This window comes from Methanosarcina sp. 1.H.T.1A.1 (genome assembly GCF_000979295.1).
In the GTDB taxonomy this organism is placed as follows: domain Archaea; phylum Halobacteriota; class Methanosarcinia; order Methanosarcinales; family Methanosarcinaceae; genus Methanosarcina.
Map to the genome: position 1 here is coordinate 1 of NZ_JJQY01000006.1, position 41,985 is coordinate 41,985.

A 41,985-nucleotide genomic window follows, 5' to 3' on the forward strand; every position below is an offset into this window, starting at 1 on the left:
AGATACAGGATTCAGGAGATACAGGATTCAGGAGATACAGGATTCAGGAGATACAGGATTCAGGAGATACAGGATTCAGAAGATACAGGATTCAGAAGATTCTCAACTATTTATTCCACTAAAATACAGTTGATATATATTGATTTTAACATTATCGATATGTGTGATTCCAAACAATACCTTGGCAATTATTGACAAACAGACTTTTGCGCAAGCTATATGAGCTTTCAGTGCGGGAAGGTAAGCAATGGCAAGAGATAGAAGAGATTATTATTATCATCAGGCAAAAGAGGATGGGTATCGGTCCAGGGCTTCCTACAAGCTCAAACAGATCAATGAGAAACATAAAATTATCAATCGGGGAGACTCAGTTGTTGATTTAGGTGCAGCTCCGGGCGGGTGGCTTCAGGTTGCAAAAGAGCTTTCCGGAGGGAAGGTTCTGGGTGTGGACCTGCAGAGGATCACTCCGATTGAAGGAGTCGAGACCATCATGGGCGACATAAACGCAGACTCGACAATAAAAAAAATTATCAAGATCGTCGGGGAAAAAGGTGCGGATGTGGTGCTCTGTGATGCAGCCCCCAACCTGTCAGGAAACTGGTCTTACGACCATGCGCGGTCAATTGAGCTTTCAACCTCGGCACTTGAGTGTGCAAAGAAGATCCTCAAACCAAAAGGAAACTTTGTGGTAAAGGTCTTTCAGGGAGACATGTTCAAAGATTATATGGACAAAGTCAGGGATAATTTTGTCCACGTCAAGGCTTATTCCCCGCAAGCGTCCAGATCGCAGAGTGCGGAGATCTACGTTGTCGGAAAGAAATTCCTTACAGCTCCTCTAAGGAAAGGAGACAGTTTCGTTGTGGATATCGAAAAGCTCGGCTCAAGCGGGGATGGAGCAGTGCTTATTGAAGGGTTCGTTGTCTTCGTAAAGGGAGTCGAGGTAGGAGAAAAGGTCAGGATCAGTATAACAGATGTCAAGCCGAATTTTGCGTTTTCAGAAGTTGCAGAACGGCTTGGAAAGGCTGAAAATCCTGAAAACTCTGGAAATCCTGAAAATCCTGAAAATCCTGAAAACTCTGGAAATCCTGAAAATCCTGAAAGTCCTGAAAAATCGGAGTAATTTTATCAGGGAGTTCAGTTAATAAAGTGAACTATATCATTCAGCAATGAAAATAGTCAAGCAGTAAAATATAAAACGAGTTTCAAACACGGTGATCCGGTTGATTGATCTTCATACTCACACAATTTTCAGCGACGGGGAACTGCTCCCCAGCGAACTCGTCAGGCGGGCTGTTATTCACGGCTACGAGGCTATTGCACTTACAGACCACGCAGACTATACAAACCTCGAACAGCTTCTTGATGCTGCAAAGAAAGCAAAATACCTGGAAAATGAATGGGATATTCGCGTCCTGCCCGGAGTCGAGCTGACGCACGTCCCTCCAAGAAAGATTGCTCCTCTGGCAAAGAAAGCAAAAGAGCTGGGCGCGGAAATCGTGGTCGTGCACGGAGAAACCATATCCGAGCCTGTCGCCCCCGGGACAAATGCAGCGTCTGTTGCCTGCGAGTATGTAGATATCCTGGCTCATCCCGGCCTGATCTCTCAGGAAGATGTCCAGACTGCGGCAGAGAATAATATCTTCCTTGAAATTACTGCGAGGAACGGGCACAACAGGACAAATGGTCATGTTGCAAGGCTTGCCCTCGAAATCGGTGCAACTCTTGTGGTAAATACCGATACACATGCTCCCGAGAACCTGATCACCGATGAAACCGCCCTGAAAATTGCAATGGGAGCCGGGCTCACCGAGTCAAGGGCAAAAGAAGCGTTTGAAGCATCTAAAAAGAAGGTAGCAGAGATAGTCTGAGCTGCACTTCGTGTGCTTTCTTCTCTGTTCATCTCATGTTTTCTTAATTTTTCCTGTTCTAAATTTCTTTCTCTTTTTCGGTTCTTCTTTTCTTTAGCTTCTTTTCATGTTTCTAACTTTGATTTTTTTATCAGTTTTATTATCACGGTTACGATAATGCCTAAATGTTGTTTTTGATTTTTTACATTTTTACATATCTCTTTCTTCGACTATTCCAGTTTTGAATCAACGTTGGTAAGTAGCAAAGTCAGAGGAATTTTACTTCAGAATTATTATTGAGGGTATAGTCTGGTTATTTATAGGATGTGCAATTAACCATAAATATAATTTACATTTAAAGAAATGTAATATTATTAATCATCAATTATTTAATAAAGTGGGTAAGAGGAAACGGATAGTACAGGATGTACTACACTAGCTTTGAAAAATAGAAGCTATGTGGGGGAGATAATGTGAAGAGTAAAACTCTATTTATAGTTTTTACTTTGATATTTCTGATGGGAGTACCATCTACAGTATCGGCAAGAGATATTATAGTGGGCAACGGAAGTGGATCAAGTTCTACAATACAGGAAGCTGTAGATGGTGCAGAAGCTGGAGATGTATTACTAATAAAACCTGGAACTTATGTTGAAAACATAAACGTTTCAAAAGCAAGGCTAACAATTAAACCAGAAACAAGTAACGTGTTTATTGAACCAGCAGACGTCACAAAGGCAACTATCATTCTAAGCAATGTTGGTATATCACTAACCGGCTTTAATATCGATGGTAGTGTTTACGTTAATAACGCATTGTTAGGTAATAATGAGTATTATCTAAACAATATGAGCCAGATAACAAACAACGTTATTGAAAATGGTGGTATTGGCGTAGGATCTGAGAGTTCCGGTATTATTATATCTGGAAACAAAATCACTGGTGGTACTGGTATAGACGTATCATGTTGTGGGGATTACAATGAAATAACAAATAATGAAATTTTAAATTGCCCTACAGGAATTTACGTTTATGATGAAAGATTTGTACCGCCTATTAGTGGTAACAAAATAAACAACTGTGATGTCGGAATACATGTTTCTGGTTTATCTTATGATCTCGAAAACAACGAAATCACAAATTGTGGTGTAGGAGTAGTAGCCGGAGAAACCGGTGGTGCAAATTTAATTGGAAATAAAATAATGTACTGCTCAGACTGTGGGCTTAAAGTACTTGGGTCTTTAGAAGCTAAAGGGGCCTATAATAATTATTTCAACAATACAGTGAATGTAAAGTTTGGAGACTTTGAAAATACATATCTTTGGAACAGCTCACTCACTGAAGGTACAAACATAATTGGTGGATCATATATTGGAGGTAATTATTGGGCAAAGCCGGATGGAACCGGGTTCTCTCAGACTGCTATTGATGCAAATGGAGATGGTATTGCAGATTCAGCTTATGCAATATCTGAAAAGAACTATGACTATCTACCACTCACAGCTAAGTATAACCCAGTATTACCTGCTTTCGACTTCACAGCCAATGTAACTTCCGGAACTGTACCTCTGGTTGTGTTATTCACTTATACTGGCACTGGAGAAACTCCAACATCCTGGCTCTGGAACTTCGGGGACGGGATAACCTCAAAGCATGCCCAAACGGCTACACACACATTCACGAAAACGGGAACATATAACGTTACTTTAACGGTGACCAATGCCGCTGGAAGCAATTCGGTAAGCAAACCCGGCTATATTACAGTTACAGCAACTTCGTCTGCTGAAAAACCTGTTGCAGATTTTTATTCTCCTGAAGCCGAAAAAGTATTGAGTGGAATTAATGATCAGGGAATTTTCGAAAATGAAGTTATTTCATTCTTTGACAATAGTACAGGCTCGCCAGGCTCCTGGCTCTGGGATTTCGGAGATGGAAATACCTCAACAGAGAAGAATCCCACTCATGCATATGGAAAAATAGGTGGGTATACTGTAAATTTAACCGTGAAAAATGCAGCTGGAAGTGACTCCATAAGTAAGTATGGTTACGTACTTATGGGAATAATGGACGAAGCTGCAACTCCTGCATACTTCTCGTCCGACGTAACTTCTGGAAAGGTCCCGCTAACAGTGACATTCGTCGACGACCTGGATGCTGAACTTCCAAATTATCCGATCTGGCGCGAGTGGGATTTTGGTGACGGGGTCATTCAAACTTATATGGTGGACGCTAACGACTCTGCAACACCATATGCAACGCATGTGTACGAAAAGCCCGGTAAGTACACTGTATCTTTATATATGGATAACCGCGGTGGCAAGTCTATCATAACAAAATATAATTATATCACGGTCACAGCTCCTGAAGCCCAGGTGGCAGATTTTTCTGCTAATGTAACATCAGGTGCAGCACCTCTGGTTGTTTTATTCACTGATACCGGCACTGTAGAAGCACCTACTTCCTGGTTATGGGATTTCGGTGATGGTATCAATTCAAAACACGCCATGAATGCAACACACACTTTTACGAAGCCAGGGACTTACGCAATCAGTCTGAATGTGGAAAATGCTGCAGGTAAAAGTACAGTAACAAAACCAGATTATATAGTCGTTACAGATCCAGCCGTTACCAGTTCCAGTGGAGGGAGCAGCCACAGTAGTAGCGGAAGCAGCAGCGGTGGTGGAGGCGGTTCTCCCGAACCTGCAAAAAACGTTGAGGTAAAGGAACTTTCCCAGACATTCATTACAAACGGCAAAGAGGTAAAGTTTGATTTCTCAAAGAATGCGACCTGTGTTGTATATGTAAGCTTTAACGCAAAGAGGACTCTGGGCAAAACCACAACCGTTACCGAGATGCTGAAAGAAAAATCCTCTCTGGTTTCCGAATTACCCTCTGGAGAGGTCTATAAGTCCTTTAACGTCTGGGTTGGAAACGGAGGGGTTGCAAGCTCAAAGAATATCGAAAACCCTGCAGTCTGTTTCAAGGTTGAAAAGGACTGGATACAGGATAAAAAGGTTGACCAATCCTCCATTACCCTTAACAGTTACAGCGAGGACAAATGGGGGCAACTGCCAGTTTCCCTGTTGAAAGAAGATGATAAATACCTGTATTTCACAGCCGAAACCCCGGAATTCTCTTCCTTTGCTATTACAGGGAAGGCAAAAAGCACTTTGGGAGAATCTGAAACCGGAGTAAAGCTTGAATCGGAGACCAGAATGGTTAATGAAACTGATGCGGGAAGTAAAGGATCTGAAGCCGAACAGGAAACCGACCCGAAAGAAAGTGCGAGCGCGCCGGGCTTTGAAATGCTTTACGGATTAGCCGGTTTGCTTGCAGTATTTCTGTATAGACGAAGGTAAAAAAGGCTGAATACTGAAGTCCAATGCAGAAAAACAACGGATGAAGAGACCTGAGTCCCTTCATCTTATTTTTTGATCTTTTTAGTTGCTTCCTACTTTTCCAGCTCATTTAATTCAATTTCATACCAGTTCCCGGAAAATTACCCTTGCAGACAGGGCGGATACCAGCAAACCAATAAAGGGAAAAGGGGCCTTTTGCCTTAAAAGTTAAAAGCCTAATATTTTTTATGGAATCAGAAAATGAATAGAAAATATCTCGCTAGCATGAAAAAATGGTAAAAATTCCATAGGCTTTAAAGGGTATATTTACCAAAACGATTGCAAGAAAAATTGTGAAAATTGAACGGACATCTGCGGAAAGTGAAATATAAGGTCAAATGTCTAATTGGAAACAATGTCATTTTTTCTTTTTGCTATAATAGAAATAATAGAAAATAAAGAAAATTACTATTAAGAGAATTAAGAATATTGCAATAATTAATTCTCCAGGTAGTATTTGGGTAGCATGACTTGTACTAGAACCAGAACTTGAAAAACCATTGTTCATACTCTTAATATGTTAATAAATTTTAAATGTTTTTCTGGATTTTTTATATTTTCAAAGTTTCAAACGATTTTCTCAATGAATTACCTGAATGTCATGGATGCTATTCTAGCAGCGCTCAATGGAACGCCGCTATTATCATGAGAATCCAGTATTTTGCTGAATAAAAAATACTTTTTTATCAGTGGCTGAATAATTACCTTATTTTTTATCTTTTCAGCTGCTTACTGACTCTTCCAGCTCTTTTTCAGTCATTTTCCAGCAATTATTCAATCTCTATACCATCCCGCTGAAAATAATCCTTGAAGCAGCAGCTGAGACCGCAAAGATAAGAACTGTAATCGGGAGCATGCAGGAGAGGTCATATTTCAGCTGCATCCGATCTCCTCCATATTCTATGGCTCCTGCAAAGCGCGTGAGGATGGCACTTATAAGGACAACGTAAACCCCTATTGCAAGCAGGAACTGGTCCGGAGGAATGGACTGGGAAAAAGTTTCGGGACTGATTTCCACAGGCATTCCGGAAAGGTCTGCGGGTACCCTGCTTACCCTTTCTGCTACTTGGTTCAGGATTTTTGTAATGACTTCGGAAAGGGCGAGGGTAATTCCTGCAATAAGAGGGGCAAAGATTGCAGCAGTTGAACGCATTGTTGAAGTAACGTCGTAGAGGGAACGCCTTATGCGCTCTTCAACTGCACTGAGCTCTTTTAAGTGATCTGCAAGCTTAACAATTGAAGCTCCTGCAGCCTCATGGTTTTTGTGGACGCTTTCAGTAAAGAGGAGCATGGTGTTTCGGATTCTTTCCGAATACACGTGCCTGAAAGCCCCGAATTCTTCGTCAAAAACGGCGTCCCTGAGATTTGTCCTCATGCTGAGCAGGTTCATGGAAATCTCCTCAAAGGCTTCCCCGATTTTTGAGCCTTCCATGGTTCTGGCTGTGTGGGCAAAGGCTTCTTCCGGGGCTTTTCCCTCCGAAATCCTTCTGCCGAGCACAAAAAGGGAATCTGCAAATTCCTGCTCCATCTGCTTTATCCGGTCTCTTATCTTCTTGTACGGAATAGATGAAAAATACAGGTAAATTGAGACCCCTGCAGTGCCTCCCACAACTAAAGGAAGGGCTGGAAGAAGATAACCCCCAAGAGGAGTTGTAGACACTATTCCTCCCGGGTTTCCGACTGCAAGCAGCAGATATCCCAGAGGAGCCATCAGGGCGCAGACCAGGGCTCCGGAGAGTATCGCAAACCTCTTTTTCTGCTTTATGTCTGCAAGGTCGGGATGGGAATCCGGGATCTTCCTGGGAATAAAGGCAACAGGCCTCTGCATCAGAATGTACTCTGAATAGACTGCTGCAAGGACAGGAAATACAAGGTCATACAGAAGGACGAGGTCCGTAATCTCGGGTTTCATCCCTACAACCGTGACCGCAGGCAGGAGAGCTACCAGGGCAAGAGGGATCAGGATGAAGATTGAGTAGAGCACGTAACTTGGGGTCTTCAGCTTTGCCGCAAAGGATTCCATCAGAGTTTCAGTGCCTTCAAGGCTGATGTCGAGAGCCCGGTTCAGGGTAATGACCCTCTGGGCTTCATCAGGCTCGGCAGTTGAGCTTTTGATCAGGTGCAGGGAACGCTTGAAGTATTCACTGTTTCTGCCCCACAGGTCGGCAAAAGAGAGGAGAGCGTCATCCATGCTGCTGTAGAGCCTCAAATTCAGGTCCCAGGTCAGTTTTTTTAAGTCACTGGCAAGCGGCCTCTCCGAGTTCCGGGCTGCAAAGAGCACGGCATGTTCAAGATTGGGGACCAGTTTCATTGACATGATGATATAGCTTAAGATTTCCGGGATGTCTCCAAGGGAGGATATTTTCATAAAGCCTGCCTTTATCTTCACATACTCACTCAGGTAGCAGAGGACTATCAGCGGAATGATAAAGGTCAGGGTTCCCATAATGAAAAGAGTCCGGGGTTCAAAACTTCTGGAAAGGAGAAGAAAAAGGTCTATTCCGATAAGCAAAATTAAGGTTACAAACGTCCCCACGTAAGAAAATAACACCGTCTCGAAGGCTTCAAGGTCAAAACCGGTAAACCGGAGGGCGTCTCTATACTCAGGACTCACGCTTTTTTCGCATTTCCTGCTGAATGCATCCGGGTCCTGAACAGTCCATCCCCACTGCTTTGTTGTGGTTTTGCAGGCTCTTACATACCAGCTGCTTTCTTCCATTTTCCTGACCTCAGACAGTTATTTTTACTTCTGGCAGCTGTTTTTCTTCTGATCGTTGTTTTACTTCTAGCAGCTGTTTTTCTTCTGATCGTTGTTTTTCCTCAGATGGTCGTTTTCCTTTTCCGGCCCGTACACGGGAAAAATTTTCAAACCAGGTTTCCCACTGCCTGTAAAGCTCTTCAAGATCGGCTCCTGAGATAGATTCGGGACCTGTTTCAAATCCTCTGTTACCTGTCTTGATGGAATCCGAAAGCAGCCAGAACATATTGTTTGCCTCGCTTACGGCTTCGGCTTCAAGCAGGAATGGACTGCGAACCCCTTCAGCTGCAATCCTTTCTTTTATCCGTGTCCTGAGTTCGATATTTTTCAGGGCACTGTCAATGGAAATTCCCCATTTCCGGGCAATCTTTCCTATAAGTTCGGACTGTCCCTGTTCAAGCACCTTTCCTGCAAGCAGGCAGTCCTGAGATGCATCATAATGCATGATGTCGGTAAAGAGCTCGGAAGGTTCGGGGTCTTCTATCGATGTACCGGTCACTTCTGCAATCCGGCTCACCCGTTTTATCTTTTTCATGCTCCCTCCGGGCCTGATGCCTGAGCATATTATTACCGCGTCGGTTGCCTTGAAAGAAGCAGGAGGGACTCCAAGGGTGTGTACGACTCTCTCGTATACGTTTTCAACGGATGAGCCGTGGATGGTCCCGATAACGGAGTTCCCGGCATTTCCTACCTGCATGGCTTCGTAGAGCACTTTAACTTCAGGCCCCCTGACCTCTCCCAGCACCAGAGAAGAACTCCCAAGCCTCAGGGCAGCCCGAAGTGCGGTTTCGGGGCTCATTTCCGCTCCGGACTTCAGGACTGATGAGTGGGAACTCATCCCCTGCACCTTCCAGCCCAGGTCCTGGAGCTGTTCTGTCGGGAGTTCGTGGGTGTCTTCGATTGTAAGGATCCTGTATTTCTGGGGAATTTCAAGCAGCATTGCCGAGAGGAGAGATGTTTTTCCGGCTCCCACCTCTCCGGCAACAAGGACCGAAGCCTGCCCGTCCATAAGGAAACTCAAAAACCCGGCTGCAAAAGGAGAAATAGAGCCCGTATTGATCAGTTTCGGCAGGGTCCAGGGTGTGAGGGAGTGTTTTCGGAAGGCGTATGCAAGCCCGTTTGCACTTAGCGGGTCTCCGATTACGGATACTCTTACCCCGAAAGCTTCAAGGTTAAGCTCAAGCACCGGGACAGCTTCTCCAAACGGCCTGCCGCTAATGGTCCTGAACCTTGAAACCAGAGAGTCAAGATCGTCCTGCGAGAGAAAGACGTTGCTTGTACATTCTTCTCCATCCATCACAACGTGCACAGGGTTCGTATCGGCAGGGGCATTGATGTATACGTCTGTTATCCCGGCATCGGAAAGGAGGTCTTCTACGATCCCGAGCCCGTTCGTGTACCTTGCAAGGAGGTCGGCATAGCTTTCAAGTTCATCCGGACTGCAGGCTTTCCCGCTTTCCAGCAGTTCTTCGCCCAGCAGGTCTTTTGCCATGCGTTTGAAGTACTCCCTGGCTCCGGTCGGGTCTGCAAAAGCAAGATCTTTTGGCCTGTGCCGGATCATCCTTTTTCTGACGGTCTCAAGCAGCCTGAGTTCCTCCTGCCTCAAGTTGTACTCGGGAGGCCTGATCATGTACAGCTTTTCCGGCCTGTCGGTGTAGCGGTAAATAGAGACCTCAAGGTTTCTTCCTTCCCTGCCGTTTATGTCATAACATTCGAGAAATTCGGTATTTTCAGGAGCTTCGGTGTAAATTCTCGAACTGGAAAAAGGCGGCCTGACGTGAGATTTGATCCTGCTTTCGTAGTCGAAAAAATCCTCATCTTGTTTTTTGTTTTCTGGTCTTTTGTTCTCTTGTCTTTTGTTTTCTGGTCTTTTGTTCTCTTGTCTTTTGTTCTCCTGTCTTGGATTCTCCTGTCTTTTGTTCTCTTTTTTCTTTCCAGTGCCGGGAAATGAGAACGGAATTTTTTCGGATAAAGAGGCAGGGGTTACTTCTCCCGAAATGTCTTCTATCAGGCTTCCGGTTTTCTTTCCTGCATTTCCTCCAATTGTTACCTTTAATTTTTTCCATTCCTTTTCTTCTGAACGGTTTACCTTTTCTTCCGCACTTTCTAACCAGCCTGCTTCCAGACAATAACCGGACTTTTTGAGGACAGGAACTTCAGGAAAGCCAGACATTTTCTCTTCGATTTCATTCAGGACGCTGTAGAAACACTCAGAGCATGCAAGGCAGACAGGAGTTGCATCCGGAACTCTGCCAGCCATTTTTCCATGAATAATCTTTTTCAATTCCAGCCGGGCTTTTAATGGGTCAGTTTCCACGGTTTTGGCAAGGGCAGAAATGATCTCTTTTCTCTCAAGGCTGCACCCCTTTTTTTCGGACCGGTCGCATGCCTCAGGAACAACTTCAGCGCTCCTGTATGCTGCAATTGTTCCCTTGAAACCTGCCAGAGCATAAAGTAAAGCCAGGGATTTCCCTTCGTAGTCCCGTTCATAGAGCCTTGAGAGTACAAAACAGTCTGCATGAATTTCTTTTTGGAGGATGCCGAAGATGTTTTTCCTGCAGTACGAATCATTAAGTGAAGACCCTGCATCACATTCCTTGCAGTTGATTACAATTGTTTTCCGATTTTTCGTCTGCTTTATCCTGTGCGGGCAGTTTTCCTCTTCCTCTTTATTTTTTCCTTGAAGCAGGCCCTGATTAAGGCTGTTTACAGCGTCCTGCAGGCTGCTGGCAGCATCCTGAAGTTTTAGCATTATGTCCAGAATTTGAACCCCCATTTCCCCGGATAACCTTGAAATTTATCTTCAAATGTATTAAACTTTTTCTATTAATAATCCTCCGTACTTTTTTAGATTGAAGTTTGATAATAAATATAAAAATCACATCAGTTCAACACTGGTCCATGTATTGTTATTCACGTTCAAGAGACGCTAGAAGACAAAAGATGGACATTCAAATCTTCAATCTATCTGAGAAATACTTTCGTGGAACTCTTGATGAGGCACATGGAACATTTGAAGTATACCGTAGTCTTTACAGCTACAGATTTAATATCTTTTCTGGAAAAATTTTCTTTAAATTTGCAAATAATAATAAAGAATTAATTAATCTGATTACCAAAAATAAACAGGGGGTTAAATAAGACCAAAATGAAATTTTACTTGTGAATCTGAAATAAAAAAATATATTACTAGCAAACAAAAGGTAAGGAAAAATCGGAACAAATAATAGCTTCAAAGGTGGAATCGATTTTTTAAGACTAGGGGTTGGAGGTATCCAGAGGTAATTAAGAGACAAATATCAAAATTACGAACATTTGTGGGAACTTACATAAATTTATTTTTAAGAGTATTAAAAGAACTGTGAGTGAGTTGGAAGTAATTTTTTACTGCAATAACGGAAAAATTGTATATATTTCTTACAAAACAATTATATTGCTATTATATAAAAATATAGATGGTAACTTAAGTTCCAATTTAAACTCTATTTAAATATTCTGCAGTTACGAATTTTATCTTTAAGCAGTAATGTGCTACCAATTAGTATTACAGCCCAACCGGAAATATTATGATTCGAAACTAATACAGATCCGGCAGCAATGATTATTGCAGAAAAAGCGCTTAGGACTGTATAGTCTGATTTCATACTATTTTTCAAGTTTTGAAAGTACAATCCCCTTGTTAGCCCATGCCTCTACTAATTTAGGATTTAACTTTATAGCTTCCTCAAAATCAGATAATGCTTCTTTTTGTAAATCCGAGTAGTAATGAGCTAAACCACAATTAAGATAATCAATTTGATCAAGCTTGAACCCAACATTTCTAGATATCATGCTAAGTTCGCAGAGTGATATAAATTTAAGTTTGATGTCCAAAGTAACTTTATATTTAGGTAAAATATATCTATAATTTTGAGTTTCATCTTTTAAAAAATTGATTTTTGGAAACAAAGCATTTGATAACCTTTCTTCAAGACATTTTCGCTTTTTGTGTTCTGAATACGAAATGTAAACTGCAGTGACAAGCAAGATAAAAATGATTAAATAATATTGGCTCTCTGTCAAATCATTAGCTCCATGAAACCTAGCTAATTATGAAAAAACTTTTTACATTCTTATACGTTACTAAATGATTTCAACAACCTCTAATTTCAATAGATCTGATATATACTAACTATAAACAATCTGTCAGGTTTTGGTTTTTTCAAATTCTCTTTTTATAGGTAAAAACTAAATTTAAACTTGCGAAGTCTAAAAACAAATAGATGTTGTTATTTCTCTGATTTTTTTCTTGTCTTCTTTTTTCTTTGTGGGAAAGACCGCTCTCCTGCATCGAGCGTGACAAAAATGACGAGAGACAGCGAATGACGTTTTATGGGTCCGAAAAATCTAAAATTCAGTCCTCTTGAGCGTAGCGAAAAGGACCGCGTACTCCCGAGGCGCAATTCGGGTGCCGAAGCGAAACTCGGGTGGGTCAACTAAAGTATCTGTTTTTGGGTCTTACGTTAGGGGAGAAGAGAAACCAGAAAGCGATATTGACGTCCTGGTTGAGTTTGCTGAACGGAAGAGCCTGCTCACTCTGGTAAATATAGAACTGGAGCTTTCTGACTACCTGGGCATAAAAGTCGATTTGCTTACTGAGAAATCGATAAGTCCTTATCTGATTGATGAAATTAAAAAAGAAGACAGAGTTATCTCCGAATGATGCCTTATATAAAAGTTGCTCAAATCCTATATATAATTAATAGCTTTTGAATAGCTTTTGAATAGCTTTTGAATAGCTTTTGAATAGCTTTTGAATAGCTTTTAAATAGCTTTTGAATAGCTTTTGAATAGCTTTTGAATAGCTTTTGAATAGCTTTTGAACTACCCTTCTATCAGAAATTGAGCGCGTAAATTACCTGCTGGCCTATTTTCCCATTTTGTTTCAGGAGTTTTTTGTCAAGCATATCCTGTATGTCACGATTTGCAGTGGGCTGACTGACATCACATATTTCCTGATACTCATTGCTTGTGATCTTACCATTTTCTTTTAAATATTCAATCGCTTTTATCTGCCGGCTGCTCAACCCTATCTGTCCGAATTTCTCTTTCATAGAACGGTCGCTGCTCAGCTTCAGGACCGTTTTTTCGACTCTGGAAATTTCCACGGCAATGCCGAAAAGGAAATATTCGAGCCATTCGGTCAAATCCCTGTCCCCGGCATCCGCACTTGAAAGGGCGGAGTAATAAGAGGTGCGTTCTTTGTTGTAGTGCTCTTCAAGAGCGAAAAACCGTTTTGTGTCAAAGCCTCTCTTTGTCAGGACCAGGGTGGCAAGAGCCCTCGCGGTTCTCCCGTTTCCGTCAACGAAGGGGTGGATTCTGGCAAGTTCATGGTGAGCGACTCCTGCCTGCACGGCGGGCATGAGGTCAAGGGCATCTTCGCTGTTAAGCCACTCGACAAGGGCTTTTGCCAGGGCAGGGACTTCAGCAGGTCCCGGTGGGGTGTAGGTGACTTTCCCGGTTTTAGGGTCTCCGACAACGACCCGCACTTTCCGGTAGTTTCCGGCAGAATCATCAGGAAGGATATTTTTTGCCGTAAGCCTGTGGATTTCCAGGAGAAACTCTTCGGTTATGGGTCCGTTTTCAGGTAAGGAATCGATATATTTCAGTACATCTACATAATTCCGGACTTCCTTTTTGTCCTTTTCGTTTGCAAGGACCTCTTTTCCCTCGATAATAAGCTCAACTTCCTCAAGAGTAAGGGGGTTTCCCTCGATGCTTGTCGTGTGGTGGGCCTGCTTTATCAGGGCTTCTCGCTGGAGTTGTTTTTCCCATGCCGGAATCAGAGGGCTGTTTATGATGACTTCTCTGGCAGCCTGGATCCTTGCAAGCAGGCGCACGATTTTGTTTGTGTACTTGAAATTTGGCTGAAACATCCATTTATCCGCCTTTCCATCCCTTATTAAAAGAGTTACTCCTTTTGTTATTAACTTAGCGGGAATTTATTTCCGCACTCATTGCGGATATTTCCATAAAATTGCTGCAAAAGATGAAACTGAATCCGAGACCCGGGAACCGTGAGTTCTATTTCAAGGGAGTTTGCTATGTTAGTATTCAAAAATAGCTTCAGTAGTTGGCTCTGCCAGTTTCAGCACATCTTCTTTAAAGGCGAACAGGTTCTCAAAAACAGCTGAATTTTGACCCATCAGGAGTTCCTGCTTTACTCTCTTGCCCACGATATCATCGCTTCCCTCTATCAGCCTGAGAACAACCGAGCCGGGAAAGATTTTTGTCTCACAGGTGACATTATCGCAGTCCCCGTCTGTGATTCCAATAATCGGGATTCCAAGCCTGAAGAGGATGTCGCCTGCAATGGCTGTGGTGTCGTCTCCAACTGTAACTGCAAGTTCAGCCCCGGAAGCCAGTTCATAGGAATTTTCGGCGGCGTGGTCTATAAGCACAACTTTTCCTGCTCCTACCCTTCCCCCTCCCCAGGAAATAGGGCCTGATTTTTGGGAACTGGAATTTTGTTTTTTGGCATCCGGGAGTAAGGAATTGCTTCTTCGGATATCCCCGCTTTTTACCCAGGCTCCGGAAAGGTCAACAGGGTCCCTTTTTTCGTAATTATGGAGCTTTTCAAGTCCGTGCTCCTTTATTTCTCCTCCTTCGATTGCGGTAATGAAGCCGTTTTCGGAGATTATTCTTACTTCGGAAGATAGGGCTTTTCCGATCACGAGCCCGTTTACAAGGATGTTTTCTCCCGGAAATACACCTGAGATTTCGCGGATGATTCGGGCTTTTCCGGTTTTCGAGACGTTTTCTCTGGAAACAGGATTATGAAAGCTCAGAAGCTTTTCGGCAGGAAGTCCAAAGGCTTCAGAGAGTTTTTCAATGTAGCTGCCGGCTTTTTTGTTCAGGGGTATTAGCTTCCCGCCGGTACAGCCCGGGCTTTCTATCTGGATCAGTGGTTTCTTTTCAGGGTCCTTCAGGCGAGAGGCAACCTTTGCTCCAAAAATCATGCCTGTTTCGGGCGTTTTCCCCCTGTTAAGGAGGCATACAAGGTCTGAGGTTTCAAAAAAGGATTCAATGCAGGCGCTCGGCTTGAGGTGCCTGCTTATGTTTATAACATTTTCAAGCCCTGCATCAAGGACAGCTGTCTTTCCCATGGCTCCGCCAAGCTGAGCCTCTACTTCACCTATGCAGGAAAGCTTTTCCAGAACGATTTCCGCTTCTCCCGAATCGATTACTTCGGGCCCGTGGATTACCAGGCTGATTTTCATTCTCATTTGATTAACACTTAAGGGCACATGTTATATTACCCTTTATTCATCCCCTTGTGTGCTCCTGATACCTGCCTGAACAACGTGTTGTATAATAATTATCCGATTATTATCGAAAATTACATTATGCATTGTTACGTTCTGACAAAAACATAAGGAAAGAGGCAAAGAGATGGCTGACGTAAAAATTACCTGGCTTGGGCATGCTGCTTTTTTGCTCGAAGCCGAAAAGAAATTGCTGATTGACCCTTTTATTTCCGGAAACCCGAAAGCTCCATGCACCCCTGACGCTCTGGACCCCGACATCATAGCCGTAACCCACGGGCACCGCGACCACCTTGGAGATGCCATCGAGATCGGAGCCCGGACCGGCTGCCGGATCATCTCGATTCATGAGGTTGCAAACTATATAAAATCAAAAGGAGTCTTTGCCGAAGGCATGAACAAGGGGGGCACAATGGAAGTGGAAGGGGTGACCCTTACCATGACTCAGGCGCTTCATTCCTCCTCAATTGATGCTTCATGCTTCAGTTTCGACGGAGGTAGCCCGGCAGGGTTTTTGATAGGTATTGGCGGGCATTCCTTTTATCATGCCGGAGATACGGGTGTTTTCGGGGACATGCAGCTTATAGGAGAACTCTATGAACCCGAAATCGCCCTGCTGCCCATAGGAGACAGGTTCACCATGGGAATAAAGGAAGCCGTAAAAGCTGTGGAACTGATCCAGCCCAAAATCGTTGTGCCAATGCACTACAACACCTTTGATGTCATCAAGCAGGACCCTGAAGAGTTCAGAAAAGCTGTGGAAGCAAAAGTTGATACGAAAGTAATTATTATGGAACCCGGGGAATCGATCAAGTTTTGATTTTCAGGGTTTTTCTTTTTTCTTTCTTCTTTTTTCTTTCTTCTTTGTTCCGTTTCGTTCTTTTTTTCTTTCGTTCTTTTTTTCTTTCCTTCTATTTCTCAATAAAAATGAAGTGGAAAAAATAGAAGTAGAAAACCCGGGATTTCAGATCCCGAGCTTCTTTCTCTTTTCCATGATGTGCTGTTCGATCCCTTCAACTGCTTTCACTGCATCCATTTCCACGCTCAGGACTCCGCCTGTAACTTCCCGGCAACCTTCTGTCAGCAGTTTGACAAGGTTCGGGCCTCCGGTGACGGTCGGGACAGGATTTACATAGGTGTAGAGCCCGAGAGCCAGGGCAAAGATGGCGTCGATTGTGGCTTTTTGCTCCATGTATTCGGGGGCTGCTGCAGCAACAGGAAGGTCCGGGACAGGGACTCCTCCGAGGGCTCCGGAGATTGCTCCCAGGAGGTCGGCAAGCCGTCCGGTGTCGGTGCAGGTCCCGTAACTGAGTACTGGAGGGACTCCGAGGGCTTCACATACGGCTTTCAGGCTGTCCCCTGCAAATTCCCTGGCTTCGGGGGAGCAGAGGCCTGCAACCTGCATGGCTCCATTTCCGCAGCCCATAGACAGGACCAGGATGTTCCTCTTGATCAGTTCTTTTACCACCGCAACGCTGTGCACATCCTGCCCGGAGTCCCTTAATGTAGTGCAGGATACCATTCCGACCACTCCTTTGATTGCACCGCTTTTAATGGCATCAAGGAGAGGGTCGAGGGTGCCTCCGAGGGCGTCAAGAATGCTCTCGGTTGAAAAGCCGACAACTGCCTCTTTCATCGGGAGTTTCAGGGCGGTTCCAACCGAGCTTTTCCTGTTTTTGAAGTTTTCAATTGCCATATCCAGGAGTTTTGCTGCCTGCTTATCGGCTTCTACCGGGTTGTAGTTCAGGCGCTCGGTGATGCCTTCAAAAGCCACGAGTTCGCTTACGGGCATGAGTTTGAAGCCGTATTTTTTGGCGTAGAGGGGAGCTACCGGAAGCGAGCAGTTCATGTCTGCGGCAAAAAGGTCCACACTCCCGCTTGCGAGCACCGCTTCCTGGGAAATCCAGTTTCCGGTAAAACCGTAAAATACATTGTCTTCCTCCCACCTCTGGATCATTTCCTGCCCGGTTTCGATGCTGGCAATGATCCTCAGGCCTTTTGCCCCGGCTGCTTTTGCTTTTTCCTGCCATTCGGGCTTCCGGGCAAGCTGGACCATGGCAAAGCCTATGAAAGGTTCGTGCCCGTTCGGAAGCACATTTATGTACTCAGGGTCCAGCACGCCGAGGTCAACCCTCATCATGTGAGGCCTTGGGATGCCGAAAAGGATGTCCTGGCAGTACTCGTTTACAATCTGGCTCTGGTATGCCATCGCAACTCCCAGGCGCATGGCTTTTAAGGCCAGGCTCACGTAGTACCCGTCCACGTTTGTCAGGCAGGAACTTGTTGAAAACATCATCTCCCCGTAGATCCCGCCAGGGAAGATGTCCAGTTCCTTCCACTTCTCTTTTCTTTCCGGAGGGGCAAGGAGCTCCACAATCCGGCTCGGCTCATAAGCAGGCCTGTTAAATTCTTTTTCTACAAACTCGCACAGGCGGAGGGCAACTTCGGAGTCCGTCCCGCTGGTTTCTAGCCCCAGCCGGCTTGCAAATGTCCTCAACTTTTCAGGTTCACTTATTTTGTAAGGGGTGTTGCCCTTTGCGGTTTCCCTCAAAGTCCGGATTGTCTGGTCTGTATGGTAGTGATAAGTCGAAGCCCCCATTACGTTCCTGAGCAGCATCATCCGCATTGCCATCCCGTCAGCAGTGATCCCGCATACCCCTCTTTTGTCCTTTTCAGCGTCCGAACGACAGGGCCCATTGGAACACAGGTCACAACGGGCTCCTGCCATACAGAAAGTGCATCTCTTGTCCGGAACTCCACCTATTCCCTGAGCCTCATAGCGGTCCCAGACATTTGTCATATTATCTTCCTTTATCCGCTCATACATCTTTTGAACGGACTCGTGATAGGAAATCCTTTCTTTGTCCATGGTTATTACTCCCCGGCTAACTGCCGCTCCCTTCTCCTTCTTACCTCAAAGATCAGGAGGTCCCCTCCAGGCATTACATTGTATGAACATTTTCTTATGAAGCAAATATCCATCAGTAAGCCTGGTTGTAGTTATCAGTATATCGGCGCAGGAAATATTTACAATTAATTAGAAGCACGGTAGCTGTTAAGGAAGTATGCGGACTGTTTGAATAAGAAATGTGTTGACTGTTTGAATAAGAAATGTGTTGACTGTTTGAATAAGAAATGTGTTGACTATTTGAATAAGAAATGTGTTGACTGTTTAAATTAGAAGCGTGCTGACTGTTATACTGCATTATACCGAATTTGAGAAAAGGTACGGAAAAAAAGCTAATCCCAGAAGGTGCAGAAAAAAAAGGCTGATCCTGGAAGGCACAATAAGAAAGGAAGAAGTTGTACCTGCGTTAGTTTTTTGTGCCTTCCATGGTTTGTGGAATTTATACCTTACTCAAAGTTATACATTATTCAACACTGTTTTCAACACTGTTTATATCTATCTTATAAGTGTGGTTGTCCTCAACCCGGAAAGTAATTGATTTATCCTGTTCCGTTTCATAATCGAGGGACTTTTCGAGTGTAGTGTCGTAGACCTGTGTGTCGTTTCCTGCAGTTATGTTTACGTTTACAAGAGCGCTGGCACCATTTGTATGTGCGTCGAATGCAACCAGTTTCTCATTATATTGCAGGTTTTCAAAACTTGCATCATATGTATTCCTGCTGATCTGGTTGTATTCATAAAATGACACTACGGTCATGTTGTTTGATTCATAGTTATCCACCCAGTCATGGAACTTTGAGCGGCTTATTGAGTATTTTATTGCAGGTTCCACGTCGAGTTGATGGGAGAATACCGGATAGGACATGCCTGCTCTTGACGCTGGCTCCCACCATTCCCATGTATCATCGTACAGGTTTCCTACATCCCTTTCCGCGTGAATTGCTGCGTCTCCGTTTCTCCAGGTCATTCCTAAGTTTTCGTATGCATAAATTGCATGAGTAAGGTTATCACGATTTCTCAGGCAGCACCAGCTTGTTGGTTTCTGGCCTAGTTTTTCAGACACGTACAGGTATTCTTCATCCATTACCCTGTATGCTTCTTCAAGTGGAAGGCTGTTTAACTCCTTTGTATAGTGTATGCCAACTTCCCAGGAATCGTTAACAACCAGATTGCGCAGGTACTCAACGTATGTGTCATTTGATTTCTCAAACATTCCCTTATCAAACCACATCGTACCTCTATACCCTTTGCTGTTCAGGTAGTCGATTCCTTCCCCGGTTGTATTCATTGGTAAAGGTCCGTCAAGTCCGAACGGGATCATCTTACTATCCCCGATTGCAGTTATGAGTTTTCTCTCCGTTGTCTGGTTTATATCGTATATGTCAACGTCAAGGTAAGTTCCTTCTCCAAGGATAAAAGCGGTGAACTTGATATATCCACTTGAAAAATCGATATAAGGAAGCTTTTGCCTATCTAGATTATAGAACGGGGTAACTATGGAGTTTCCATCCTGTGCGTAAATTGTGTTTGTTTTGTTATAACCGTCAAATATTATTTTGAAACTTGTTTTTTCTGACGCGTCACCAAGAATAACTTTTTCGTATTTGGTTTCTCCAGAAGAGTCTCTGTAATAACTTTTAAGTATAGTCTGACCCTCGCTTTCTCGTATAATCAGTCTTGAACCCGGACTATCCAGTTCAACAAAGCTTTGCGGGTCATCTGCACTTATGTCCATTGAGATTTCATAGGCACATTTTACCATTGGGGTAAGGTTGCATATGTACAGGGCCCCTGCCTGCCTTGGTTCCTCGAGGTAGTGAATTATCGGGACAGAGGTACATTCACAAAAAGTAAAAATATCCAGGGTGCTTCTAAAGTGCTCCAGGTATTCATTGATTCCAAAACAAGAGATAGTATCCATACCCGGAAGCAAACTGCATGGAATTAGAGGAAAGTCTCTTACATTACTATACTTCAGCCCTGTTGAAGGGTTGTTGAAAAACAGTTCTGATTCTTGCGTTGCATATATACTTGAATATAGTTTATCGTAAGCTTTTTCTCTCTGAACCTTTGCGATAAAAACATTAGCTGGAAGATTATTTATTTCAGAGTAGTTCTGTGAAAACAGGATGATGCTTCCCTGATTAATATTCTCAACCATTTTTGAGCTATCCGTATCCGGGGATGCGTATGCCTCTCCTATCCACAGGTAACTTATCATAAGTAGTATGAAAATAAACACTTTTAGATGACTACAATTCCTCACTAAATCACCAAAATTAATTTATAATTTCCATCTCTACACTCACCATGAAGTTTTATACCTTTTGACTCAACAACCTTCGGAAGGGTATTCTGGAAGCTCTCCGCTTAACTGTTTTTAAAATTATATTTGGAATGTTTGGGTCTTGCTGATGTATGTAAATTTTTTCATTATCCGAAATTTATATTTTCCAGTAAAAACTTCGTTTTATCTATTATCACCTGTTAATTAATGTTTTCTTTTCCATTCGATTTGTTTTTACATAAATACAATCATGAACTTCCTCAAATAACAGGTACAAGGAAATGAAAGTACTTCTCAAGTTACAGTACTTTCATGCCAGGAAAGGGAATCATAGGGTTATTGGAATAACTATGTGAATTTGTGAGTAATGTTCGTCTATATCTCAATAACGGTCTGAATTTGGGGTTTAAAGCGCAGATTTAAATTATATTTAAAACATAACTTTGCTATAGTTTACCTAACTATAGTTACCTAACTATAATTTACCTAACTATTGTTTACCTAACTATTGTTTACCTATAACATTTTATAGCATCAATACGAAATCACCGGCATGAACATGACTACAAATATAAAACAGATTCCACTAGCTTCCGGAAGCGGAGTTTTTGAGCTGAATATCGCTGAGAAAAACATTTCCAGCTTGATCCTGCCTTCGGAACCCGATAAAAAGGAGGATGGGGCTCTTTTAATCCGGAAAGCGCTCGAGAATCCCATAAAAAGCAAGAGACTTTCCGAGATTGTAAACCCGGAATCCAGAATTGCAATTATTGTGAGTGATGTTACGAGGCCCACTCCCACTGCAAAAATTCTTCCTCCTCTGCTTGAAGAGCTTTATTCAGGGGGAGCAAGGGATGAGAACATCACAATTATCTTTGCTCTCGGGCTTCATCGCCAGCAGACTGAAGAGGAGTCAAAGAAACTGGTTGGGGAGGATATCTACAAAAAAATCCGGTGCATCCAGCACGACACTTCCAGGTGCAAACGGATTGGGGTAACCAGCCGTGGCACTCCCATTGAGATATTCGAAGAAGTTCTTGATGCTGATTTTGTTATTGGGACAGGGGGAATCGAGTTCCATTACTATGCAGGATATAGCGGTGGGGCAAAGTCCGTACTTCCCGGCGTAAGCTCTGAGGAGTCTGTGCTTACCAACCACAAAATGATGATAGAGGAAAACGCGGTTTCCGGAAGGGTAGACAGTCCTGTAAGGCAGGATATGGAAGAAGCTGCAAAGGTCTTTGGCCTTAAATTTATTCTTAATGTTGTGCTTGACAGCAAAAAAGGGATAGTTGCTGCCGTTGCAGGTGATTTTATCGAAGCCCACAGGAAAGGGGTCGAGATTGTGGACGCCATGTATAAAGTGTCCGTAGAACCTGCAGATGCTGCGGTCGTTTCCTGCGGAGGCTATCCTAAGGACATCAACCTCTACCAGGCAAACAAAGCCCTGGACAACGCAACCCAGGCTGTAAAAGACGGCGGCTCGATCATCCTTGTAGCGGAATGTGCCGAAGGGATAGGAAACCAGATCTATGAGTGCTGGAACATGGAATGCAAAACTCCGGAAGATGCAATAGAGCGCTTCAAGCACTGCTTCGAGTTCGGAGGGCACAAGAGTGCAATCGTTGCAAAAGCAGCAAAGAAGTTCAAGCTTTACCTTGTCTCGAAGCTTCCGGAAGATAAAGCCAGAACCGCATTCTTTACTCCGATGGCAAGTGTGCAGGAAGCCCTGGCTGCAGTCCTTTCAGAAAATCCTGATGCAAAGGTTCACCTGATGCCTCATGGGGGGCAGACCCTGCCTGTCCGAAAAGAAAATTGAAGGATTCTAAAGAGAACACAACAGGTCAAAGCGGCAGAAATTTCGGTCTCAGTTCTCTTTAAAATCTGTATTTCTTTCTTTTTTTTCAGGGCCTCCAGACAGGCTGGCGGAGGCGCTTGTATTTACCTGTGAATTAAAAAACGTTTATCGGGGCTAAGGAAAGTATTCTCTCAGCCCCGGAGTATTTCTCCAATGTATTGTTTCTCTTAATTGTGGTGTCATTTTGTCGGGCGCTTTTTAGCTGGCTGACAGGTCGGCTCAGATACGGTGCTGTGCAGGGAGAGAGAACTAAAAGCTTTTAGCTCCGGTATTCCGTAAGAGATGTGCCAATAATCAGGGAAAATCAAAAAGAGACGAAATAGAAAAAGAAGTGGCGCATAAAAATGCGCCTGATTTTTTTAAAAAAGGGAACAGGCTTAAACGCCTGTTGATTCAGTTGCCTTGTGTGACACTGGCTCCGACATTTCCTCTTCTTCGTCTTCAAACCTGAGCCTGTAAGCCTTCTTCAGGAATTCGGCTGAAGGTGGGACTGTCATAAGGCTTACCACTATCAGGGTAAGGAAAGCGAGTGGGGTTGCAACCAGAATAGGGTCCACAAGGGGCCAGGTGCCGGTAAGTAAAGTTTCCTTTCCGAAGATTGCCAGGCAGATCTTGAGAGGCACAGCTTCTTTTGCATGTACAAAGATCAACCAGAACAGACTGCTTATCGAGCCTACAACAAGGCTCGCAGTTGCTCCGGCTCTTGTTGTGCGCTTCCAGAAAAGTGCTCCCATGTAGAGAGGCAGGAAAGCGGAAGTGCACAGGCCCATGAACATGGCAGTAGCCCTCGCGATGATGCTTACTGGGAGGATGTAAGCCAGAGCGACCGAGACCAGGATGGTAAAGGCAATTCCTAACTTCGTAGCGTGGACGGCTGTTCCCGTGGACTTGCCGTTCATGAGGCCCTGCTGGTAGAAGTCGTGCCCTATGGATGTGCCCATTGTGTGGAACTGGGCAGCTGCAGTAGACATCGCAGCTGCGAGCAGGCTGAGCATGAAGAGTGCTACAAAGGTCTCGGGCATGGCCTGGTTCAGGAATTCGGGCATTATAATGTCAGTGTTCCCGCCCGCAACCTGAAGGGAAATCATGCCTGTAGTCCTGTAGAAGTAGACGTTGGAAAGAGCTCCCACAACGTATGCGACTCCTGCCATCATCAGGATAAAGGGGCCTCCCACAAGGACTGCTCTTTTCAGGGAGCGGTCATCTTTTACCGTCATGAACCTCACTGCGAGCTGTGGCTGGGCAAGCACCCCTATCCCAACTCCCAGGGTGATTGTGGAAATCATTGTCCACCAGATAGGGGAGTCGAATGCCGGCATTGCAGTCCAGCCCCTGTGCCCCTGGTCAACAAGGGCCTGAGGAACAAGGCTTGCCATATCAGTAAGAGCCTGGTGGGCTTCTACAACTCCTCCCAGTTTACTGTAGGTGAACACCAGCAGAAAAGCCATTCCCAGCAGCATGAGGGTACCCTGCATGGCATCCACGTACATCACTGATAAGAGGCCACCTTTAATCACATACGAAGCAATTATAATTGTAAAGATAAGGAGAGCGAGGTTGTAGTTGATTCCAAGCGTGGTCTCAAGGAACCTTCCGGCCCCTATGAGCACACTTGCAGCGTAGAGAGGCATGAATATTGCTATTAGAAGCCCGGAAAAGCCCTGGATGAACCTGGACTGGAAGCGTTTTCCTATAAACTCAGGGTAAGTTATGGACCCCAGGTTCAGCCCCATGCGCCGGGTTCGAGGGCCAAAGACCACGAAGGCGATGAAGATGCCGAAAAAGATGTTCATAAAGACTAGCCACAGAAGTCCCATTCCCAGTGAAGCGGCTACTCCTCCAAACCCTATTATTGCGGAAGTGCTGATGAATGCAGCTCCGTAGGAGAGAGCCATAATTGCCGGGTGCACCTGTCGGCCGGCGAGCATATACCCATCGGTCTGGGAATTTTTCTTATACCCCAGGCGGGCAACGTAGAAAGTGCACGCAAGATAAATGAGAACAAACAGGATAAGAGTTGAAGTATTGACTGCCATAAAAATCATTCCTGAAGAATTCAAGTTGCTGTTTTTTCGCAGGAGTTGTCAAAAAAGTCTGATTAAAAAGGCACTTTGAGCTGAGGTTCCCGGCACAGCTTACTGGTCCTGAACCGCTGCTTTTGGAGTGCTGCTTTTCACTGTCTGCTCTTCGTCCTCGCCTTTCCAGTTCAATGCCCCGTAAACCATACATCCGAGAGCACTTAATACACAAGAAACATATGCAAGCCAGATCTGTGGATCATCGATTCCTAACATCTACTACACCTACCAATATAATCTTCTGCCACTAGTTAACATGACACTTGTTAGCATAGTACATAAGAGCTTTTTGTTATTTAAGTATATTGTCTGAGGTAATTCAAGATCGGAGTAGACATAAGGCGTAATGTTATGTAATGTAATTTCATGCCACACTGAATACGATCCTTTTTATAATGAACAAGGCCCGATATCAACTATGAACCCAACTAACATGTAACTATGAACCTGAATGTTAATTGGAAATCATGTGCAAAAAAAGACTCAGGAGGTGAGAAGACTCAGGAGGGTGAGAATAAGATTCAGGAGGGAAAAGAAGATTGTAGGTGAACCCCTTTCGGGGCTCATTCTTTTCTATTGAGGGTATTTCTCGGAAGGTCTTTATTTCAATGTACACTCAGTAATTTCCCCGCCGAGGTCTTCCCTGAGCATACCAACAGCTTTTTCAAAATCATCTGTCTGGCCAAGTACCCACATAAGCTTGACAAGAGCAGTTTCGGGAAGAGTATCTTCTCCTTCGATTGCACCAGCTTTCAGCATATCACGGCCCGTATCATAAACGCGGTCGCAGATCCTGCCGTTAAGGCACTGGGATGTAACTATTACGGGCATTTTTGCGTCTCCAACCTTCCGGAGCAGGGGAATCCATTTTGTGGAAACGTGACCCAGACCCGTACCCTCAATAACAAGCCCTCTGTAGCCGTTATTTATATAATAGTCAAGGACTGCCGGATCTGCCCCCGGAGTGAACTTCACAATGGCACACTTCGGTTCCATTCCCGGCTTGAATTTGAGGGTCTTTTCTCCACGTCTGGTATAGTCAATGAAAGTCTTTATTTCTCCTGTACTGTAGTCTACAGTCCCTATCGGAAGGGAGTTTACGGACTTGAAAGCATCCCTGCGGGAGGTATGCATCTTCCTTACTTTCGTTCCGCGGTGGATTTCACAGAAATCATCAGAGGTTGTGCCGTGCATAACCACCACGATTTCGGCAATTTCGCTTATAGCAACCCTGGCTGCGCAGATTGCGTTCATGGCGTTGTCGCTGCTCGGACGGTCTGCACTTCTCTGGGAACCCACGAAAACGATAGGTACAGGCGTTTCTATCATAAAGGATAGGGCTGCAGCAGAGTACATCATCGTGTCTGTTCCATGAGTGATGATTACTCCCTCAGCTCCGGCTTCTATTTCTTCGACAACTGCTTTCGCGAGGTTTTGCCAGGAGTCAGAGTCCATGTTTTCGGAGAGGATACTTGAGATTACCCTTCCTTTAAAGTCCGCAATTTCCTTCAGTTCCGGGATTGCGGCGAGGATATCGTCAGCAGTAAACTGGGATGTGACTGCGCCTGTACGGTAGTCGATCTTGCTGGCAATCGTTCCGCCCGTAGAAAGGATTGCGATTTTTGGGAGCTTTTTTCCGGGTTCGGGAAGTTTTTCTCCCCTTGTTTTACATTCTTTTACGCCGTTTCCTCCTCCGTTTACAGTTTCTCCATTATTTTCCTGAAGAGTTACCCTTACCTTATCAATGGAAAAACCGGCGTTATACCCGCTGTTCATTTTTATTGCGATATATCCTTCCATGGAAGGCATTACTTTGCCTTCATAGACAGTACCGTTCCTTTCAATGCTTACCCGATCGCCCTGTTTGAATTCCATGAATGATCCCTTTCTGCTGATTTTTGAGATGCTGTATAATTTGTATGATACTAATTTGTATGATACTAATTTGTATGATACTAATTTGTATGATACTAATTTGTATGATACTATGAAATCTAAATAATATTAAAGTTAAATGTGTTATTGAAATTAAATGTGTTATTGAATGTGCTTTTTACTTTTAGTTCACTTTATTCAGGCTTTCCTGTATTCTTCAACTACTGCAAGCAGGTTCTCAAAAGCCGAGTCGATTGAATCTTTAAGAGTTGCAATCTCCTGCTCGTTCAGTTCAAGTTCAGTCTGCCGCTTTCCAAGGTAATGCTGCATTTCTTCCGGAGCAGGCCCTCCTGCAATCTTTCTTCTCGTTATATTGGAGACCGGGTCAAGGGCTTCCTTTACCATCTTTTCCGTCAATCCCCTGCTTGAAAGCGACTCTCCGAGCACAACTTCAGCCACGGAGTCGATTTTTTCCATTGTGGGTTTTTCCATTTCCTTTGCAAGTATCCCGACAATCTGGTGGGCAGTCCTGAAAGGAATTCCGGTTTCTCTTACAAATGTATCTGCAAGCTCAGTAGCCGTTGTAAACCCTGTAATGGACTGGGCTGAAAGTACATCCTTATGGATTTTCATGGTCCTTACCATTCCTTCCATTACCCTGACCGATGCCCTGGAATTTTCTACCGAACGCCAGATATTGGGAGTTGCTTCCTGCAGGTCGCGGTTATAACTCAGGGGCAGGCCTTTGCAGATTGTAAGCAGGGACATAAGAGCTCCCACAGCCACTCCTGTTTTCCCGCGCATTAATTCTGCAGTATCCGGGTTTTTCTTCTGGGGCATAATCGAAGAAGTGGAGGCATACATATCATCCAGTTCGATGAAATTGAACTCGGAAGAAGACCAGATTACAAGTTCTTCAGCCATCCGGCTCAGGTTTATCATGAGGTTTGAAAACACCGAGGCGCATTCAATAAGGAAATCCCTGCTGCTAACCGCATCCATTGAATTTTCCAGCAGTCCATCAAAGCCCAGGAGTTCCTGAGTCCGTTTCCTGTTCAGGTTAAAGCCCGTAGAGGCAAATGCAGCAGCTCCGAGAGGGCAGAGGTTTACCCTGGAAAAAGCGTCCTGAACTCGGTCAAAGTCCCTGCCGAGAGCAGCTTCGTGGGCACAGAGGTGATGGGCAAGAGTAGTTGGCTGGGCATGCTGAAGGTGAGTAAAGCCTGGCATGAGGGTTTCAGTGTGTTTTCCTGCAAGGGTGACTAGAGTTTTTCTGAGGGCAAAGAGCTCTTCGAGCAGTCCGGTAAGTTCTTCTCTCAGGGTCAGCCTGATGCAGGTTGCAACCTCATCGTTTCTCGAGCGTCCGGAATGCATCCTGCCTCCCACATCTTCCCCAACCATATCGATGAGCCTGGACTCAAGAGAGATGTGTATGTCCTCGTAGCTGAAGTCGAGCTTTTCCATCCCTTCTTCCCTTATTTTCAAAAGCCCGCTAAGGATTTTGCCGCAGTCTTCTTCCTTTATAATCCCCTGCTCTCTCAGCATTACCGTATGGGCAAGGTCCACTGCTATATCAGCATTAAAAATCCACCTGTCAGCCTCCATAGAGGAGGTATAATGTAAAATTTCTTTGTCCGGGGCAGCTTCAAGCCTGCCTCTGCGTAAAATGTTGCTCATCGGTTTTCCTCTGTATAATTGTGAAGTAAATCTGTATTGTGAAAGTCTTTATGTAATAATGATTCTGTGGGACATTGTGAAGTAAATCTATATTGTGAGAGTCTTTATTTAATAAGGGTTCTGTGAGATAAATGATATTGTGCGCTTGTATGAAGTCTCTATCACATTCTTAATTTGCAGGCATACAAGACGTATAAAATCCGCAGCGTGGTATTATTCCAAATACTTAAATATGAATCGGTTTTCAGGAAGTCTCCTGTAAGGTAAGTGTAATAATGAGGACTCTTTAAGGAGAACTCTTGCTATTTTTTCAAAAACATCCGAATCAGCACTTCGCTAATTTTCTCTTCTTCATAAGGTTCTCCATAAAATATGTCTCTTGATTACGGTATCTGCGGCGAAAAATTTGAAGTAAATTTCTATCTGGCTCCACATTGAGAATAGTTAAATATCTAGTGGACAACTCATTGATAAGCATAATAATAGGGAAAGGAGTGGGGAAAATATGAACTATAAACTAATTATTATATCGTTGTTAGCAGTGGTAGCTTTGATTGGGGCACCCATGGCATCAGCTAAACCCAGCTTTTTGACATCTTTCAATCAACACTATGAAACTGCAGGCACAAGGCTTGATTCATGCACTACCTGTCATAACGGGGAAGCCATAAATCCTTATGGCAGAGCATATTTAGGAAGTGGGGAAGATTTTACATCTATCGAAAATCTTGACTCGGATGGGGATGGATTTACGAATCTGGCTGAGATCAAGGCCTTGAATTTTCCCGGAAATCCTGATGATCATCCACAAACCACATCAGAAATTATACCTGAAACACCCGTAAACGTAACTGAACCATCAGTTAATGCAACTCCGGAACAGCCAACTACTGAAGTGCCAGTAAGCAATGCAACTCCGGAACAACCAACTACCGAAGTCCCAGACAACGCAACTGAGGAACAGGAGTCCCCAGGATTTGAAGCTATTCCTGTGGTTGTCGGGTTATTAGCAGTAGTGTGCCTGATGAGAAGAGATATCCGGAAATAAAGCGTAAATTCGTTTAATGTCCGCAGCCACAAAGTACAACCGAATCTCACCGATCTATGAGCTGATAGATTTGCCTCTGGAACTTCTCTTTTTCCGGAGATGGAGAAAAGAGGCACTTTCAGGCCTGAGCGGAACAGTTCTGGAAGTTGGAGTGGGGACCGGAAGGAATCTTAAATACTATCCATCAAGCTCTCTGGTTACAGGAATAGATAACAGTGAAGGGATGCTTGAAAAAGCTCGGGAGAAAGCCGGAGGAATGCAAAATATCACCCTTCTCCTTATGGATGCCGAGCACCTGGAATTTCCGGACAAGAGCTTCGATTACGTGGTTACGACTTTTGTCCTCTGCACGATCCCTGATCCTCTGAAAGCTCTTAAAGAAATGAGGCGAGTCCTGAAACCGTCGGGGGAAATGATCAATTTAGAGCACGTTCGAAGCAGCAATTCCCTTATTGCCCTGTTTGAAGACTTAATCAATCCTGTTCTGCTTTTCCTGCTTGGGGATCATACGACCCGACATACCCTGAAGAATCTCGAAGAAGCTGGCTTTATCATTCAGGAAGCAAAAAAACTGGCATTTAAGGATGTTTTCAGGAAGATTCGGTCGAAACCTTAAAAGTTACGTATCCTCTTCAAATTCAAGGGGGAATTTTCTACCCCGAAAAATATACAATAATTTTGTCATACATTTATGAAGTTGATTGTGTCTCACAAGTATGTTTTTTATACCTAGCTAAATTTTTAATTTTCCAGCAAATCTGTGAAACTTATTTTTCCCCATACAATTTGAAGAGGATACAAAAGCTCTAATAAATGAAAATATAAAATAATGTAATAAAAATAGGTAAAATAAATGTAAAAATTACAAATTCAGGATTCAGCAATGGGGGGTTAATTTCTGGTCGAGGAAACCTTAAAAATCGAAGGAATGGCATGCAATCACTGCGTCGTAAGAGTGGGGAGAGCTATTGCTTCCGTGAAGGGAGTAGTGGAAGTGGATGTAAACCTGGAGAAAAGAGAAGTAGTTGTGAACTTTGAAGAATCCCTGACTGACCTGGAAAAAATTAAGGCTGCTATCCGGGAAGCAGGGTATGAGCCCTTGTGATTCCTTTTTTCTTATGTTGATCTATATTTTTCTGTTTGGCTCGGGTAGTAGTAAAAAACTTCCAGCAAACTCAGGTCGTGGGGTCAGTTACTGAAAAATCATGTTCAGGAGGATGGATTGCTTCATATTTGGCCAAATGTGAAGGATGGAGGTCGTTTTGTCGTATTGAGAACTAATCGTAGATCTTTGCATCCGATGTCATATATAAAAATAATCAAATAATATTTGTTAAGTGCTATACGGAGAGTGGTTGCAATAAATGGATTTATGGACAATTACGGTTACGGCATGATGGGGTATGGAGGTATGTTTTTCGGAATTCTTTTCTGGATTCTTATAATTGTGGTAGCTTATCTGCTAATCAAATGGCTTGTTGAACAGAACAAAACCCGTGGTGGTGAAGAGAAGTCTGCGCTGGATATTGCAAAGGAAAGGTATGCGAAAGGTGAAATTACTGAAGAAGAATTTGAAGAAATTAAAAAGCGCCTGGTCTGAGAGGGAAAATAAATATGAAATCTTTCCTCTTCTAGCTTTCTGCTAATCCTTATCGGCATTGGAAGATGAGATACATGATGAATCTGTAAGGTCCCTCGGTCACGAGGGTATGTCCTTTTCAGGTCTCCAGGATGGGCGACCAGTTCTTTCCTAAAGCTATACGAGACCTGATGAAGGCATCGGGTGAAATTGAAATAAATTGACGCATCTTTATTATTGGGGGTATTATGACGGTCACTATGGGCAGCAAAGAATTTGCAGCAGACCGGACATATATCTGTTCAATCATGCAGTATTCCATAAACTTATTATGTTAAATCTGCCAGTAAAAATCAGTGGAGGTTGAAACAATTACTCAGGAAACCATAAAAGTTGAAGGCATGTCCTGCGGACACTGTGTCATGAGGGTTAAAAAGGCAATTGAAGGTTTGGAAGGCGTAAAGAAAGTAGACGTGAGCCTTGAAAACAAACAGGCTGTTGTCGAATTCGATGAAGGAATTACTGATGTGGTGAAAATAAAGGCTGTGGTGAAGGAAACAGGATATGAGCCTGTCTGAATTGGAATAATGTATTTAAATAGTCTCAAAATACTCAATTTATTCATCTCGAGGAATTTATTATATAGTAAAAGGTACAGATTTTTATAATATGGGTGGAACGCCTGTTTAAAAGCAGCTGATGATCTGGGGGTGAAGACATCGGGGAGACAACACTTGTAGTAGATGATATGATTTGCAGGTACTGCAAAGACACGGTTACCAGGCTCATTGCCTCTATTAACGGGGTTTCCCGTGTAAACGTAAACGTCCCTGAAAGGACGGTAAATGTAACCTATGACAGCCGGATAACTGATGCACATGTCATAAGGATGACCCTGCTCGAAGCGGGTTATAAGAATATCAGAGAATCTTTAAACGCTTTTTAAGCGTTAGGGCAGTCTGAAAATCTGGATAGGCGGCATATCCGATGGAAATTTCGATAGGAGTTTATGGCATGACCTGTGGTCACTGCCAGAAAAGTGTAGCGGATGCCATTTCTTCTCTTAAGGGCGTGGAGTCTGTAGATGTCAATCTTGAAGCCGAAAGTGCAACTGTTATTTTTGATCCTGAAAAGGTAAGCCTTGATGATATTAAGGAAGCTGTCCTGAAGGCGGGCTACTCAACCGAAAAGGAAGGAGAGGCCGAAGCGGAGGCTCAGGCAGAAACCTCCGAAAGCACCGGAAAGACAGCAGAAGCTCCGGAAGTTGCTGAGATCGAAGCTGAATCAAAGGTTTCGGGAACCGTTGTGAGTGAGGAGGCGGCGGGAATTTCCTGCACCCTTGACGAAGCGTGCAAACTGGCGGAAAAAGAAGTAACTCGGCTGTCCGGGCAAAAAGCAGGCCCCAAAGAAATCACCCTCGGAGTTTCCGGGATGACCTGCTCGGCATGCGCCCTGAATATCGAGAAGGTCCTGAAGAAAAAAGAGGGTGTGGATTCCGTAGCCGTTAATCTGGAGCTTGGCAGGGCAAAGGTTAGCTTTGAGCCTTCCCTGATCTCTCCTCAGGAAATTGAAGAAGCTATTGAATCCATAGGGTATAAAGTCGAGAAAGATAAAGTAACCCTGAACCTTCAGGGCATGAGCTGTGCGTCCTGTGCTGCAAATATTGAGAAGATCCTCACTAAAACCGAAGGCGTAATCTCAGTTTCCGTAAATTTTCCGCTTGAAAAAGCCGTTGTGGAATTTAACTCCTCCCTCATTTCTGTCAGGGAAATTATTGCTGCAGTTCAGGGAATCGGGTATGGGGCATCGGTCCCTGCTGAAACGGTTGAGTATGAAGACCGAGAGCAGATGTCAAGGGACGCTGAGATTCGCAGGCAGAGAAATAACCTTATTGTTGCCCTTTTGCTGGGCATTCCCATATCCCTCGGAAACATGAGCATGATGTTTCCTTTCCTGTCGTTTGTGCCCTCAATCTTTTCCAATCACATTGTACTTTTTATAATGTCTACCCTTGTCCTTCTTTTTCCGGGCAGGCAGTTTTTTGTCGGGACTTTCAAAGGCTTCAAGCACGGCGTAACCGACATGAATCTCTTGATTGCTGCAGGAACCGGATCAGCTTATCTTATCAGTGTAGCAGCAACTTTCCTTGACCTGGGACCGGGATATGATGTCCTCTACTATGACACTGTAGCGTTTCTGATTATTTTCATCGTCTTTGGCAGGTACCTCGAAGCAAGAGCCCGGGGCAAAACCTCGGAAGCCATCCGAAAATTGATGGGGTTAAGGGCTAAAACCTCAAGGATCCTTGTAGACGGCGTGGAAAAAGAGGTTCCTGTAGAAGAGGTAGTCGTTGGAGACATTGTTGTGGTCCGTCCGGGTGAAAAGATCCCTGTTGACGGGGTTGTGGTTGAAGGAAGCTCTGCAATAGACGAGTCCATGATTACCGGCGAGAGCATCCCTGTTGAGAAAGGTGCAGGGGACACGGTTATCGGGGCTACCCTTAACAAGACAGGGTCTTTCAGGTTCAGGGCTACAAAGGTCGGAGCTGATACTGCCCTTGCCCAGATAATCAGGCTTGTAGAAGCAGCCCAGACAACCAAGGCTCCCATCCAGAGGGTCGCAGATGTTTTTGCTGGCAACTTCATCGTAGCCGTACATATAATTGCCCTTCTGGCTTTTTTCTTCTGGTTTTTCATCGGTTACTGGCGTTACGGGGTAGGAGAATCCGCAGAACTCGGAGGAATAAGCCCTTTCCTTTTTTCCCTGCTCATAGCTATCACCGTCCTTGTAATCTCATGTCCGTGTGCAGTTGGGCTTGCAACTCCTGCAGCCATTATGGTTGGTACTGGCAAAGGTGCTGAAAACGGAATTCTGATCAAAGGCGGGGAAGCCCTCGAGAGGGCGCATAAACTTGATACTATTGTGTTTGACAAAACAGGAACCCTTACTGAAGGTACTCCGAAACTTACAGATGTATTTGCAGTTTCTGGCCGCGAAGAAAGCGAAGTGCTTTTTATTGCTGCAACGGCTGAAAAAGGGTCAGAGCACCCACTGGGAGAAGCCATTGTAAGAGGTGCGGATGAAAGGAAAATAAGCCTTGCAGAGGCAAAAAACTTCCGTTCTATTCCCGGAAAAGGTATTGAAGCATACCTTGAAGAAAAGAAAATTCTGCTCGGTACGCGCAAACTTATGGAAGAAAACATGATTTCTTTCGAGGGGCTGGAAGTAAAAATGCAAAAATTTGAGGAAAATGGGAAAACTGCAATGCTTGTAGCTCTTGGAGGTGAAATCATAGGTCTTGTTGCTGTTGCCGATACTCTGAAGGAGAACTCTAAAGAGGCAATTGAGACCCTGATAAAAATGGGCATCGAAGTAGTTATGATAACCGGAGACAATGCAATTACAGCCGGGGCAATTGCAGCAGAGGTAGGGATCCCGAGAGTGCTTGCGGAGGTGCTGCCTGAAGACAAAGCAAATGAAATCAAAAAGCTCCAGAAGGAAGGCAAGCTCGTTGGCATGGTAGGTGACGGCATTAATGATGCACCTGCCCTCATTCAGTCCGATGTGGGAATCGCTATGGGAGCAGGTACGGATGTAGCAATGGAATCTGCAAAAATAGTGCTTATCAAAAATGACCTGAGAGATGTGGTCGCAGCGCTTAAACTGAGCCGGCTTACCATTAATAAGATTAAGCAAAATCTGGCCTGGGCCTTCGGATACAATATGCTGGGCATCCCTATTGCAGCAGGAATCCTGTACCCCATTTTCTTCCGGATTATGATTACGCCGGAACTTGCTGCCGCTTTCATGGCATTGAGTTCAGTTTCTGTTACAACCAATTCCCTGCTAATGAAAAGAAGCAGGATTAAATAAGTTCAGAGCAGATACTTTTGAAGCTTATAATTTAAGGTAAATGTCAAAAAATGAACTCCGCATGCGTGGGATGTTGCTAACAAAACTTTCCTGCATGCGTACTTAAAAAACTCTCCGGATGAACCTTTTGAAGGTTAGGTTTTCGGGAATTCTGAACACTTGGTTGTTGTTGGTGAATTATATGGTAAAATTTGGATCCAAAGACAAAAGGACCAGAGTCGTGCTTCTCTCAAGTATTGCCACCTCGATAGTGCTAATGAATCTCTTCCTGTTTGGGGCTTTATTGACCAACATGTACCTGGGGGAAACAGCCTACACTCTGGTAGATATCGCTGCGGGTTCTATTTTCGTTTTTGTGATTACCATGATTATCTCATTGTCCCTCTGGCCTAAGGTAATTGACTGGCTTGAAAGCAGAGAAACAAATAAGTAATGAATCTCAATTTTTTAAAAACGTACTGCTTTATATAACAATGAATTTACCTTCTGCCATGAACAATGGAAGTATCAGAGCAAATATCAAGGAAGGACTAAAAGTGGGAATTGTCCTGAAGCAGGACCAGAGAACCGGGAAAATTACCCAGGGCGTTGTAAAGAGAATTTTAACCAATTCTTCAACTCATCCGCATGGGATAAAAGTTCAACTAGCGGATGGGCAGGTTGGAAGGGTTAAGGAAATCTATTAAACCCTTTCAAACTTTTTCAAATCCTTTTTGACTCTTTCAAGCGCTCTATCTTTTCTAAAAACCTGTCTTTAACTTACCTTTTCTTTACTGCTTATCTCTTCTTTTCAGCCAATTTTTTCTTAATAGCTCATTTATTCTTTCTTTTTGATATCATATTCTGCTTTACCAGGTTTGCGTACTTTTTCCAGCTGTTTTCATCGATTTCAGGCATTGAAATTATATGAGCTTCACTTCTTTTCTCCCCGGTGAAGGAGTCGATTGCTTTCTGGATGGAGGCAGGGTCTTTATTTCCGATAAGGTCTATAATTTTTATTTCCCTGATAAAACGGGAGATTGCAGTCATGGGAATTTCATTTAAGTAGGGCAGGGGAGAATTTGAGCCGACTATTTTTCTTGAGCCTGCCATTGTGGAAACTCCGTTTTCGGCAAGTGAGATCAAGGATTGCCCGGCAAAGTGGGCGCTTTCTGCTCCGCAGACGACCAGGCAGTTAATATTCGGGTTTGCAAGCACATTGGTTATTATCTTTTCAATCCCGAAGTTTGCAGTAAAACAGGTTCCACAGATTGCATAGTTCTTAAGTCCCCATGCCTTGTAGTCAGAGGCAAGAGTTACCACAGCTACGCTCGAATTTGTGTCTCCTATCACGTAGTTTCCGGAAGTTATAGGCCATTCCATCTCGTTTTGCTCCTTATCCAATATAGATTCTTTTTTGGAATTCATCTTAGTTCTAATGTGTAAGTCCTCTGTCTCCATTGTAGAATCAAATTTAATTTTAAGACAGTCTCTTAATATTTCCTGACCTATTTAACATAATAATTTTATGGAATACTGCATGATTGAACAGATATATGTCCGGTCTGCTGCAAATCTTTTACTGCAGCAGTGACTATCATAATCCACTCAGTAATTAAAAATGGTATTAAATTCAGTAATTACAGATGGTATCCTCTTCAAATTTTATTGATTATCAATCTCATAAAAAATATAATAGTTGCTTCACTTCCCTTGAGCATATTTTGGAATTTAAATATGGAACCAATCGAATTTACAGAATATATAAAAACAAGTCAATTACTCAAGGATATGGCCCGAATTCTGCAGGTTAGGAAATGGATCAGGGAGTAATGATATGTTATCTTAACGAAATGATGTGGTTTCCATCGGCTTTTGGGAAATAATGTTTCTCTCGAATCCATTGATGCTAATTCAGCTAGAGTAACGTTAAAGGACATGGGCAAAAGTGTAACAGCGACAATATATTTTGACGACGAAGGGAAAGTGACAAACTTTATAGTTCCGCGTTATCGAGATATGGGCAATGATAAATTTGAATTAGAAAATTGGTCCACTCCAATTCGGGAATATGGGGAATTTGAGAAATTGAATTTCCCTATAAAAGGGGCAGGGGTCTGGAATTTAAAAGAAGGTTACTTGGAATATATTGATGTAACCGTAACCGATTTAAAGTACCCCCAAATGAGCCTTATTGAAGAGTCAAAGGCAATCTTCTGGTCACCTTTTCTTTATTTTTGACATTACATTCTGCTTTACCAGTTTCTCGTATTTTTTCCAGCTGTTTTCATCGATCTCGGGCATTGAGATGATGTGAGCTTCGCTTCTTTTCGGGCCGGTGCAGGAATCGATTGCTTTCTGGATGGAGGCAGGTTCTTTGTTTCCGACAAGGTCTATAATTTTAATTTCCCTGAGGAAGCGGGAGATTGCAGTCATGGGAATTTCATTTAAGTAGGGTAGAGGGGAGTTTGAGCCGGCTATTTTTCTTGAGCCTGCCATTGTGGAAACTCCGTTTTCGGCAAGTGAAATCAGGGACTGGCCTGCAAGATGGGCGCTTTCTGCTCCGCAGACGATCAGACAGTTTATGTTCGGGTTTGCAAGCACATTGGTTATTATCTTTTCAATCCCGAAGTTTTCAGTAAAACAGGTTCCGCAGATTGCATAGTTCTTAAGTCCCCATGCCGTGTAGTCAGAGGCAAGAGTTACCACAGCTACGCTCGAATTCGTGTCTCCTATTACGTAGTCCCCGGAAGTTACAGGCCATTCCATATTGTTTCACTCCTGATTCAGAATTGATTATTTTCTGGAATTCATCCTATAAGTTCTAATTGAAAATGGTTTATTCTTTTCGACTGAAATCGGAGGGCTACAGACACGGGCAGAAGCTCGTCATATACCGTTGTTCCAGGGGCTCCGGCAAGGGTAGGGCCAAAGATGTATCCCAGATTTGAGGCAACAGACATCCTGCCATAGTTTTTATTTCTCTCTTTTTCGGAGGTGAGGTCAGCGAGATCTGCGTTGGCAACAGATACGTTTCCTCCTGTAATCCCTCAAGAGCCCTTGCAAAAAAGAGTGCAAGCAGGGGAAGAGTAATCGTAAAAACGCCCCGCAGGTCAGCCCCCCATCCCTGAATAGGAGCTCAAATAAGCTGGAAAGCAGGGTAGATGGAGGCTTTTGATAATTTTTATGCCTTCCGCAACTTCCTCAAGCCTTCCGCAAGTATTTCGCTCTTTCAGCGGACAATGCTGAGTGCAAATAGCTTGCCAGGTTCTTTCGGGTTTTAAATCCTGATAAGGAAATTTAAAGCTTTTTAAGACGTTTTAATTCTCTTCATTATTAATACAGCTTATTTTTCATATTTAACGGTACATAGAGGAATAAGAAAGGATCAATAGTTGTTTCTTTTTTTATACCGCCCTTGTATGTTTGATAAAGGGGTTTATGTATTCTCTTTATTGAATGTGAATTGCGCAGATCTTTTATCAAGGAAAATAAAGTATTATCAAGTTTTAAAAGCATCAATTCTGTAAGGTAACAAAACTATTCAAAAAAGTATACTTATATTCTAATTTTACAATATGAAATTCTAACCCCAAGTTGTTTTCCAGGCAAAATGAAACTAAAAGCTTTGAAACAATCTATGGGAATTAAAAGATCTTTAAGAAAGTGAAGGAAATAAAGGTCTTTAAAAACGTAAATGAATAAAGGTCTCAAAAACAGAAAGGAACTAATCTCCAAAGAGTAAGTACTCCAAAAACATTGAGAAAAACCTGAATGTTAAGGGCATTTCCATCCTGAAACGGTGGCATCTGTTGCATCCACATTGATGTCAACGATCCGATTCCTTCCGGAACCTTGCAGCAGAAGCCACTGTGTTATCCCGTGAATTGCTACCTGGACAGGTTGTCACAGGATCGCTGCGGGATTAAAACCCTGAATTAAACGGTACTGAGGCGGTGTCAAAGTCCGTGTTAACGGGGTTAACCCTTAACAATAAGAATTTTTCAGGCAGCAACTGAGGGCGGATTCAGGAGTTGCCTGAAATATCTTTATTGTTTTATTTCCATATTGTTTTATTTCCATATTTTTTTATTGATTTCCAGATTATTCATTTATCTACCCCCTTTTTATTTTTTTCCAGCTCCTTTTGTCCTTATTCCCCGTAAGGCTGGCATCTCAGAGTATTTTATGGGTTTCGAAATGTTCTTTATCGTTTACCTGTATTCTGTTTCTCTATGTCAAAATCATACTGGGAAATGGTTTCCGGAAAGAACATACCCTCAAGTCTTGAGCTTTACCCCGTGATTCACAGTTATCTACAGGAAGGTTATAATATTCTCGATGTCGGATGTGGGTTTGGAAAAATTAGCCTTGAGCTTGCTTCCCTGGGATATTCGGTAACAGGGATAGATATAAACACTGAAGCTGTCAAGCTTTCAAAAGCTGCTGCAAAAAACCTGGGCCTGGATCGAAAGATAGAAGGGAGAGCTGAATTTAAGGTTGTGGATGCTTCTGATCTTCCTTTCCACGAATCAAGTTTCGATTTTGCAGTCATGCAGGCTTTTTTGACCTCTGTGCCGGACCCGCAGGAAAGAGCCAGGATAATTCAGGAAGCTTTCAGAGTCCTGAAACCCGGGGGTTACCTTTACCTTGTGGAATTCGGGCAGAACTGGCACCTCAAGCTTTACAGAAATCGTTACCTTCAGGACTTCCCGGTTACAAAAGAAGAAGGTTCTTTCCTTGCCCTGAATCCTGAAACAGGAGAGGTTGAATATATTGCACACCATTTCTCCGAAAAAGAGCTTGTGTTCCTGCTTGTAGACTGCGGGTTTGAGATTGATTATTTCAGGGTTGAAGAGCTCAAAACCAGGACAGGTAACAAAATTAACGGGTTTGTAGTTGTGGCTAAAAAGCTCTGAACCTCGGGCTGCTTGCATTCTTTCTATCAGATACTGAAAAACCTCAAAGCCTTACTTCTGCTTGCACAAACCTATTTCAATCAGGTAAATCTGGTCATTCTGGTCAGTCAGGTCAATTATGTAACCCTATCACTCAGGTGAAGCCCGATAACTCCTGCAATTACAATGACAAGAGAAATCATCTTGAGGGCAGTGGCAGGTTCCCTGAACCAGAAAATCCCGACTACTGTGATAAGAGCAGTCCCGAGCCCGGCCCATATTGCATATGCAATGCTCACATCTATTCCTTTAAGGGCAAGGGTAAAGAAAAAGAAACTGATGGCATAAAATACGAATATCAAAACTGAAGGGAGCAACTTTGAAAAGCCTTCGGATAATTTCATGCAGGTGGTTCCGCATACTTCAAATGCTATTGCCAGTAACAGCAGGTAATAATAGTTCATTAATGGATTATTTTACTTCTATTTATTAATCAGTTCCCTGGTTCATTAGTTTCCTAGCTTCGGGATATCACCCGTCTATTTATCTTGTCCAGTCTGTCAAGTTTATCAATATATTCTTATGTATCAGGCCCTTTCTTTTGAAAGTACACTGAAATTTAACAAATATATTAGAAATTTCAGGTATAAATATGAGAAATCAGGCACAAATCAGAAAAATTTGATTCTCATTCCTGCCTCTGGAAAAGCGGTCGATTTTAAGGCGAAATGATGTTTTAAAGGTTTTAGAATGATTTTTTATGCTCCTTTCCACTTGAGATAAATTTATATGTTATAATGTCTTGGGAAATATTGGCAGTAAAAATAAAGAATCATATGATCTGTTATTAAAAACTTCATTTTTGTTTTTAATAAAAGAATTGTATAGGATCTTATTTTTATAGCAACCTAGAGGATATCCGCTATAAGCGGAGGTGAAACGAGAGTGAGTTTTAATGACAGAGGGAATTCTTTAAGGGGAAGAGAAAGCAACCGGGGAAACAGAGACAACAACCGTGGTGGTAGCAGAGACAACAACCGTGGTGGTTTCAGAGACAACAACCGTGGTGGTTTCAGAGACAACAACCGTGGTGGTTTCAGAGGTGGCAGCAGCGGCCCCAGAGAACTGTACCCAGTAGTGTGTTCTGACTGTGGCGTTGAGACCCAGGTTCCATTTAAGCCAACTGAAGGAAGACCAGTTTACTGCAGGGACTGTCTCCCAAAACACCGGAAATTCTAATTCCAGAAATTCTGAATCTTTTGATTTTTAATTATTATCAATGGAAACCTTTTGACAGCAGGGTTTCCAAATATTCTTATTTCGAATGTCTTATTTTTAATGTCTTATTTTTAATGTCTTATTTCTAACGTCTGATTCGTTACTCTGACCCTTTATGTTTGAGGAAGAGGCTTTTATATGTCTTCCGGCTCACGTGGATTAATTTTATATAACATAAGAGGTTTTTACAATTAGTAAAAATAATGAGACATAATCTGTTATTAAAAACTCCTTTTTTTGTTTTTAAATAATAAATTATATCTTATCATATTTTTATGAGATATGTGTATCCGCTATAAGCGGAGGTGAATAAAAATGGGTTTTAATGACAGAGGAAACTCTTACCGGGGTGGCAGCAGAGACAGCAACCGTGGTGGAAGTGGTGGTTTCAGAGGTGGCAACAGTGGCCCCAGAGAAATGCACAAGGTTACCTGTTCTGACTGCGGTGTCGAGACAGAAGTTCCTTTCAAACCAACCGAAGGACGGCCGGTTTACTGCAGAGACTGCCTTCCTAACCACAGGAAGTTCTAAATTCGAATTTATCGCGTAAAGTGTTGCGCTGTAACTGATTACATCAACACTTAATCCACTTTTTATTCTGTGTTTTTACCTTATCTTTGGGTGAAGGGCATCGAAACTCTTATGTCTTTATATGTTTATTTATCATGTCACATCATAAATTTTCATTGATTACATCTTAGTTAATATTTATATAGCGGGATCTGGAATTGCTCTGAAGAATTTTGAAGTAAACTCTAAGTCATGGGTTATGAACTGATTTACTCCACCTTCCAAATAGGAGAGTCTCCTGAGATATTGGATTCTCAGAGGTTCTAGATTTTTCAGAGGTTTTTTACTTCCTATCCATTTATGAACTTTCACACCAAAGTACCTAAAGGAATTGTTGAACACAGTAAGTTCGAAAAAATATGATCTGATAAAATAAATGCGAATAAAAGACTCAAAAGTAATAATACAACGAGGAATCAAACTGGCAAACTATAGAAGCAATATAAGAAAGAGAAAAGCAGGAACTGGAACTGCCGCACCAACTACTCAGGAAGTAACAAGGGTGCGTACCCCGCGCAAGGAAAATCATGAAGTACTGGCAACGGTAGGAAGTCTCTTAGGCTCAAAGAGGGTCAATTTACAGTGCATGGATGGTATTGTCCGAATGGGCCGAATCCCCGGATCCAAGAACAAGAAAATGTGGATTCGTGAAGGTGATGTCGTAATTGCCACTCCATGGGATATTCAGGATTCCAAAGCCGACGTTATATGGAAATACACCAGGCCTCAGATAGAGCTGTCTCTTATACACATCTGACGCTGCCGACGAATAG

The 41,985-nt window shown here is 43.2% G+C and carries 36 protein-coding genes; 22 read left to right on the plus strand and 14 right to left on the minus strand.

Translation table 11 applies throughout. From position 1 onward, the window contains the following. The 4 genes from EO95_RS18105 to EO95_RS18390 form a co-directional block, all read left to right on the plus strand. Positions 1-195 (plus strand): hypothetical protein (locus tag EO95_RS18105; protein ID WP_235282795.1); only part of this gene is annotated, 195 nt, incomplete at its 5' end. A gap of 52 nt (positions 196-247) precedes the next feature. Next, positions 248-1,120: a 23S rRNA (uridine(2552)-2'-O)-methyltransferase gene (locus EO95_RS00855; RefSeq protein ID WP_156163940.1), complete on the plus strand. Its 873-nt coding sequence runs from the start codon at positions 248-250 to the stop codon at positions 1,118-1,120. A 100-nt stretch (positions 1,121-1,220) separates the two neighbouring features. Continuing rightward, positions 1,221-1,868 (plus strand): histidinol phosphate phosphatase domain-containing protein, encoded by a 648-nt coding sequence (locus EO95_RS00860; RefSeq protein ID WP_048131379.1) that lies wholly within the window; start codon positions 1,221-1,223, stop codon positions 1,866-1,868. A 452-nt stretch (positions 1,869-2,320) separates the two neighbouring features. Continuing rightward, positions 2,321-5,206, plus strand: coding sequence for a PGF-pre-PGF domain-containing protein (locus tag EO95_RS18390; RefSeq protein WP_082105872.1), 2,886 nt, complete (start codon positions 2,321-2,323; stop codon positions 5,204-5,206). A gap of 820 nt (positions 5,207-6,026) precedes the next feature. Here EO95_RS18390 and EO95_RS00870 read toward each other — a convergent pair. Beyond that, a complete protein-coding gene (locus tag EO95_RS00870) occupies positions 6,027-7,964 on the minus strand; it encodes a hypothetical protein (protein ID WP_048131381.1) in 1,938 nt (645 codons plus the stop codon). A 10-nt stretch (positions 7,965-7,974) separates the two neighbouring features. Beyond that, positions 7,975-10,779 (minus strand): type II/IV secretion system ATPase subunit, encoded by a 2,805-nt coding sequence (locus EO95_RS00875; protein ID WP_235282796.1) that lies wholly within the window; start codon positions 10,777-10,779, stop codon positions 7,975-7,977. A 167-nt stretch (positions 10,780-10,946) separates the two neighbouring features. Here EO95_RS00875 and EO95_RS00880 point away from each other — a divergent pair, with 167 nt between their 5' ends. Continuing rightward, positions 10,947-11,144 carry a hypothetical protein gene (locus tag EO95_RS00880; protein ID WP_048131382.1) on the plus strand — a complete coding sequence of 66 codons (198 nt, stop codon included), beginning with the start codon at positions 10,947-10,949 and terminating at the stop codon, positions 11,142-11,144. Positions 11,145-11,648: 504 nt separating this feature from the next. On the opposite strand, the gene EO95_RS00885 is transcribed toward EO95_RS00880, so the two are convergent. Further along, positions 11,649-12,065, minus strand: a complete 417-nt coding sequence (locus EO95_RS00885; protein WP_048131383.1) for a hypothetical protein — start codon at positions 12,063-12,065, stop codon at positions 11,649-11,651. A gap of 379 nt (positions 12,066-12,444) precedes the next feature. On the opposite strand from EO95_RS00885, the gene EO95_RS00890 reads away from it, so the two are divergent. After that, complete coding sequence (locus tag EO95_RS00890) at positions 12,445-12,705, plus strand: nucleotidyltransferase family protein (protein ID WP_235282802.1); 261 nt, start codon at positions 12,445-12,447, stop codon at positions 12,703-12,705. 172 nt (positions 12,706-12,877) lie between these two features. Here EO95_RS00890 and EO95_RS00895 read toward each other — a convergent pair whose 3' ends face one another. Continuing rightward, positions 12,878-13,918: a Fic family protein gene (locus tag EO95_RS00895; protein ID WP_048131385.1), complete on the minus strand. Its 1,041-nt coding sequence runs from the start codon at positions 13,916-13,918 to the stop codon at positions 12,878-12,880. Between the two features lie 171 nt (positions 13,919-14,089). Next, positions 14,090-15,268 (minus strand): DUF2117 family protein, encoded by a 1,179-nt coding sequence (locus EO95_RS00900; protein ID WP_235282797.1) that lies wholly within the window; start codon positions 15,266-15,268, stop codon positions 14,090-14,092. A gap of 166 nt (positions 15,269-15,434) precedes the next feature. Between EO95_RS00900 and EO95_RS00905 the strand changes: the two genes are divergently transcribed. Further along, positions 15,435-16,127, plus strand: coding sequence for a metal-dependent hydrolase (locus tag EO95_RS00905; protein WP_048131386.1), 693 nt, complete (start codon positions 15,435-15,437; stop codon positions 16,125-16,127). A 144-nt stretch (positions 16,128-16,271) separates the two neighbouring features. Here the strand turns inward: EO95_RS00905 and cooS are convergent, their stop codons facing one another. Both cooS and EO95_RS00915 read right to left on the minus strand, forming a co-directional pair. Further along, positions 16,272-18,176, minus strand: coding sequence for an anaerobic carbon-monoxide dehydrogenase catalytic subunit (cooS, locus tag EO95_RS00910; protein ID WP_048131387.1), 1,905 nt, complete (start codon positions 18,174-18,176; stop codon positions 16,272-16,274). A gap of 502 nt (positions 18,177-18,678) precedes the next feature. Continuing rightward, a complete protein-coding gene (locus tag EO95_RS00915; protein WP_235282798.1) occupies positions 18,679-20,436 on the minus strand; it encodes a hypothetical protein in 1,758 nt (585 codons plus the stop codon). A 625-nt stretch (positions 20,437-21,061) separates the two neighbouring features. Here EO95_RS00915 and larA point away from each other — a divergent pair. Further along, entirely contained in the window at positions 21,062-22,321 is a 1,260-nt protein-coding gene (gene larA, locus EO95_RS00920; protein ID WP_048131407.1) for a nickel-dependent lactate racemase, read from the plus strand. A gap of 416 nt (positions 22,322-22,737) precedes the next feature. Here the strand turns inward: larA and EO95_RS00925 are convergent, their stop codons facing one another. The 4 genes from EO95_RS00925 to argH all read right to left on the minus strand — a co-directional run bounded on the left by EO95_RS00925 (position 22,738) and on the right by argH (position 27,987). Beyond that, on the minus strand, positions 22,738-24,396 hold the full coding sequence (locus EO95_RS00925; RefSeq protein WP_048131389.1) for a sodium:solute symporter: 1,659 nt from the start codon (positions 24,394-24,396) through the stop codon (positions 22,738-22,740). Between the two features lie 99 nt (positions 24,397-24,495). After that, positions 24,496-24,654 (minus strand): symporter small accessory protein, encoded by a 159-nt coding sequence (locus EO95_RS17950; RefSeq protein ID WP_200894968.1) that lies wholly within the window; start codon positions 24,652-24,654, stop codon positions 24,496-24,498. Between the two features lie 384 nt (positions 24,655-25,038). Further along, positions 25,039-26,313 carry a Glu-tRNA(Gln) amidotransferase subunit GatD gene (gene gatD / locus EO95_RS00930; RefSeq protein ID WP_048131390.1) on the minus strand — a complete coding sequence of 425 codons (1,275 nt, stop codon included), beginning with the start codon at positions 26,311-26,313 and terminating at the stop codon, positions 25,039-25,041. A gap of 198 nt (positions 26,314-26,511) precedes the next feature. Beyond that, positions 26,512-27,987 carry an argininosuccinate lyase gene (argH, locus tag EO95_RS00935; protein WP_048131391.1) on the minus strand — a complete coding sequence of 492 codons (1,476 nt, stop codon included), beginning with the start codon at positions 27,985-27,987 and terminating at the stop codon, positions 26,512-26,514. Positions 27,988-28,552: 565 nt separating this feature from the next. Here argH and EO95_RS00940 point away from each other — a divergent pair. The 9 genes from EO95_RS00940 (at position 28,553) to EO95_RS00980 (ending at position 35,173) form a co-directional block, all read left to right on the plus strand. After that, positions 28,553-29,035, plus strand: coding sequence for a PGF-CTERM sorting domain-containing protein (locus EO95_RS00940; protein WP_156163942.1), 483 nt, complete (start codon positions 28,553-28,555; stop codon positions 29,033-29,035). A gap of 16 nt (positions 29,036-29,051) precedes the next feature. Then, positions 29,052-29,651 carry a class I SAM-dependent methyltransferase gene (locus tag EO95_RS00945; RefSeq protein WP_048131393.1) on the plus strand — a complete coding sequence of 200 codons (600 nt, stop codon included), beginning with the start codon at positions 29,052-29,054 and terminating at the stop codon, positions 29,649-29,651. A 282-nt stretch (positions 29,652-29,933) separates the two neighbouring features. Beyond that, positions 29,934-30,140: a heavy-metal-associated domain-containing protein gene (locus EO95_RS16895; RefSeq protein ID WP_156163943.1), complete on the plus strand. Its 207-nt coding sequence runs from the start codon at positions 29,934-29,936 to the stop codon at positions 30,138-30,140. Between the two features lie 246 nt (positions 30,141-30,386). Further along, positions 30,387-30,635 carry an SHOCT domain-containing protein gene (locus tag EO95_RS00955; RefSeq protein ID WP_082105873.1) on the plus strand — a complete coding sequence of 83 codons (249 nt, stop codon included), beginning with the start codon at positions 30,387-30,389 and terminating at the stop codon, positions 30,633-30,635. 335 nt (positions 30,636-30,970) lie between these two features. Next, on the plus strand, positions 30,971-31,192 hold the full coding sequence (locus tag EO95_RS00960; RefSeq protein WP_268767878.1) for a heavy-metal-associated domain-containing protein: 222 nt from the start codon (positions 30,971-30,973) through the stop codon (positions 31,190-31,192). Positions 31,193-31,362: 170 nt separating this feature from the next. Beyond that, the gene (locus EO95_RS00965) at positions 31,363-31,560 is read left to right on the plus strand and encodes a heavy-metal-associated domain-containing protein (protein WP_048131394.1); all 198 of its coding nucleotides are present in this window, start codon (positions 31,363-31,365) and stop codon (positions 31,558-31,560) included. A 41-nt stretch (positions 31,561-31,601) separates the two neighbouring features. Further along, on the plus strand, positions 31,602-34,487 hold the full coding sequence (locus EO95_RS00970; protein WP_048131395.1) for a heavy metal translocating P-type ATPase: 2,886 nt from the start codon (positions 31,602-31,604) through the stop codon (positions 34,485-34,487). Between the two features lie 181 nt (positions 34,488-34,668). Next, entirely contained in the window at positions 34,669-34,920 is a 252-nt protein-coding gene (locus EO95_RS00975) for a hypothetical protein (protein ID WP_048131396.1), read from the plus strand. 58 nt (positions 34,921-34,978) lie between these two features. Next, positions 34,979-35,173 carry a YwbE family protein gene (locus EO95_RS00980; RefSeq protein ID WP_048131411.1) on the plus strand — a complete coding sequence of 65 codons (195 nt, stop codon included), beginning with the start codon at positions 34,979-34,981 and terminating at the stop codon, positions 35,171-35,173. A gap of 127 nt (positions 35,174-35,300) precedes the next feature. On the opposite strand, the gene EO95_RS00985 is transcribed toward EO95_RS00980, so the two are convergent. Next, a complete protein-coding gene (locus tag EO95_RS00985) occupies positions 35,301-35,927 on the minus strand; it encodes a tetrahydromethanopterin S-methyltransferase subunit A (protein WP_327037133.1) in 627 nt (208 codons plus the stop codon). Positions 35,928-36,341: 414 nt separating this feature from the next. Between EO95_RS00985 and EO95_RS18540 the strand changes: the two genes are divergently transcribed. Next, positions 36,342-36,707, plus strand: coding sequence for a DUF6544 family protein (locus tag EO95_RS18540; RefSeq protein WP_048131398.1), 366 nt, complete (start codon positions 36,342-36,344; stop codon positions 36,705-36,707). Here the strand turns inward: EO95_RS18540 and EO95_RS00995 are convergent. Then, positions 36,687-37,235, minus strand: a complete 549-nt coding sequence (locus tag EO95_RS00995) for a tetrahydromethanopterin S-methyltransferase subunit A (protein ID WP_048131399.1) — start codon at positions 37,233-37,235, stop codon at positions 36,687-36,689. The two genes, EO95_RS18540 and EO95_RS00995, sit on opposite strands and share 21 nt — an antisense overlap. A 1,466-nt stretch (positions 37,236-38,701) precedes the next feature. Between EO95_RS00995 and EO95_RS01000 the strand changes: the two genes are divergently transcribed. Further along, on the plus strand, positions 38,702-39,385 hold the full coding sequence (locus EO95_RS01000; protein WP_048131400.1) for a class I SAM-dependent methyltransferase: 684 nt from the start codon (positions 38,702-38,704) through the stop codon (positions 39,383-39,385). Positions 39,386-39,501: 116 nt separating this feature from the next. Here the strand turns inward: EO95_RS01000 and EO95_RS01005 are convergent, their stop codons facing one another. Then, positions 39,502-39,828, minus strand: coding sequence for a multidrug efflux SMR transporter (locus EO95_RS01005; protein ID WP_048131401.1), 327 nt, complete (start codon positions 39,826-39,828; stop codon positions 39,502-39,504). 673 nt (positions 39,829-40,501) lie between these two features. On the opposite strand from EO95_RS01005, the gene EO95_RS18660 reads away from it, so the two are divergent. From EO95_RS18660 to eif1A, 3 genes are all read left to right on the plus strand, one after another. Then, positions 40,502-40,603 (plus strand): CxxC-x17-CxxC domain-containing protein, encoded by a 102-nt coding sequence (locus EO95_RS18660; protein ID WP_394297334.1) that lies wholly within the window; start codon positions 40,502-40,504, stop codon positions 40,601-40,603. A gap of 354 nt (positions 40,604-40,957) precedes the next feature. Beyond that, positions 40,958-41,173, plus strand: a complete 216-nt coding sequence (locus tag EO95_RS01015) for a CxxC-x17-CxxC domain-containing protein (protein ID WP_048141258.1) — start codon at positions 40,958-40,960, stop codon at positions 41,171-41,173. A gap of 481 nt (positions 41,174-41,654) precedes the next feature. Continuing rightward, positions 41,655-41,969, plus strand: a complete 315-nt coding sequence (eif1A, locus tag EO95_RS01020; RefSeq protein ID WP_082105877.1) for a translation initiation factor eIF-1A — start codon at positions 41,655-41,657, stop codon at positions 41,967-41,969. Positions 41,970-41,985: the final 16 nt, after the last annotated feature.

Coding starts and splice junctions, on each gene's coding strand:
- EO95_RS00855 (WP_156163940.1), top strand. CDS start 248: ATGGCAAGAGATAGAAGAGATTATTATTATCATCAGGCAAAAGAGGAT.
- EO95_RS00870 (WP_048131381.1), bottom strand. CDS start 7,964: ATGGAAGAAAGCAGCTGGTATGTAAGAGCCTGCAAAACCACAACAAAG.
- EO95_RS00875 (WP_235282796.1), bottom strand. CDS start 10,779: ATGGGGGTTCAAATTCTGGACATAATGCTAAAACTTCAGGATGCTGCC.
- EO95_RS00880 (WP_048131382.1), top strand. CDS start 10,947: ATGGACATTCAAATCTTCAATCTATCTGAGAAATACTTTCGTGGAACT.
- EO95_RS00895 (WP_048131385.1), bottom strand. CDS start 13,918: ATGTTTCAGCCAAATTTCAAGTACACAAACAAAATCGTGCGCCTGCTT.
- EO95_RS00900 (WP_235282797.1), bottom strand. CDS start 15,268: ATGAGAATGAAAATCAGCCTGGTAATCCACGGGCCCGAAGTAATCGAT.
- EO95_RS00905 (WP_048131386.1), top strand. CDS start 15,435: ATGGCTGACGTAAAAATTACCTGGCTTGGGCATGCTGCTTTTTTGCTC.
- cooS (WP_048131387.1), bottom strand. CDS start 18,176: ATGGACAAAGAAAGGATTTCCTATCACGAGTCCGTTCAAAAGATGTAT.
- EO95_RS00915 (WP_235282798.1), bottom strand. CDS start 20,436: ATGATAAGTTACCTGTGGATAGGAGAGGCATACGCATCCCCGGATACG.
- larA (WP_048131407.1), top strand. CDS start 21,062: ATGACTACAAATATAAAACAGATTCCACTAGCTTCCGGAAGCGGAGTT.
- EO95_RS00925 (WP_048131389.1), bottom strand. CDS start 24,396: ATGGCAGTCAATACTTCAACTCTTATCCTGTTTGTTCTCATTTATCTT.
- EO95_RS17950 (WP_200894968.1), bottom strand. CDS start 24,654: ATGTTAGGAATCGATGATCCACAGATCTGGCTTGCATATGTTTCTTGT.
- gatD (WP_048131390.1), bottom strand. CDS start 26,313: ATGGAATTCAAACAGGGCGATCGGGTAAGCATTGAAAGGAACGGTACT.
- argH (WP_048131391.1), bottom strand. CDS start 27,987: ATGAGCAACATTTTACGCAGAGGCAGGCTTGAAGCTGCCCCGGACAAA.
- EO95_RS00940 (WP_156163942.1), top strand. CDS start 28,553: ATGGCATCAGCTAAACCCAGCTTTTTGACATCTTTCAATCAACACTAT.
- EO95_RS00945 (WP_048131393.1), top strand. CDS start 29,052: ATGTCCGCAGCCACAAAGTACAACCGAATCTCACCGATCTATGAGCTG.
- EO95_RS00965 (WP_048131394.1), top strand. CDS start 31,363: ATGATTTGCAGGTACTGCAAAGACACGGTTACCAGGCTCATTGCCTCT.
- EO95_RS00970 (WP_048131395.1), top strand. CDS start 31,602: ATGGAAATTTCGATAGGAGTTTATGGCATGACCTGTGGTCACTGCCAG.
- EO95_RS00975 (WP_048131396.1), top strand. CDS start 34,669: ATGGTAAAATTTGGATCCAAAGACAAAAGGACCAGAGTCGTGCTTCTC.
- EO95_RS00980 (WP_048131411.1), top strand. CDS start 34,979: ATGAACAATGGAAGTATCAGAGCAAATATCAAGGAAGGACTAAAAGTG.
- EO95_RS00985 (WP_327037133.1), bottom strand. CDS start 35,927: ATGGAGACAGAGGACTTACACATTAGAACTAAGATGAATTCCAAAAAA.
- EO95_RS00995 (WP_048131399.1), bottom strand. CDS start 37,235: ATGGAATGGCCTGTAACTTCCGGGGACTACGTAATAGGAGACACGAAT.
- EO95_RS01000 (WP_048131400.1), top strand. CDS start 38,702: ATGTCAAAATCATACTGGGAAATGGTTTCCGGAAAGAACATACCCTCA.
- EO95_RS01005 (WP_048131401.1), bottom strand. CDS start 39,828: ATGAACTATTATTACCTGCTGTTACTGGCAATAGCATTTGAAGTATGC.
- EO95_RS01015 (WP_048141258.1), top strand. CDS start 40,958: ATGGGTTTTAATGACAGAGGAAACTCTTACCGGGGTGGCAGCAGAGAC.